The 45,614-nt window shown below is 63.1% G+C and carries 35 protein-coding genes, 1 tRNA gene and 1 pseudogene; 16 read left to right on the forward strand and 21 right to left on the reverse strand.

Annotation, left to right across the window (positions count from 1 at the left end; all coding sequences use genetic code 11):
- Window positions 1-96 precede the first annotated feature (96 nt).
- Both ACVWZA_RS20800 and ACVWZA_RS20805 read right to left on the reverse strand, forming a co-directional pair.
- On the reverse strand, window positions 97-1,239 hold the full coding sequence (locus tag ACVWZA_RS20800; protein ID WP_457313354.1) for a TIGR03032 family protein: 1,143 nt from the start codon (window positions 1,237-1,239) through the stop codon (window positions 97-99).
- A 102-nt stretch (window positions 1,240-1,341) separates the two neighbouring features.
- The gene (locus ACVWZA_RS20805; protein WP_457313355.1) at window positions 1,342-6,081 is read right to left on the reverse strand and encodes a beta strand repeat-containing protein; all 4,740 of its coding nucleotides are present in this window, start codon (window positions 6,079-6,081) and stop codon (window positions 1,342-1,344) included.
- 207 nt (window positions 6,082-6,288) lie between these two features.
- Between ACVWZA_RS20805 and ACVWZA_RS20810 the strand changes: the two genes are divergently transcribed.
- Window positions 6,289-6,750 (forward strand): hypothetical protein, encoded by a 462-nt coding sequence (locus ACVWZA_RS20810; protein ID WP_457313356.1) that lies wholly within the window; start codon window positions 6,289-6,291, stop codon window positions 6,748-6,750.
- A gap of 110 nt (window positions 6,751-6,860) precedes the next feature.
- On the opposite strand, the gene ACVWZA_RS20815 is transcribed toward ACVWZA_RS20810, so the two are convergent.
- The 5 genes from ACVWZA_RS20815 to ACVWZA_RS20835 all read right to left on the reverse strand — a co-directional run bounded on the left by ACVWZA_RS20815 (window position 6,861) and on the right by ACVWZA_RS20835 (window position 13,224).
- Window positions 6,861-6,937, reverse strand: a tRNA-Pro gene (locus tag ACVWZA_RS20815).
- 436 nt (window positions 6,938-7,373) lie between these two features.
- Window positions 7,374-8,513, reverse strand: coding sequence for an NAD-dependent epimerase/dehydratase family protein (locus ACVWZA_RS20820; RefSeq protein ID WP_457313357.1), 1,140 nt, complete (start codon window positions 8,511-8,513; stop codon window positions 7,374-7,376).
- Window positions 8,513-9,949, reverse strand: a complete 1,437-nt coding sequence (locus tag ACVWZA_RS20825; RefSeq protein WP_457313358.1) for a glycosyltransferase family 2 protein — start codon at window positions 9,947-9,949, stop codon at window positions 8,513-8,515. The genes ACVWZA_RS20820 and ACVWZA_RS20825 overlap by 1 nt, the downstream gene beginning before the upstream one ends.
- 137 nt (window positions 9,950-10,086) lie before the next feature.
- Window positions 10,087-11,883 carry a hypothetical protein gene (locus tag ACVWZA_RS20830; RefSeq protein WP_457313359.1) on the reverse strand — a complete coding sequence of 599 codons (1,797 nt, stop codon included), beginning with the start codon at window positions 11,881-11,883 and terminating at the stop codon, window positions 10,087-10,089.
- A gap of 546 nt (window positions 11,884-12,429) precedes the next feature.
- Window positions 12,430-13,224, reverse strand: a complete 795-nt coding sequence (locus ACVWZA_RS20835; RefSeq protein ID WP_457313360.1) for a hypothetical protein — start codon at window positions 13,222-13,224, stop codon at window positions 12,430-12,432.
- A gap of 140 nt (window positions 13,225-13,364) precedes the next feature.
- Between ACVWZA_RS20835 and ACVWZA_RS20840 the strand changes: the two genes are divergently transcribed.
- A complete protein-coding gene (locus ACVWZA_RS20840) occupies window positions 13,365-14,423 on the forward strand; it encodes an endo-1,4-beta-xylanase (protein ID WP_457313361.1) in 1,059 nt (352 codons plus the stop codon).
- 118 nt (window positions 14,424-14,541) lie between these two features.
- On the forward strand, window positions 14,542-15,624 hold the full coding sequence (locus ACVWZA_RS20845; protein ID WP_457313387.1) for an endo-1,4-beta-xylanase: 1,083 nt from the start codon (window positions 14,542-14,544) through the stop codon (window positions 15,622-15,624).
- Between the two features lie 69 nt (window positions 15,625-15,693).
- On the opposite strand, the gene ACVWZA_RS20850 is transcribed toward ACVWZA_RS20845, so the two are convergent.
- Window positions 15,694-17,010 carry an FAD-dependent oxidoreductase gene (locus ACVWZA_RS20850; RefSeq protein ID WP_457313362.1) on the reverse strand — a complete coding sequence of 439 codons (1,317 nt, stop codon included), beginning with the start codon at window positions 17,008-17,010 and terminating at the stop codon, window positions 15,694-15,696.
- 169 nt (window positions 17,011-17,179) lie between these two features.
- Between ACVWZA_RS20850 and epsC the strand changes: the two genes are divergently transcribed.
- From epsC to ACVWZA_RS20865, 3 genes are all read left to right on the forward strand, one after another.
- Window positions 17,180-18,139: a serine O-acetyltransferase EpsC gene (gene epsC, locus ACVWZA_RS20855; protein WP_457313363.1), complete on the forward strand. Its 960-nt coding sequence runs from the start codon at window positions 17,180-17,182 to the stop codon at window positions 18,137-18,139.
- Window positions 18,140-18,493: 354 nt separating this feature from the next.
- Window positions 18,494-19,072: a nicotinamide riboside transporter PnuC gene (gene pnuC / locus ACVWZA_RS20860; RefSeq protein ID WP_457313364.1), complete on the forward strand. Its 579-nt coding sequence runs from the start codon at window positions 18,494-18,496 to the stop codon at window positions 19,070-19,072.
- Window positions 19,069-19,581: an AAA family ATPase gene (locus ACVWZA_RS20865; protein ID WP_457313365.1), complete on the forward strand. Its 513-nt coding sequence runs from the start codon at window positions 19,069-19,071 to the stop codon at window positions 19,579-19,581. The genes pnuC and ACVWZA_RS20865 overlap by 4 nt, the downstream gene beginning before the upstream one ends.
- A 195-nt stretch (window positions 19,582-19,776) precedes the next feature.
- On the opposite strand, the gene ACVWZA_RS20870 is transcribed toward ACVWZA_RS20865, so the two are convergent.
- Both ACVWZA_RS20870 and ACVWZA_RS20875 read right to left on the reverse strand, forming a co-directional pair.
- On the reverse strand, window positions 19,777-20,325 hold the full coding sequence (locus ACVWZA_RS20870; protein ID WP_457313366.1) for a peroxiredoxin: 549 nt from the start codon (window positions 20,323-20,325) through the stop codon (window positions 19,777-19,779).
- Between the two features lie 229 nt (window positions 20,326-20,554).
- The gene (locus ACVWZA_RS20875; RefSeq protein WP_457313367.1) at window positions 20,555-21,529 is read right to left on the reverse strand and encodes a CsgG/HfaB family protein; all 975 of its coding nucleotides are present in this window, start codon (window positions 21,527-21,529) and stop codon (window positions 20,555-20,557) included.
- 149 nt (window positions 21,530-21,678) lie between these two features.
- Here ACVWZA_RS20875 and lepA point away from each other — a divergent pair, with 149 nt between their 5' ends.
- Window positions 21,679-23,487, forward strand: coding sequence for a translation elongation factor 4 (gene lepA, locus ACVWZA_RS20880; RefSeq protein ID WP_457313368.1), 1,809 nt, complete (start codon window positions 21,679-21,681; stop codon window positions 23,485-23,487).
- A gap of 124 nt (window positions 23,488-23,611) precedes the next feature.
- On the opposite strand, the gene ACVWZA_RS20885 is transcribed toward lepA, so the two are convergent.
- The 3 genes from ACVWZA_RS20885 to ACVWZA_RS20895 form a co-directional block, all read right to left on the reverse strand.
- A complete protein-coding gene (locus tag ACVWZA_RS20885) occupies window positions 23,612-25,099 on the reverse strand; it encodes a terminase (RefSeq protein ID WP_457313369.1) in 1,488 nt (495 codons plus the stop codon).
- Window positions 25,100-25,142: 43 nt separating this feature from the next.
- Entirely contained in the window at window positions 25,143-25,631 is a 489-nt protein-coding gene (locus tag ACVWZA_RS20890; RefSeq protein ID WP_457313370.1) for a helix-turn-helix domain-containing protein, read from the reverse strand.
- A gap of 357 nt (window positions 25,632-25,988) precedes the next feature.
- Window positions 25,989-26,498, reverse strand: a complete 510-nt coding sequence (locus tag ACVWZA_RS20895) for a hypothetical protein (RefSeq protein ID WP_457313371.1) — start codon at window positions 26,496-26,498, stop codon at window positions 25,989-25,991.
- 190 nt (window positions 26,499-26,688) lie between these two features.
- Here ACVWZA_RS20895 and ACVWZA_RS20900 point away from each other — a divergent pair.
- Window positions 26,689-27,265 (forward strand): annotated as a pseudogene (locus tag ACVWZA_RS20900) (transposase); the annotation flags it as partial.
- 60 nt (window positions 27,266-27,325) lie between these two features.
- Here the strand turns inward: ACVWZA_RS20900 and ACVWZA_RS20905 are convergent.
- On the reverse strand, window positions 27,326-27,832 hold the full coding sequence (locus ACVWZA_RS20905) for a lipocalin-like domain-containing protein (protein WP_457313372.1): 507 nt from the start codon (window positions 27,830-27,832) through the stop codon (window positions 27,326-27,328).
- Between the two features lie 80 nt (window positions 27,833-27,912).
- On the opposite strand from ACVWZA_RS20905, the gene ACVWZA_RS20910 reads away from it, so the two are divergent.
- Window positions 27,913-28,512, forward strand: coding sequence for a CGNR zinc finger domain-containing protein (locus ACVWZA_RS20910; RefSeq protein WP_457313373.1), 600 nt, complete (start codon window positions 27,913-27,915; stop codon window positions 28,510-28,512).
- Between the two features lie 118 nt (window positions 28,513-28,630).
- On the opposite strand, the gene ACVWZA_RS20915 is transcribed toward ACVWZA_RS20910, so the two are convergent.
- From ACVWZA_RS20915 to ACVWZA_RS20930, 4 genes are all read right to left on the reverse strand, one after another.
- Window positions 28,631-29,233, reverse strand: coding sequence for a PH domain-containing protein (locus tag ACVWZA_RS20915; RefSeq protein WP_457313374.1), 603 nt, complete (start codon window positions 29,231-29,233; stop codon window positions 28,631-28,633).
- 544 nt (window positions 29,234-29,777) lie between these two features.
- Window positions 29,778-30,377 (reverse strand): N-acetyltransferase family protein, encoded by a 600-nt coding sequence (locus ACVWZA_RS20920; protein WP_457313375.1) that lies wholly within the window; start codon window positions 30,375-30,377, stop codon window positions 29,778-29,780.
- Between the two features lie 74 nt (window positions 30,378-30,451).
- Window positions 30,452-31,351, reverse strand: coding sequence for an AraC family ligand binding domain-containing protein (locus ACVWZA_RS20925; RefSeq protein WP_457313376.1), 900 nt, complete (start codon window positions 31,349-31,351; stop codon window positions 30,452-30,454).
- Window positions 31,352-31,411: 60 nt separating this feature from the next.
- Window positions 31,412-35,158 (reverse strand): Eco57I restriction-modification methylase domain-containing protein, encoded by a 3,747-nt coding sequence (locus tag ACVWZA_RS20930; protein WP_457313377.1) that lies wholly within the window; start codon window positions 35,156-35,158, stop codon window positions 31,412-31,414.
- 156 nt (window positions 35,159-35,314) lie between these two features.
- On the opposite strand from ACVWZA_RS20930, the gene ACVWZA_RS20935 reads away from it, so the two are divergent.
- Window positions 35,315-35,587, forward strand: coding sequence for a hypothetical protein (locus ACVWZA_RS20935; RefSeq protein ID WP_457313378.1), 273 nt, complete (start codon window positions 35,315-35,317; stop codon window positions 35,585-35,587).
- Between the two features lie 29 nt (window positions 35,588-35,616).
- On the opposite strand, the gene ACVWZA_RS20940 is transcribed toward ACVWZA_RS20935, so the two are convergent.
- Window positions 35,617-35,877 carry a hypothetical protein gene (locus ACVWZA_RS20940; RefSeq protein ID WP_457313379.1) on the reverse strand — a complete coding sequence of 87 codons (261 nt, stop codon included), beginning with the start codon at window positions 35,875-35,877 and terminating at the stop codon, window positions 35,617-35,619.
- Window positions 35,878-36,234: 357 nt separating this feature from the next.
- Here ACVWZA_RS20940 and modA point away from each other — a divergent pair, with 357 nt between their 5' ends.
- The 3 genes from modA (at window position 36,235) to ACVWZA_RS20955 (ending at window position 38,446) form a co-directional block, all read left to right on the forward strand.
- Window positions 36,235-37,002: a molybdate ABC transporter substrate-binding protein gene (gene modA, locus ACVWZA_RS20945; RefSeq protein ID WP_457313388.1), complete on the forward strand. Its 768-nt coding sequence runs from the start codon at window positions 36,235-36,237 to the stop codon at window positions 37,000-37,002.
- 162 nt (window positions 37,003-37,164) lie between these two features.
- Window positions 37,165-37,854 (forward strand): molybdate ABC transporter permease subunit, encoded by a 690-nt coding sequence (gene modB / locus ACVWZA_RS20950; protein ID WP_457313380.1) that lies wholly within the window; start codon window positions 37,165-37,167, stop codon window positions 37,852-37,854.
- Window positions 37,844-38,446, forward strand: coding sequence for an ATP-binding cassette domain-containing protein (locus tag ACVWZA_RS20955; RefSeq protein WP_457313381.1), 603 nt, complete (start codon window positions 37,844-37,846; stop codon window positions 38,444-38,446). The genes modB and ACVWZA_RS20955 overlap by 11 nt, the downstream gene beginning before the upstream one ends.
- A gap of 61 nt (window positions 38,447-38,507) precedes the next feature.
- Here the strand turns inward: ACVWZA_RS20955 and ACVWZA_RS20960 are convergent, their stop codons facing one another.
- The gene (locus tag ACVWZA_RS20960) at window positions 38,508-40,754 is read right to left on the reverse strand and encodes a glycoside hydrolase family 3 N-terminal domain-containing protein (protein ID WP_457313382.1); all 2,247 of its coding nucleotides are present in this window, start codon (window positions 40,752-40,754) and stop codon (window positions 38,508-38,510) included.
- A gap of 44 nt (window positions 40,755-40,798) precedes the next feature.
- Here ACVWZA_RS20960 and ACVWZA_RS20965 point away from each other — a divergent pair, with 44 nt between their 5' ends.
- The 3 genes from ACVWZA_RS20965 to ACVWZA_RS20975 all read left to right on the forward strand — a co-directional run bounded on the left by ACVWZA_RS20965 (window position 40,799) and on the right by ACVWZA_RS20975 (window position 42,846).
- Window positions 40,799-41,695 carry a hypothetical protein gene (locus ACVWZA_RS20965; RefSeq protein ID WP_457313383.1) on the forward strand — a complete coding sequence of 299 codons (897 nt, stop codon included), beginning with the start codon at window positions 40,799-40,801 and terminating at the stop codon, window positions 41,693-41,695.
- The gene (locus tag ACVWZA_RS20970; RefSeq protein WP_457313384.1) at window positions 41,692-42,201 is read left to right on the forward strand and encodes a hypothetical protein; all 510 of its coding nucleotides are present in this window, start codon (window positions 41,692-41,694) and stop codon (window positions 42,199-42,201) included. Before ACVWZA_RS20965 ends, ACVWZA_RS20970 begins: the two co-directional genes overlap by 4 nt.
- 363 nt (window positions 42,202-42,564) lie before the next feature.
- The gene (locus ACVWZA_RS20975) at window positions 42,565-42,846 is read left to right on the forward strand and encodes a hypothetical protein (protein WP_457313385.1); all 282 of its coding nucleotides are present in this window, start codon (window positions 42,565-42,567) and stop codon (window positions 42,844-42,846) included.
- Between the two features lie 146 nt (window positions 42,847-42,992).
- Here ACVWZA_RS20975 and ACVWZA_RS20980 read toward each other — a convergent pair whose 3' ends face one another.
- Window positions 42,993-45,275: a TonB-dependent receptor gene (locus ACVWZA_RS20980; RefSeq protein ID WP_457313386.1), complete on the reverse strand. Its 2,283-nt coding sequence runs from the start codon at window positions 45,273-45,275 to the stop codon at window positions 42,993-42,995.
- Window positions 45,276-45,614: the final 339 nt, after the last annotated feature.

Here is a 45,614-nt window from a genome sequence, read left to right on the forward strand (position 1 = left end):
CTTCGTCATCTGATCTCCTGTTCGGCAGCCACACTGGCCACCTTCAGGCAGAAACTCCACTTAAACGCTCTGTCCAAAATCCCCGAGCCACCTCTGTTACGCTTTGGCAATTACCGGATCGAAGCTGATCGTCGAGCGGATCTCCAGCGTGTCCGGGCCGACCGACATCGGGCAGACTACACCGGGCATCGCGGTCACGTCGAACAATTCGGTGATGAATCCCTCAAGTTTGACCCATTCGACGATATCGCCGGAAGCGAGATTAACGATCAGAACGCCGCACCAGGGTTCCGCGTCGCGCTCGTTCATCGCGTCATCCAGCGCAAGGCCGGCAAAGGTGCCGTTGCGTGGCTTCGACACCGTGACCAGAGCGTGTCCATTATGGATCGACATTCCGCGCAGGAAGCCCGGGCAGAAGGCGATGTCGGTACGCTCGCCGGTCTTCGGGTCGATCCGGATGATCTGTCCCCGGCCTGAATCGAGCGTCAGGACGCTGTCTCCATAGACTCGTGGGCTGTGCGGCATCGACAACTGATCGGTCACCACGCGGTCGGTCTCGACCTCTATCAGCACACCACCCTCGTGACGCCGCTCGCGCCAGCCGGTCACGATGTCGCTGCGGCTGACGGCGGTGACATAACGGGGCTTGCCGTCGACCACCGCCATGCCATTAAGATGGCAGCGGTCTTCGGGCGCAAGCTTTGAAATGAATTTGGGTTTCCACAGCGGCCGGAAACTGTGGTTGAGGTCGAGCGTCGCCAGGCAGCTATATTTCGTGTTGACGAAGATCACACGCCCGGCAGAGTCCGTGCCGACTTCATGCACATCGACATCGCCCGTGGTCTGCGCGTTGCGCGGCACCAGCACCATGTCGAAGCTCTTGTTGCCCAGTTCCCCCGGCCGCAGGATATTCTCCAGACGCCAGATCTGATGCAGCGCGCCAAGATACAGTCGACCGGGCTGGTAACAGACGCCCATCGCGCGGATGAAGCTCTGCTGGTTGAACGAAACCGTGCCGTTCGGCGCCACACCCACCAGAAATAGCTGACCGGTTTGATATGAGGTGAATGCGAAGCTCAGCTTGTTGCTGCGAAGCCAGTCGGCAAAACCGCGCGATACCGATATATTTGTATTGGGCTGCTTCGAACCGGGCGCTGCGGGTTTCTTCGCGGTATCGGCGGAGAGGGCGGATGCGAGGGTGGGGGCGTCTGGGGCCACGCCGGCGGTGGGGTTGCTCATGACGGATTCCAATTCATTGGCCGTTACCTGCGGAAAAATGGGCCCGCGACGTGGAAGCCGCGAGCCCATTCACTAGGGTCTGAGCCCTACATATCCAAATTCTCAGAACTTGATGCGGATACCGGCGCGACCACCGCCACCCTTATAATCGTCGCCATATTCGCCATGTGCTTCGATGAAGCCGGTGACCCCGCCGGCGGTCACGATGTTGATGCCCAGCGTGCCCTGGCCATAGGTGCCAAGGCGATCGTTGGAGAAGGCGATGGTCTGTGCTCCGCTGGTGAAGCGCACCTGATCGTCACCCTTGAACTCGTGCACCGCCGCAGCACCGGCATAGAATACCAGTTTGGACGTTTCGCTCAGGCCGGTCGAACCACCGATCCGCGCGCCGGCCTTGCCGCGCAACCCGGTGAAGTTATCGAAGTCGAAGCTGCCGCCAAGCGTGCCGTAATCCTTGACGTCGGTGCTGGTATAGGCGGCACTGATTGCTGGCTCGAAGAAGAAGCTGTCCGAACCAACCCGGAAGCCGGTTTCGAGCTTGCCGCCCCAGGTATTGGCCGAGGTGTCGAGGTTGAAGCCGGCAAAATTGCCGCGCGTGTTGATCCACGCATGATCATATTTGGCGAGGCCATTGATGAAGAAGCCGCCGGCCTGATAGGCGCCATAGACCGTGCCGTTGACGGCTTCGATATCGAAGCGATCCCCATAGCCGCGGAAGTTCATCGTCGAGCTCAGATAACCACCCGAGACACCGATGCTGAAGCCGCCATCGTCGCTGGCCGACCCCAGCACATCGACGCCGATCTGGCCGCCAAATGCATCCTGCTTGTAGCCGAGATCGACATTGTTCTGGGCCAGGCCGTTGAAGGAGAAGTTACCCGTTTCATCGCGCGTATTGACCTCTCCGAACATCTGTAGCCACACCCGCCCGGTCGAATCGGAGGTTGGCGTGCCCCAGCCCGCGTCGCGGCCGGCCGACATATGCGCGGTAACCGCGTCACCGGAACGGTTCCACACGGATGCCAGACCTTCGCCCAGTTTCGCCTGGCGATAGACCGTGGCGCTTGGCGCGCTGATCAGCTGATAGGCCAGAGCGGTTGGGTTGTAGGCCACGCCAAACTGGATCAGGCCAATGTTTTGCGATCCAGCGCCGAGAGTGAAGGCGGTTGGCGAGGATGCGGTGGTCGCCTGGACGATCGTCGTGGCCGGGATCAGGATCGCCGGCGCATTGAGCGGCGCGAGCACCACGGATGTGCTGCCCGTCGCAGTCGTCAGGTTCAGGCGATCCACCGTCGCCGTCGTCGTGCCGAAGGCGATGTCCAGCCCAAGCGTTGCTGCACCGGAACCCGCATAATTGGCGATCGTCAGCGTGTCGCCCGCACGACCGTTACGCAGGTCGACCAGGCCGGAGTTCGCGAAGCTTTCCAGTCCGAGCAGCGACACCGCTTGCGTAGCTGCGGCGGTGCCGAGGCGGACGGTACCGGTGTTGGTCAGCGTATCGCTGCCGGCGCCGAAATCACTGTTGCCGATCAGGGTGAAGGTACCGGTATTGGTCAACCGATCGGCATTGCCGGTCAGCAACAGGCGGCCAGTCAAATTGCCATTGTTGTTGATCGTTGCCGCGCCGCCCGATGCCTGTATGGCATAGCCGGTGCCGCCGGTGATCGACCCATTGTTGGTGATGAATGTGCCATTCAACGACGAGACCGTCACCGCATTGGTGCCGCCCTGTACCGACCCTGCCGAGCCGACAGTAAGACGCGCGATACCATCGAGCGCGGGGTCGCCCACAGGGGCACCGCCGCCACCGCCGCCGCCGCTGGCGATGATGTTGATCGCCGTGCCGCTGTTCGAACGAACCGATCCGGTCACGTTGACATTGGCGCCACCGCCAAAGCCGAACGCCCTAATCGCGGTCGATCCGACACCCGATACCTGGACCGATCCGGCATTGACGATGGCATCTCCGCCGAAGCTGGCGGCGTTGACGCCGTTCGCGTTCGCACCCGTGGTCGACACGGTGCCTGCCGTCACAGCGACGCTGTAGAAGCCGCCGGCGTTGATGCCGATCGCGTTATCGCCTGTCGTACGGACCGTGCCTGCGGTGACCGTGACACCGGCCGAAGCATAGGCATCGATGCCGCCGCTGAACTGGCCGGCAGTGGTGACGTTGCCCGTGGCGATGTTGATCTCGCCGTAATAGGTTCGCGCGATGATGCCGGTCGAGAAGTCGCCCGTGGTCGTGACGGACCCGGTCCCGGTGACCGTAACGTCGCCATAGATCGTCTGGATATCGATGCCGTCCGAATCCTCACCAGCGGTAATGATTGCGCCGGCGTTGTTTACCGATCCGGCGCCTATCGCATAGATGTTGACGCCGTCCGAGGCGTAGCCGCTGGTCCGCACCGTGCCGGCAACCGTGACCGAGGCATCATAAGCAGCCTGAGCGCGAACCCCGATCGAGTTGTCGCCTGTGTTCGTGACATTTCCGACGGTGATGTCGGTGTTACCGGCATTGATCGCGATGCCGAACACGCCGTCCGACGAATAGCCCGATGTCGACACATTGTCGGCCGTGATGGCGACGTTGCCGAAATAGGATGCGCCAACGATGCCGGGCGAATAATCGCCCGTCGTGCTGACCGTGCCTTCATCGACGGTGACGTCGCCGAAGATGCTGACGGCATAGACACCGGCCGCATTATAGCCGGTCGTGGCGACCGATGTGCCGGTGACGCTGACATCGTAAAGGCCAATTGCGGCCACACCGAAGGACTGTTCCCCGGTCGTCGTGATCGCGCCATGCGTGATCGCAATATTGCCGCCGTTCATCGCGGAGGCATCGATGCCATCGGCGAAATCGCCGGCGGTATCGACTGCACCGACGTTCACGGTAATGTCGCCGGCCGTATACAGCGCGTTTGCGGTTTCCGCATGGACGCCATCGGCACCCGCTTCGCTGGTCGCGATATCACCCTGTGTAATGTCAATATTGCCGGTCAGGCTATAGGCGTCGATGCCGGTGCTGGTCGAAGAGACTGATCCAGTACCGGTGACAGTAACGTCGCCATAGGCGATTGCGCTGACGCCGCCGCTGCCGGCACCGGTGGTCGTGATGGAGCCGTTGTTCGCAACATCGGCGGCTCCGCCAATCGCGTAGACTGAAACACCGGTTGAGTTGGCGCCGGCCGTGGACACATCGCCATTCACATTGGCAGCGGCATTGTAACCATAGATCGCAATGCCGGCCGAATTGTCGCCTGTCGTCGATACATTGTTGACCGTCGCGGTGGCATCGCCAACGCCGTAGAATGAGCCCGCATAGACACCGGTCGAATTTGCGCCCGCAGTCGAAACCGTGCCGGTCGAAATAGCTGAAGCGTTGCCGAAATAGCTGATGGCTACGACACCGCTTGAGCCGTCACCGGTCGTGGTCACATCGCCCAAGGTTACGTCAACATCGCCAATGACCGAGCGCGCCAGGATACCGGTCGAGTTCGCGCCGTTGGTCGTCACCGACCCTGCTCCGTCGACGACGGAGCCATAAATGCCGGTCGCGACAACGCCGATGCTGTTATCGCCCGACGTGCTGATGGAGCCATTGTTGGTCACCGTCGCGACACCGTTATAAGCAAAGACTTCGACCCCGCGCGACGCGGTTCCCTCCGTCGATACGTCGCCATTGACCGTGACGCTCGCGTTATAGCCATAGGCATAAACTGCGGGGGACGAATCGCCGGTGGCCGAGACGTCATTGACGGTGATGTTGGCGTCGCCGCCGCCATAGGATTTTACGAAGACACCGTTTGAGTCTACGCCACTGGTCGAGATCGCGCCGGTCGAGACGAACGTCGCGCCACCCGCGCCGGTGCTGAACATCACCGCGCCATAGCTGTAATCGCCGGACGTCGTGATGTTATCGACCGTCAGCGACGCAGTGTCGCCCTGCACGACCGCGCCATTCGAAGCGAAGCCATTGGTCGTAATATCGCCGGCCGTCACCGTCACCGCCGCATCGGTCCCGAACGAAACGGCACGAATGCCGTTGGAATAATCGGCTTCGGTCGAAACGGTATCCACAGCGATATCGATCGAGCCGCCCCGCGCGCGAACGCTGATGGCGTCGGATCCGATACCGGCGACGCTGCCGCCCGTCGTCGCGACGGTCCCGGCATCGATCGTCACATTGCCGTTGCCAGCATAGGCGTAGATACCGCCGACATAATAGCCATTTGCAGTGACCGAACCGGCGGTGATGTCGATGTCGCCGGCATAGGCATTGACGCTGATGCCGAGCGAGCTGTTGCCGTTCGTCACGATCGAGGTGGCGTCGATCGTGATGTCGCCCGTGTTGCTGACCGCATTGATCCCCTGCGAGGCGCGGCCATCGGTCACGATGCTGTCGGTGTTGATCGTCAGGTCACCGTAATTGGTGTTGCCGATCACGCCGGTTGCGCCGACTCCGGTAACGGAAATGCTGGTGTTGCCGAACGAGTTGAGCGTCGCCGAGCCATCGTTGAAGCCGAAGATCGCCACGCCGGTGTTGGGCCCGCTGTTGATCGCCACACCGTCGCCAAGGTTCACGGTCAGGTCATAGACCGGCGCGGTCGGATCGAGGCCGGGATCGTCAGCGGGATCGACCGGCGGGGTCGAATAGGTGATGCCGTTGGGGAAGGGGTTGCCCGCGGCCGTGCAGGTTACCGTACCGAGAGTCGTTACGCCGCATTCGTTATCGGCGAATGCCGGTGCTGCGATAAATGCGCTCGCAGCGACACCGGCCAGCGCCGTGCCCGTCAGCAATTTGCGCGCAATGCTCCGCCCGCCGCGTGAAAACGTCTTCATGGTCGGAAAGCCCCTTTTCGTACCCTGTTACGGTTATGTGTATCAGTAATAAATCACTCGTCAACATGGACTTAGAGGACTTTTCTGCATAAATGATCGGGCCGGCCTGCAGTGTTCGTGGGGTTTGTGGGCGACGATCCTGCCGCCTTGCGGAAATGCTCGGCACCGGCGCAGAATGGTCGGATCAAAGAAATCGAGGTTCTGGTAATGCTGTCATTGCTTCTGTTCGCCACCGCCATGGACCTGCCGGCAGGCCCGGCTATGGCCAAGGCCGCGCCCGCGTCGAAGGCTTCCGCTCCGGCGTCGGCGGCGTCGCTATTCACTATGGTCCTGCAGCATATGTCCTCCGAGGGGCGTCCGCTATTTCAGCGCTATCTGAATCAGACATTATTGCCTCAGGCACGTGCCGACGGCGAAGCTGAAAAGCAATATCGTGTGGCGTTGCAAAGCGTCGTCGCCGCGCCGACGCTCGATGTCGACGCCGCCGCGCGATTGATCGACCAGCGCCGGCAAGCCGAGGCAGCAGCGACGGCGTCGATCCGTATGTCGGCCTTCGCCATGATCAAATCCTTGCCCCCAGCCGACCGAAAGCTTGCCTTGACCGCGATCTTTGCCGATGCGCGAGGGGCGGCCAAAAAGCCTGTCGTGGCGCCAGCGGGCAAGAAGTAACCTGCCTCGCGGTCTCACGGGGACGAAGTGTACAGATAAGTTGGTCGGCGAAAGCAGGTTCGGACCGTCGGGTTCGGGGCGTCGAGCCTCGCCCGTGCCAATCGCTGCAATGGTCGGGGCGATAGGATTCGAACCTACGACCCCTGGACCCCGAGACCAGTGCGCTACCAGACTGCGCCACGCCCCGACACATTGCAGGGGCGAGCGCGTAGCGGGGCGACGTTCGCCGATCAAGTTAAAAGTGGCCGGTGGGGCGATCGATGGCCGGGCCGCCGACAAGGCGGTGCCCCGGCGTGCGTTACGGTCGTTCGCCGGTTCCCGACCATGCGGCCGGTGCATGAATACCGGCGACCCGAGGGCGACGTAACGGCGTGCTTCGGGAAGCTCGCGCTATAGTTTTTGAGATCGATGATCTGACGCCGAATATCGCCGTCAGCGCGGACCTCTCACCGGCGGGCGCCGCAACTATCCCCGGATTATAACCGAGCGCTGCCCGGGCAAATCATCCGCTGCGCAAACCTGTGTGGACGTCTGGTCGTGATCGCCGCACGATCAAGTCCAGGCACCCCTGGACCGACCGCCAATTGCGTCAGGACCGCGCCACCAATCTCAAGACCAAAGGCCTAGACAAGCAACCCGCCACGCTCCAGCTCGGCCATGCTCGTGCCTGATCGGTCCTCCGGCGTTTCGGCGGTCCTGACCCAGTCGATCAGTTCGGCCATCCCGGTTTCGAAATCGTGTTTCGGCGCGAAGCCGAACGCCCGCTTGATCCCGGATATGTCGGCGAAGCAGTGGCGGATGTCGCCGACGCGATAGCGGCCGAGAATCTCCGGCGCGATATTCTTGCCGAGCAGGCGGGCGAGCGTATGCGCGATCTCGCGTACGGTGATCGCATCGCCGCTGCCGACGTTGAACGCGTCCCAGATCCGCGCCTCGCTTTCCAGCACCGTCGCAAAGGCTTCGGCAACATCGCCGACATGAATGAAATCGCGCCGTTGTTCGCCGTCCTCGAAGATCATCGGCGGTGAATCATTGAGCAATCGCGCGATGAAGATCGCCGCGACTCCGGTATAGGGATTGCCGAGTGCCTGGCGCGAACCATAGGCGTTGAACAGGCGCAGCGCGACGGTCGGGATGTCGAGCGCGCGGCCGACGATCAGGAACATCTCTTCATGATCGCGCTTGTTGATGGCATAGATCGACCCGGGCTGGAGCGGTTTGTTCTCGGCAGTCGCGACAGGACGCAATTTTTCGCCATCGGCGACCAATTCCCATTGTTGCGCCTTGAGTTGTTCGCCCGGCCGCGGCAGCGGCGTGACGAGTTCATCGGTCGCGGTGTTGCGATAGGCCCCTTCGCCATAGATCGACATCGAGGACGCCACCGCGATCCGTTCGACCACATGTTCACCGCGGCTCAGCACCTGCAGCATGGTGGCGGCGCCCATGGCGTTGTTGCGGGTATAGTCGACGATGTCGGTCATGCTCTGCCCGACCCCGACCGAGGCGGCGAGATGGACGAGATGGGTCACGCCGTCCAGCGCCTCGGCAAACACCGCCTCGTCAAGCACCGTGCCGTGGATGCGCCGCGCGGCGGGATTGAGATAGGTCGGCCAGCCCTGATCATCGACCGGCGTATCGGCATGGACCTGCGGCAGCAGCGCGTCGAGCACCGTCACCTCATAGCCGCGCTCGAGCAGCGTGTCGGTCAGGTGCGAGCCGATAAAGCCGGCGCCCCCCGTGATCAGTGCATGTTTACCGGTCATCAAGCGTGTTCTTCCTCAATTGCCTTGCGGCGCACGAGCCGTGCGTTGGCGTTGATTTTTTCGGTGCGTTCCCAGACGAGGCCGCCGTCCTTGCGGTACATGCGCCAGCCGATCCACAGCGGTGCGATCCAGATCAGCCCCCAGATCAGCAGCGCGAGCGGGTTGCAGCGCACCAGATAGCGCAGCCGGTCGCGCCGACGCTCCAACACCAGTGCGGTACGGATCCAGATCGAGCGATAGAGCAGGACGAGCGACAACAGCCAGGCCAAGACGTTCGCCGAGGACAGGATGATCGTCCAAAGAGGCAGCGGGCCCGTTCCAGACAGCAAACGCCACATCGCCCAGGCGCCGACCGACAGGCCGATCGGGTTGATACAATAACTGAGGCAGGGAAGGAAGATCATCCACGCCTTCACCCGGTCGCGCCACGAATAGCCGAGCGCCCTTAGCGGCGCGTCGAGGCTCTGGAAAAACCCCGCCACCCAGCGTTTGCGTTGCGTGATGCCGTGGGCGAAGGTCGAGGGCACCTCCTCGATCAGCGGATTTTCGATATAGCCGAGCCTTTTGCCATTGGCCCAGAAACGCAAGCCCACTTCGGGGTCTTCGATCGTGATCCACGGGTGAAAACCGCCTAGCGCAACGAGATCCGACGCGCGAAAGAACAGGCCCTTTCCCAGCACCCAGAAGGGCTGGCGGCCATGCGCGGTCAGATGTTGGTACTTGCGGCCGTCCCAGGCCATATGGTCGAAGGCATGCCAGCTTGCCGCCAGCGTGTCATTGAGATTGCCCGCGATATTGCTTGCCTGGAGCACGTCGAAACGGCGCATGCCGATCGCCGCCGCGATCAGATGGTCGGGCGGGGGGCAACTGTCGGCGTCGATATAATTGACCAGGAAATCGTCCGCGCCGCGTTCCCGATCGGCGAGCGTGTAGAATGCGTAGATCAGCTGACGGGTCTTTTTGGGCGGCAGATCGCGCTCACCAGCGCGTGGGCCGTCGTGCCACCAATAGGCCTTGGGATTGTGCGACCAGGCGTCCCACACCACCGACCATGATGGATCGCTGGTTGCGGGGATTTCCATAACCTCGAGAAAATCGAATTCGGCCTGTAACCGGCGCAGGCTGGCGATGGTTTCCCGGTCGCTGGCATTGGGGATCGACACGACGCGGAACCGGTCCGCCGGATAACGCAGCTGGCGCAGGCTGATGAAGGTGGTGCGCATCGTCCCTTCGAGTTCACGCAGCACCGGATAGAACAGCACGATATTCGGATAGTCCTCAGCTCGCAGAAGCCGCTCTTCCGCCATATCGACGCGGTCCACCGGCAAACGGAAAATATATATATCGACGGCAAAGGCGGCCGCGTAGAGCAACTGCGTGCCGATGAAAATCAGGCACAACAGGCTGGTCCAGGGGTCGGCGAAATCTACCATCATGCTTGGACGATCGCCGCCACGACGACGCGCCCGCGACGGTGAAGACGCAGCTTTCCATAGCATTCGCCGGCGGGCGATCGATCGCACGACGGCGATCCGAAACGCCCGGCCGGACCGGTGACGAGCATCTTCACATGCTACCCCTTGTCGCTCGTTTCCTGTCCCGGCCGTGGCTTTTTCACCGAAGGACGGAACGACCATGCGGCGATCGCGATGGCCGCAAGCAAGCCTGCGATTGCCATCAATAGGCGGCGGTTCGCGTCCCACCATGGCAGGGTGTCGGGCCTGACGATGGCCGGCACCAGGCGCTTGCGCACGGTCGATATCGGCGTGACCACGCCGTCGGCGGCAATCAGCGCCACGTTGCCCTGATCTAGCCAAATGGTTTGCGGCACGCCCGATTTGGCCGGACGTATCCACAGGATAACTCGTCCGCCGGACTCGAATAGTTGCGCGACTGTCGATTCCCCGGCGTCCGGCAGATCGAAGTCGGCCTCTCCATCGGCCGATGTGAGCATCAGCCGCCCATCCAGCGTTCCGAGCGGCGGCGTTGCGCCCGGCGGCGGTGCGTCGGCGATGAGAATATATGGGCCCGCATCCGGAATTCGACCCCATGAAACACTGATCGGCACCGTCCTGTCGAGCAGCCCGGCAACGACCTTTGCGGCAAGCGGAAGTGCGCCTGGCCCAGGTACAACGACGGTCACGCCGTCATGGCTGGCCCGCGCGAAATCGTGGAAATCGCGGGCCGGTCCGGCAGCGCGCAAGCGTACTTCGCTGGAGCCGAGCAACTGCGCGGGCCATCCGCGCGGGGTATCGCCGCAATCGTCGCGCCGGCCTCGAGTGATCCGCACCGCGACGCCGTTCAGGCTATGCGTCGACCCCTCCGGTATCGGTACGTCAAGCCGTGTTCGTCCAGATCGATCGAGCGGCGCGCTGCCCAGCATTATGTCGTTGAACCACGCCGAAATGCTATCGGCCGGATCGATCGGGACTGCGGCGACGTCGATCGCCAGCCCCGCGATCGTCTGCGCCATGGGCAGCCGCGATGCCGGGATGGCGAACGACCATCCGCCCTCGCCAGCGATCGAGGTTGCCCCCAGATCGGCACCAAGGTCGGCGAAGGTGAGCGTGTCGGATCGGTGCGGTCGTATCGTCAGCCGATCGATCTGCGACCCGGCCAGCCATCCCGGTTTGCCGGAGAACGCTGCGCGAGCACTGGCGGCAGGGTCTTTTCCGCCGAGCATCAGCACCGCAGTGCCGTTATCGCGGGTTGCGCGCAGGGCTGGACCGCCCTCGCCGGCAATCTCGACATAGCTCACCAGGCCGGTTGGGCGTGACAGCGAAAGCCGGCCTCCGCCACGTGCCGCGATCACCGTCAACGCGGCCGCGGCCTGGGCGGTACTCGGACGTGCCGGGACCATGATCGTCGGCTCATTGCCGATCAACGCGGCGACTGTGGCGATCGGCAGCACGGCATCCCGCGCGATGCCAAGCACGAGTCCGCCGCCGGGATCGAGATGCAGATGATCGGCCGCAGCGCGTCGATCGTAGCACCGGTTGGGTGTTGCCGCGCCGCTATAGATCAGGGTCAGAGGCAAGACGCCGCCGTCGATTGCGTCGGCCGGGATCGGAATGTCGATCGTTCCGTTCGCATCGATCGCCGCTGTGCCCAACACCCTGTTGCGCGTCAGGATGGTTAATCGTCGCGCGACCGGGATGGCGGCGACCGACTGGAACGGTAGCACCAGCCGGAGCGAATAGGATCGCAGGCCGGCCGGCACCTGGAAAAACAGTTCCTGCCGTCCTTCCAGTCCAGAAAAATCGATACCCTGACGAAAGCCTAACGACGCGAGCGCCACCGTCGGCGTGGCGATGGCCGCGCTGTCGATCGGTTGGGCGAGCGGCTGCCCGTTTGCAAGGTCAGCCAGCAATATCAGAGGTATAGTGAAAGTTGCAACGCTTGCAATTGACCAACGCGAACGGTTTGTCGCCATATTATATTCGTCCCCCTTCGGCGCGAAACCGTCAGTCCGATCGATCCGCATTAACCAGTAACGATTCAGCAGCCATTTTGGTGCAATCGGTCAATGCTGCAGTGCGGAAGCGGGACCAGTCATGCGCGAAACGCGGCCAGATGAACCGCTGCGTGCAATGGCAGTCGAGCCATGGTCTATCGCGACCTTGTGAATCCACACCATCGATCCGATGCGCAAGAAATTAATGATATGCCGAAGAACGAAGAGATTAAGGCCGTTGCCGGCCGCTGTTTCATGTCATTCTTGGGGATGAAACTGCGACTCGGCATCATCGACGAACTCACCGCATCTGATATTTTGTTATGTTATTCGTTGCACCAATCCCGGCGCGGTCGCGACGACATTCAAGGCGTTGATGATTACATTCCGCGTGGTCTTCCCAATCGCACGTTCGGGGGAGGGCGGGCCCGCCCAGCCTCTTCCAATAATTGTGACGCGCTCCTAGAATCTCACCCACAGCCCGGTGTAAATGCCGCGCTCGCGCAGCGCATTGCGGCCCGACACCGTAGCCAAGCCGCCGAGTTGCAATGAGACGCGATCGCTCAGGTCGTAAACGCCGCCGGCATAGATGTTGCTGTAACGATAGGAAGGAAAGATGTTTCGCCCGCGGCCGTCCGACCATGTGTTGTAGGAATTGGCGATGAACATGAGCCGCTTGGTCGCATGGACGCCGAATGTGACGTCGGAATGGATTTCGTTGGGCTGATCGCCCGCGCGATAGCGATAGCCGCCATCGGCGCTGATAAAGGCATCGGTCTTGCCGATCTTGAACCCATATCCGACCTGCGCGCGGGCGTCATATTGGGGGTCGGTGCTGCCGATCTGGGCGACCACGTCACGACGTTTGACGCCAGGGATAAAAGCGGTGCCCTGCAAGGAAAATACAAGGCCGTTCCGGTCGAGCAGCTTATAGCGCGCGCCCAATTCAGTGTAGCCAAGGCCCGTCGAGCTATCGCCATTCTCGACCGTGACGCGCCGCAGGCTTGGCGCGAGCAACAATGTCAGATCGTCGGTAAGGCCGTATTCGGCCTGAAAATAGGCCTGATACTGGTCGTAAACCGGTGCATTCCGGGCGTCGCCATTGCCGTCGAATGTCTTGTCGGCGTGGGAATAAATCGCGGTAACAATGACGCGGCCGTCGCCGGCGGGCATCGTCCACGGGCCGGCCTGCGCCTCGGCCGAGGCGAACACGGCAAGAAATGCCGGCAATAGGCGGAGCCACAGCCCTGGATTCATTCGCGTAGCCTTTTCCCGCCGTGACATGTGCCTGACAACACAGCTAAACCGACAAGGTGCCTGACATCCCGCATCCCTACGATGATCCGAGCATATTGCACAGACGAGTTGCGCGACACGCGGGATTTTCTCGACGCGCGGTGCTCGCCGGCATTGCGGCGATACCGGTCGCCGCTGCTCCTGCCATCGCCGCCGCCGGCCTGCAGGAAATCGCCGGTCGCGCGAGGATGCTGTTCGGCGCGGCGGTTCGGGCGGAGGCGCTGCGATCCGATGCTGCGTATCGCGCTGCGGTCGCCGCCAATTGTGGCGTCGTCACGCCCGAACTGGGACTGAAATGGGCATGGGTCGAGCCGGAGCGGGGCAAGCTGGATTTTCGGGCGGCCGACCAGATTGCGAGTTTTGCGAGCGCGACCGGCAAGACGATGCACGGCCACGCTCTTTTGTGGCATCAAAGCATTCCCGGCTGGGCGCGCCAGGCGCTGGCCGAAAAACCCGATTGGATGATCGTGCGTCGTTTCCTGTCGTCGGTCATGCCGCGCTACTCTGCGGTGACGCGGACGTGGGACGTGGTCAACGAACCGATGGACATGGGGCACCGGATGGATGGCCTGCGCCCGTCGCTGTTCCTGCAAATATTCGGGCCGGATTATATCCGCCGCGCACTGGAGGACGCGCGCACCATCGCGCCGAACGCAAAGCTGTTCATCAACGAATATGGGCTCGATTATGACCTTCCCTGGCAGACGGACAGGCGCTACCTGTTGCTCAAGCTGCTCGAGCGTCTGAAAAAGGCCGACGTTCCCCTCGACGGTGTCGGCATCCAGGCGCACCTCGATCTCGCCAATCAGACGCGGTTCGACGAGAAGATTCTACGCGATTTCCTCAACGAGCTTGGCGGGCTTGGGCTGCAAGTGCGGATCAGTGAACTGGACGTGAAGGAAGCGGATCCAACCCTGCCGATCGCCGAGCGGGATCGTCGCGTGGCGGAGGCGGTGCGCGCCTATCTCGACGTCGCACTCGACAATCCCGCTATGGGCAGCCTCACCTGCTGGGGGCTCAGCGATCGATATTCCTGGCTCGATGCGGCGGGCGGCGGCGGCGTCAATCGCGGACTGCCGCTCGACGCCGAATTCAACCCCAAGCCCCTTTATGCAGTAATCGGTACGGCGCTTGGTCGTCGCAAACTGGTAAACGCCTGAGCAACCACGCCTGATGCGGCCGCCTTAACAGCCTATGACGTAACGGAAATCCTTCACAACAGGGTTTCTGCGCAGCATCATGGACATTCGGGCGTCTCGGCGCGATCTTTTGGTGGCGATGTGTGCGCTGCCCCTGATCGCCGTCCCGACTTCGGTCGGACTGGCGGCCCGGCCCTTGGTCGATGCCCTGCCGCGGCAAGGCGACCGGGCGCGGCGTTTCGGTGCGGCGGTGCGCCCGGATCAACTCGTTGATGCCGGCTCGCTGCTCGATGCGATTATCGGCGAATGCGACCTGCTCGTGCCCGAATATCATGGGCAGTGGAGCGCGGTCGAATGGCGCCCCGGCGAACCGTGGTACGGCAATTATGATGCGATCACGGCCTTTGCCCGCGCACATGGCAAGCAGGTGCGGGGTCATTCGCTGATATGGGAACAGATGACGCCCGATTGGGCGCGCGCGGAGATGGCGGACGGGCGCGACTGGCACACGGTGGAGCGTCATTTCGCGTCTTTGCTGCCACGCTATCGCGGGGCGATCGGCGAATGGGTGGTGGTCAACGAGATGATCGACACCGAACATGGCCATCGCGGGATGCGCCGCACCAGTTTCCAGCGCGCATATGGCAATGATTATGTCCGTCGCGCACTCGAGACGGCGCGCGCGCTCGACCCCGACGCACGGTTGATGATCAACGATTACAGCCTGCTCTACGACAATCCGGTGGACGAGGCACGGCGCACCGCGTTGCTGCATCTGGTCGAGCGGCTGAAGCATGATGCGGTGCCGCTCGATGTGGTCGGACTTCAGGGGCATCTGGAACTTGCCAAGGGTTCGCTGCCGCAGCCTCGCATCGCGCGGTTCCTCGCCGAGTTGAAGGACATGCGAGTCGATATCGCCATCACCGAACTCGATGTGCTCGAAGCGGACCGATCGCTCCCGCTCGACACGCGCGACGGCAATGTCGCCGACGCGGTCGCGGCGCTGCTCGACGTGGCGCTCGATCAGCCGGCGGTAACCAGCGTGGTGGCTTGGGGGTTGAGCGATCGTCATAGCTGGCTGCAGGAACGATCGCCCAAAACCATCGCCGCGCTGGCCTGCACGCCGCTCGATTGCGGCCAGCTCAATCGCGGGTTGCTGTACGACGCAGCGATGGCGGCGAAGCCGATGCGCGACGTCGTCCGGCGAGTGACGGCCGCCTGACGATCGCGGCTGGAGCCGTTTCCATCGGGTTTCCGGGCGCGCGATGGGAAGAGCGACTTCGGCAAAGGCTCAGCCGTCGCCGTTTCGCGCGGCCATCATCGCATCGACATGGACGAACTTCTCGCGTGGCGCGCCGTCGCGGGCGGCGGCGACTTCGGCGGCTTCGATCTTCTGCCAGTCGCGAAAAGTGACGACCTCGACTCCGCGCTCGGTCAACAGGGCGTCGAGCCCGGCGCGGCCGGTCTTGCCCCCCGCCGCTTGACCGCCGCCAGCGAGGTCGGCGGCGATATTCTCCGCCGCGAGGAAACCGTCGGGACGGTTGGTGCCGATCGTGCCGGTCGGCCCGCGCCGTGCCCAGCCGACCGCGTAAAGGCCCGGTGCGATGCGGCCGTCCACATTGGCGAAGCGGCCGAGGCTTTCGTCATAAGGCACGCCCTCGATCGGCGGGGTGCGGTATCCAATGCAGCTGACCACCAGACTGGCAGGGATCGCATAGGTCTCGCCGGTGCCCGACGCGCGGCCCTCGGCATCGAGCGCGGTGCGTTCGACGATGATCCGTTCGGCCTTGCCGTCGCCTTCGATCCGCACCGGCATGGCGAAGAAATCGAACACGATTGCGATCGGCTTGTCCTGCGGGTGCGCGGCGAAGTCGCGCAGATGCGTGACCGATTTGCGCTGTCCCGGATCGAGCGCGGCATCCGTCTCGACCGACGGCAGATCGGCGGGGTCGACGTGCGGCGCGGCGCGCGAAAGATGGCCAAGCTCGCCCAGTTCCTTGGGCGTCATCGCGATCTGGTGCGGCCCGCGTCGGCCGAGCAAAGTGACGGTCTGCAACCGCGCTTCGCCGAGTTCGCCCAGCGCGTGTTCGACGATGTCCGAACCGATAAATTCGTCGCCAGTCTTGGCCAGGATCCGCGCCACGTCGAGCGCGACATTGCCATTGCCGACGACCACCGCGCCAGGCCCGTGCAGCGGCGGGCCGAGCACCGTGAAATCGGGATGGCCGTTATACCAGCCGACAAACGCCGCCGACCCGATCACGCCAGGCAAATCATCGCCCGGCACGCCGAGCGGCCGGTCGGACGGCGCGCCAGTCGCCAGCACGACCGCGTCGTACAGGCCGCGCAGCTCCTCGATTCTGACATCCTTGCCGACGCTGACATTGCCGACGAAGCGCACCGTGTCGGACAGCGCGACCGCTTCGTAACGGCGCGATACGCCCTTGATCGACTGATGATCGGGCGCGACGCCGGTGCGGATCAGACCATAGGGAACGGGCAGCCGGTCGATGATGTCGACGCGGACATCCGCGCCGAAAGTCTTCTGGCACCCCTCGGCCGTGTAATATCCTGCAGGCCCCGAACCGATGATCGCGATATGATGCACGTGACGCCGCTCCTCGCTCTTTTGCGTAATGCTAGGCGGGAAGCGGGGCGGGGGGAAGGTCCGAAAGACCGCGCGTAAAGTTCGGCTTGGCCTGCGAAAACCTATCCACAGTTGAAATCCCATTGATTAAGTGGAGATTGCGCCAATCAACGACATGATGGAATTGGCGATGCCCATAAACGACCTTGTCCTCGACCGAACGGAAAGCGCCGATACGATCGCGCCGATCGTGACCGGCCTGCGTGCCGCGCGCGACGACTGGCGCAAGGCGCATCAGCAATATGCCATAGCGGGGTCGGGGCGTTTTCCCGGCCGTACCGCGGTCGGCTTCATGCTCGAACATCTCGAAGCAGCTCTGTTCCCGCTGCGGCTCGGCCATTATGAAGGCACGACCGAAGATCTGTTCGTCGCGCTGCGGCTCGAACAGGCGCTGGCGATCCTGCGCGCCGAGGTGGATCGCGAACTGCGCTATTGGGAAGCGGAAAGCGCCGATGTTTTCGAGGCGGCACATGGCGAGACGATCGTCCGCCTGTTCGCCGCCGCGCTGCCCGAAATCCGCCGCCTGATTGACAGCGATATCGCCGCCGCGTTCCAGGGCGATCCCGCCGCGCGCAGCATCGATGAGATCCTGATCTGTTACCCGTGTGCGCTGGCGGTGATGTATCACCGGCTTGCGCATCAACTCTATCAGCTCGGCGCGCCGCTCGTCGCGCGGGTCATTTCCGAGATCGCCAATACCCGCACCGGGATCGACATTCATCCCGGCGCGACGATCGGGCCGAGCTTCTTCATCGATCATGGCACCGGCGTGGTGATCGGCGAGACCGCGATCATCGGCGCACGCGTGCGGCTCTACCAGCACGTCACGCTCGGCGCGCGGCGCTTGCCGGTCGAAGGCGGGGAGGCGGTGCGCGAACGCTTCGCCCGCCACCCGATCGTCGAGGACGATGTCGTGGTCTATGCCGGCGCGACGATCCTTGGCCGCGTGACGATCGGCGCCGGATCGACGATCGGCGGCAATGTCTGGGTAACCGACGACATTCCGCCGGGCAGCCTGGTGATGCAGCCGCCCGCCTTGCTGTTCGCACCCGGCCAGCCGCGCCTGCCGCTGTTCCCCGGCGACGATTGACGGGGCGATTGACGTAGGCGGGCGCCGGGCCGACATTTCATCCATAGGAGAGAGATAACGGCAACGGCGCTAAGCTTGAATCGGGCCTGATCGATCTCGGCCAGCCCTTGCCGGGCGCCGATGCCGAGATCGTCCGGGATGCTTGCTGGAGCGGGTGACGCACTAATTCCCTTCTCCCCTTGTGGGAGAAGGTGGCTGAGCGCAGTGAGGTCGGATGAGGGGGAGTGGGGTGCATGACACTCGCATCAGTCCCCCTCACCCTCCCATCGCAAGAGCGATGGGCCCCTCCCTCTCCCACAAGGGGAGAGGGAAGACGGCTCGACGTTGTACCAACACCGCACTATCGCCTCGTCGATGTCCCTGGTCGAGGCGATCGCCTCTCTCCTCATTGTCATCAACGTCGCGCTGGTCGCCCGCCGCAGCATCTGGAATTATGCGTTCGCGATCGCCGGGGTGCTGATCTACGCCTGGATATTCTTCCAGGCGAAGCTGTACAGCGACGCGCTGCTGCAGGGTTTTTTCCTGATGATCAATCTCTATGGCTGGCGGCATTGGTCGCAGTCCGCCGCGCGGGTGGGGGAGGTCCGGGTCGAGCGGATGCTGCCGGTCGATCGCGGGCGCTGGATCGGTGGTATCGTGGTGGCGACCGCGGCATGGGGCTGGCTGATGCACCGCTTCACCGACGCAGCCTTGCCCTGGCTCGATGCCGGAATCGCGATGGCCAGCATCGCCGCGCAAATCCTGTTGTCGCGGCAAAGAATCGAGAATTGGGTGTTGTGGATCGCAGTCGATATCGTCGCGATCGGCATGTACGCGTTGAAGGATCTGTGGGTGACATCCGCTTTATATATCGTGCTGCTCGCCGTCTCGATCTGGGGCCTGCGCGACTGGCGCCGTGCCGAACGGGGCCGTCCGGGCAAGGCTGGGGCATGACGCGCACGATCTGCCTTCACGGACCGGAGAGCACGGGCAAGTCCACGCTCGCCCCGCGTCTCGCGCGGCATTTGTCGGGTGCGGTGGTCGATGAATATGGCCGCACCTTCGCGGAGGCGCACGGCATCGATTTCACCATGGCCGATCTGGTCACGATCGCGCGAACGCATGACCGGCTGACCCGGGCGATGAACGGCATCGATTTGCTGATCCTCGACACCGATCCGCTGATGACCGCGGTATGGGCGGACATGCTGTTCGGGTATCGCGATCCGTGGTTCGATGCGTGGACCGGCACCGCCGATCTTTATCTGCTGTTCGATATCGATTTACCCTGGATCGAGGACGGCACGCGCATGTTCGGATCGGTGGCGGAGCGGCAGCGTTTCTTCGATCTGTCCCGGGCCGAGCTCGACCGGCGCGGGGTGCCGTGGGCGCTGGTGAAGGGCGAGGGGGAAGAGCGCTTTGCCAGTGCGCTGGCTGCGATCGAGGCGGCGGGGTTGGGTTAGGCCTTCTCCCCTCCCTTCATGGGAGGGGTAGGGGAGGGTGCGATCGCGTAGCGCAGCGCTCGGCGCGAAGCGTCGAACGGGGCATCGAGCCCCGCCCGCCGCTGAGACCCTCCCCCAACCCCTCCCATGAAGGGAGGGGGGCAAGAATGGGAAGGGAGTAAGAAAGGGGGAAGTAAGAAATGGAGGGGCGTTTTTCTACCGCTTGCTTGCCTTCCACGCCTTTACCGCATCGAGCGTGCCCTGGACGTGACCGGCGGGGTTCATCTGCGACAAAGTGAAGAGTATTTTGCCGTTGGGGGCGATGACGTATGAGGTGCGGTTGGTCATCGTTGCGCCGGCCTTGAGCGGGACGTCGTAGCCGGCGATCGTCGTGGCGCTGGCGACGCCGACCGGAAATTTGTTGCGGCATGCCTCGACCGAGAATTTGGCGAGCTTGTCGATCGGGTCGGCGGACAGGCCGATCAGCGTTGCCCCGTTCTTGTGGAATTCAGCCGCCGCTTCGGCGAATTCATGCGTTTCGATCGTGCAGCCTTGAGTGAAGGCGGCGGGGAAGAAATAGATCACCACCGGGCCCTTCTTCAGCGCCTTGGCCATCGCGAAATCGAACGACTTGCCGGCGAGCGCGGCCTTTGTGGTGAAGACCGGGGCCTTGGCGCCGACCGGCAGCGCCGCGGACGCGGGCAGGGCGATGGTCGCGGCGGCCAGGGCAATGGCGGGGGCGAAAAGTGCGGTGATGGATTTCATGGATTTACAACTCCGAACCGGCAGGGTGATACATGCTACGACCGGCAGCGTTGAATCACCATCCCGCGAAAACGGTTCGGCGTTGAATCAAATCCTCCCCGGCACGGGGAGGGGGACCAGCGAAGCTGGTGGAGGGGGTGAGCCGGAAGCGTATCGCTTGTGGAAGCCCCCCTCCACCACTTGCTGAAGGAGCAAATGGTCCCCCTCCCCGTGCCGGGGAGGAGTAGTTTTACTGCGAGGGGGCGAGCTTGGTGTTCATCACCCAGCCGACATTGTCGTTTTCGTCAGCGACTTCCCACCACAGGCCGTTCTGCTGACCGGTGGGATAGACAATCGAACCGACCGGCAGGGTGCGGATGATCGCGCCCTTGGGGTTTGCCGCACGCCGCATCGCGACCGGCCCTTGCGCGGTGAAGGTCTTGGCCGGCGCCGCTTGTGCGGTGCCTTCGTCGCCGGGGGTGATGTACCCCAGGCCAGTGACCAGTTTCGAATAGGCCTGGATGAACGACAGGGTCACGATGCGGCCGATATCGGTGCTTTCATAACCGCCGCCGATCCCGCCAACGCCGACGCCACCGCCGCCGAACACGCCGCCGACCGCGAAGCTGGTGTCGCGTTTCGCGGCATAGCCGTCCTCGACCGCGATCGTTTCTGTGGTGCGGACATTGGTCAGCGAGACGACCGTGTTCGCCTCCATCTTGCGCGACTTGAAGCCGCCGAGCAGGCCGCCGATCGGACCGCCCAGAATGGCACCCGCCGCGCCGGCGGCGCCATTGCCGCTGACATTGCTGTTCGCGCCCTGGATTTCAGCGACGAGGACATAGTCCGCCGCCTTGATCTGGCCCTGGCCGACGTTCGAACGGCGCTGCAGGCCGAGCCCTGCGCCGATGTCGCGTTCGCGCGTGGCGGCGTTAAGGCCGGTGCCGCGATCGACGATGTTGAAACAGCCCGAGCGCTGCACGAGAACGCGGAGCAGCTTTTGCGGCGGTGCCAGGCTGTTCTGCGTCCAGCCCGAGGGATCGTCGCCATCGGCGATCGACACAGTGCCGTGCTTGCGCGAGCAGCGCGGCACGTCGCTCATCGCCTGTTGCTGAAGCTGTTGGCCGTTCGAGGCCTTGGCCTGTTTCGGTTCCTTGCCGGCAAGTGCCGGTGTCGTGGTAATCAGCAGCATTGCTGCCCCGGCGAGCATTGTCTTTCCAGCCATCTGGCATCCCCTTTTGACAAAAAAAAATGATTCGCGCCCTTGGGCAACTCGTCGCACCATTGGCGGGAAACCGCAAATGTCGCTTTGGTTGCCATGTCACCGCGCGATGCTATGGCAAGCCAACACTCGCACGCCATCCAGAGAAAACCGTGACCCCGCTCGACAAGATCCGCAATTTTTCGATTATCGCTCATATCGACCACGGTAAATCGACCCTGGCCGACCGGCTGATCCAGCTCACCGGCGGGCTGACCGCGCGCGAGATGTCCGAACAGGTCCTCGATAACATGGACATCGAGAAGGAGCGCGGCATCACGATCAAGGCGCAGACGGTGCGCCTGAGCTACACCGCGAACGACGGCGAAACCTATACGCTGAACCTGATGGACACGCCGGGCCATGTCGACTTCGCCTATGAAGTCTCGCGCAGCCTTGCCGCGTGCGAAGGCGCTTTGCTGGTGGTCGATGCGGCGCAGGGCGTCGAGGCGCAGACGCTGGCCAATGTCTATCAGTCGATCGAGCACGACCATGAGATCGTGCCGGTGATCAACAAGATCGATTTGCCCGCCGCCGACCCGGAAAAGGTCCGGGCCGAGATCGAGGAAGTGATCGGGCTCGACGCGTCGAACGCGGTGCTGACCAGCGCCAAATCGGGCATCGGCATCGCCGAAGTGCTCGAGGCGATCGTCACGCGCATCCCGCCGCCCAAGGGCGATGCCGATGCGCCGTTGAAGGCGATGCTCGTCGACAGCTGGTACGACCCGTATCTGGGCGTGGTCATCCTGGTGCGCGTGATGGCCGGCACCCTGAAAAAGGGCCAGCAGATCAAGTTCATGGCGACCGGTACGACGCACCTGGTCGACCGGGTCGGGTGTTTCCGGCCGAAGATCGAACAGCTCACCGACCTGGGCGTGGGCGAAATCGGCTTCATCACCGCGCAGATCAAGGAAGTCGCGCAGACGGCGGTCGGCGATACGATCACCGACGCCAAGCGCCCGGCGGCCGAAGCGCTGCCGGGGTTCAAGCTGGTCCAGCCGGTGGTGTTCTGCGGCCTGTTCCCGGTCGATGCGGCGGATTTCGAGAAGCTGCGGGAATCGATCGGCAAGCTGCGGCTCAACGACGCCAGCTTCACCTTCGAGATGGAATCGAGCGCGGCGCTGGGCTTCGGTTTCCGCTGCGGGTTCCTCGGGCTGCTGCATCTGGAGATCATCCAGGAGCGGCTGACGCGCGAATATGATCTCGACCTGATCACCACCGCACCGTCGGTGGTCTATCAGATCGAGCTGACGCATGGCGGCGGGCATATCGAGCTGCACAACCCGGCCGACATGCCCGACCCGAACAAGATCGCGACCATCGCCGAGCCGTGGATCGAGGCGGTGATCTATTGCCCCGACGAATATCTCGGCCCGATCCTGAAGCTGTGCCAGGACCGGCGCGGCATCCAGAAGAATTTGACCTATGTCGCGGGCCGCGCGCAGGTGACGTACGAATTGCCGCTGAACGAAGTGGTGTTCGATTTCTACGACCGGCTGAAGAGCATCAGCCGGGGCTATGCCAGTTTCGACTATCACCAGATCGGCTATCGCGAGGGCGATCTGGTCAAGATGGGCATCCTGGTCAATGGCGAGCCGGTCGATGCGCTGAGCATGATCGTGCATCGCGGCACCGCCGAAGCGCGCGGGCGCGGGATGTGCGAGCGGTTGAAGGATCTGATCCCGCGGCATCTGTTCAAGATCCCGATCCAGGCGGCGATCGGCGGCAAGGTGATCGCGCGTGAGACGATCGCGGCGATGCGCAAGGATGTGACCGCGAAATGCTATGGCGGCGACATCAGCCGCAAGAAGAAGCTGCTCGACAAGCAGAAAGAGGGCAAGAAGCGGATGCGGGAATATGGCTCGGTGAGCATTCCGCAAGAGGCGTTCATCGCCGCGCTGCGCATGGGGGATGATGCCTGAGCGGGCAGTGACGTTGCTCATTTGCTCCTCCCCGGCACGGGGAGGGGGATCTCCCCACGCGTGACGTTGCCGGCACGCCCCCTCCACCAGCTTCGCTGGTCCCCCTCCCCGTGCCGGGGAGGATTTATTGTCCGTCATCTCTGATGTCCTTGTACAGGCGGTCCCATTCCTCCTCCTCGCTTAACGGGCGCCGATGGGGCTGGGGGTCGGGCCAGTAGAGCGTGTCGCGCGGCATGACCGGTGCGGCGAAGGTGAGGGCGAGCGCGTCGGCGTCATCGGGCGAGGCGAGGCCGCGCGCCTTCATATGTTCCTTCTTCTCGAGCTGGATCTCGTCGTCCCTGGAATATCCATATTCGACGCCGGTGAGATCGGTCGCCAGCACATCCTCGTCCGGGATGGCCCCGTTGCCGAGCCAGTTGCGCATGCTGGTCCACATCTCGGCGCGCTTGTTGGCGGTCCTGACGCGCATGTCGCCGGCCCAGACGGCGTCCGCGCCCTTGCCGCCGAACCAGATGTCATGGACGTTCTCGACGCCCAATTGGCGCAGGCGATCGACCACCACCGCACCGATACTGCCGGCATCGACGAAGATGGCATCGGGGCGGTGGATCTGCGCGGCAAGCGCGACATCGCCGGCGAGCGTCATCGCATCGGTCTTAAACCAGCGCCGCCATGGTCGGCTGCGCGCGTCGCGGCCGCAGCGGATCGCCAGCGTCGAATGATCGTCGCCGAAGCGCGCGCAATCGAGCCCGAAGATGAGCGGGTCGGTCGGCAAATTGTGGAAATCACGCACGCGTGCCGCATCGACCAGGTCGCTGGCGATGAACTGCATCGAGGAGGCGGATGGGAACTGGCCACGCACACGAACCTTCACGATGTCGCTGTCAGCGCCGTAGGTCGCGACCAGTTCGTCGAGATAGGCCTTGTTGGTGCCCTCGACGGTGCGGCTGTCGATTTGCGCTGTGTTCCACAGATGACGGTGCGCGCCGAAGCATCCGCGGAAAGGCCCCGAATTGCTGGTCGGGTTGCCGAAGGCGAGGAAGATGATCTCGGTCTGCTCATCGGTCAGTGCGCCGAGTGCCACTTCCCACACTTTGGCCGGAATGCCGCTGGCTTCGTCGAACACCAGGATCAGGCGCTTGCCCTGATTGTGGAGACCGGCGAATGCCTCGGTATTGGTCAGGCTCCAGGTGACGAGATCGGCGCGCCAGCTTTTGTCATGGCCGGGACTGGTCGAGACGAGCGCGGTCGCACCGGTGCGGAACCAGTCGCGAGTGAGCGAGAGGTTGGACCACTTCGCCAGTTCGGGCGCGGTCTTGGTGAGCAGCTGATTCTCGGTATTGGCGGTGACGACGATGCGCGTGTCGACGCCGGTATCGAGGCCCCATTTGATCAGCATCGCGATGAGGGCGGACTTGCCGATGCCGTGGCCCGAGGCACGGGCGATGCGGCACGGGGTGTGGCGGGTTGTGGGGTTTTGAAGGTGTTCCCCGATCGCCTCCATGACCTCGCATTGCCAAGTGCGCGGGCCGGCGACGCCTTTCAGCGCGCCTTCGCCCCAGGGGTAGGCGAAGCGGGCGTGCTTGAGCGGGGCGTACCTGAATCTGCGCATATGGGCGCCGAGCACGGGCAACTTAATGGGGCCGGCGGCTCGCCTATTCTCGCGCATGACGCTGCAACATCTCGCGATACTCGGGTATTGCGTCGTCGCCGACCCGGTCCATTGCCTTGAGCAAGTCCGCGACGGACTCACGACCCTCCTCGGGCGGCGGCATGGGGCGAGCCCAGATTGCGGGACGGCGGGCGCGCAGCCATTGCAGCGCCGCGGCGGTATCAGCACGCACTTCGCGCTTGTAGCGCACGATCACCGCCTCCTCGGCGCCGGTCGGATGATAGACGCGGACCGCTTCCTCCTCATAACCGATCGCGCGCTCGTACAGCGCACGCTCGACGCGGTCGTCGGCCACCTCCTTGCCGAGCTTCGTCGCCTCGGCGAACTCCGGGTAAGCGGCACGCCAGCGGAAGATGGTGGTGCGCGAGACGCCAAACACGGCGGCGAGTTCGCGATCGGTCAGACCCTCGGCATAAAGCTCTTTTGCCTGACGGACATAAACGGGTTTGAAGGTTGAGGGGCGGGTTTCCATGCCTGGCGAGATAGCGGCGGTCGGATCGCGTTTGAATCGCGCCGCGCGATTAAAGGCGGAGGGAGATATGTCACACCGGATTGTGACATATCCTTGGCGGCGCCCGGCGGCGTTAAATCGAACCAACTATATGTTATATAAGATAATATAAGCTATATGCACTTGCTCAGCAAGCTTCCGTGACACGCCACACGCTTATGAATTCAGGGGTTGTTGCACGTGGACTGCACCCCTTGAGCGAGACACGGTAATTGAGTGACACGGTATCCGAGGAGGTAGCGTGTCGGAACGAACGAACCGAGTGTTCACAACAGAGTTCAAGGAGCGGGCGGTACAGCGGCTGTTGGAATCAATCCACTAGGGCTTCACAGGCGTTATGTAGTACTCCACCTTGGTCCGGTCCTGGTAGGGGTCGCTGTCGTCGGCATCGCCGCGGATGATCTTTACCTCGTAGCCCTCACGCAGGCCCCAAAGCTGGGTATCTGATTGCTCCGTGATCGGGTTGAGGCCCGGCTTGTGGAACGCCGCCACGTCGGCGAATGGAGCGGACGTGAACCCCTTCGCGGTGGCGTCCCTGATACGTCCCGAGCTGTCGGTATCCAGATTCACATCGGTGAGCGCCATCCCTGGCGGTGGCGACAGCATGGCCGCCAGCGGCGCGGGCAGGGTCTTGGCCCCGTTCTTGTCCTCGATGCGGTAATGCTGTCCGCCGTAGGCGTTGGGCGCGCCCCTCGCCGCAGCGTCGGATTCCATCCAGCCCGTCACCCACGCCGTGGCCAACAATATAGGTGCGGCGATCGCGATGACGAACATCAAGAACCTGCGGCGGGCCGGCGTATTGAAAAACGGCAATGCGATAAATTCCATTAGCGGCATCCTTCAGGGCCTCACCCCGGACGATGGGAGGCAAGGGAAAACGCACGGCGTAGGGAAACGCTCCTGTTAACGCCAGCTTCTATCCAACGCCGCCCCAACAAGCCGTCCGGCAGCTTACCATCGAGGCTGTGTGAAAACGGCATAATATGCTATGGTTTTGGGCGTCATCGGGAGGCGTCGGATGGGTCGTTTCATCGCAGGTTGTGACCGTCGGCAGCAGCTTTTGCTGCCCGAATGCGTGGATGATTATGTGTCAGCCGATGCGCCGGTTCGCGTGGTTGATGTGTTCGTCGATGAGCTTGATCTGGCGGCGCTGGGGTTTGGCGATGCAGCTGCCACGGGGCGGCCGGGCTATCACCCCGCGACGATGCTCAAGCTGTATATTTACGGCTATCTCAACCAGGTTCAGTCGAGCCGCAGGCTGGAACGCGAGGCAGGTCGCAACGTCGAGGTGATGTGGCTGACGGGCAAACTCGCGCCAGATTTTAAGACCATCGCCGATTTCCGCCGTGATCATGGTGCGGGCCATTCAGGCGGCGTGCCGGCGGTTCGTGCTGCTGTGCCGCGACCTGGGGCTTATCGCGGGCGGCACAGTGGCGGTGGATGGCAGCCGCATGCGGGCGGTGAACGCACGTGACCGCAACTTTACGCCGGCCACGATCCGGCGGCGGATGGAGCAGGTGGACGCCAGCATCGAACGCTATCTGGGCATGCTCGACACCGCCGACCGGCTGGAAGGCGGGATTACGGTGACACGCGCAACAACCCCTTATTGCTCGGGCCATCGCCGGGCCGGCGAATAAAGAGGTTATTGCACGTCACCTAGCAGATGCCCGACGCCAGACGGAATAGGCGATCGTGCCGCTGCCCGAGGCACTCGCCGGCACCGCGTAGCGCAACAAGCCGTCCTTGAACGTGTAGTCGCGCACCTGCGTCTTGCCCTGCCAGTTCGGGAAAGATGCCGCGCGCACGGTGAAGCTTAACCGATGTTTCGCGGGATCAATGGTCACAGTGCCGAAATGTGTGCTCGAGCCAATCACGGCGCTGCGATATTCATCGGGCGTTCCACGCGCCTTGTCGCCGCTGGCGAAAGCGGGTCGATCGACCTTGAAAATCTGAATGTTGTAACGCCCCGCCGCGTCCACGCTGAACAGGCCTTCGGGGTGTTCGCCATAGTTGGTCGTGCGGCTGCCATCGGGATGGATCTCATAGGCGGCGACCATCACCCAGGTGCCCCGCAGCGATGTGAGCTCCCGCCCTTGCGCCACCGCCGGCACTGTCAACGCCAGTCCGATCGCGCCGATTGCGAAATGCCATGTTTTCATTACTGCACCCCTTGCTATGTAACCAGCTAAATAGGTTACATTGTATTGCGACCGGGAGAGCAACCTGTCAATGAGGTTACATGGAAAAAGCACAGCGGCGCGCCGGCCTGGCAGAAGAACGGGATGGGTTCCGCTTCCGTGGCGGTCACACCGCGATCGACTTGACGGCGACGCTGGCGGGGCGGTTGCGCGCCGCGCCGCGCGAACTGCTGGAGATGCCGGCCGATCTGGCCCGCTGGTTGGTGGCCGCGGATCTTGCCGCGACGCTGCCCGAAGCCGGCGGCGACGATCTGGCGGACGCGCACCGGTTGCGAGAGGCGATCTATGCGCTTGCCAAGGCGCGGCTGCCGGGGGGAACCGACGCCGCCGCCGCCCGCGATGTGCTGAACGAGATTGCCGGCGCCCCGTCGGCGATTCCGCGTCTTTCCGGCGATGGCATTGTTCAGTTGATCGGAACGGCGGGGGCGCTTCTTGTGAGCCTTGCGCGCGATGCGGTGCACCTGTTCGGCGGAGAGGCGGCCGATCGCATCCGCCAGTGTCAGTCGCCAACCTGCACGTTGTTTTTCATCGATACATCGAGAGCGGCGGACCGGCGCTGGTGCTCGATGTCAGGCTGCGGGAACAAGGCCAAGGTCGCCGAATTCCGCCGCCGAAAACACCAGGGGCATCTGCCCGCCTGAACAGACAATTACGGTGGCACGGGCAATAACCCCTTTATTTGTGCAGCCTCCGGCAATAGCTCGAAGGATAAGGGGTTATTGCCCGTGGCACCGATCGACCCCGATTACCGATTACCGATTACCGATCCCCGCCGGCGCCTGGGAGCGGCTGGCGTTCCGCGATCAGGCGGCGGACATGGGCGACGTCCGGAATGCCGATCATGTCGAAGCGTTCGGTCGTGCGGTCGCCTTCGCTGTCGAGCGTACTGTGTGTCTGGATGCGCAGCGTGCCATAGCCATCCTTGCGCTCGATCGACTGGATCGGGCCGATGCGATCGATGAAGACGCTGGTCACCCGAGTTCGACGGCCGAGTTCGATGCGGATGATGCGTCGGTCGCTTACCGCATAGGCCGTATTTCTGGATCGCGCGATCGCCAGCACGGGCTTGGCGAGCATGGCAAAGCCGATCAGCACAAACGGCAGGCCGAACAGCGGCATGACGATGCCGAAGCCCAGGCGCAGCGCATCGTTCATGTCGCCCCCGCCGACCCAGGGGAGGAACGCCAGCGTCTCCCATCCGAGCGCAAAGACCGTCCAGGGGATCGCGCCGATCCAGATCAGGAAACCGGCAGCATAAGCGCCCGGCCGGGGCTGCTTCCACCACATAAGGCGTTCGCCGGCAATCAGCTCTCGCTCGATCTCACGATGCAGCGATGCGTGCTTATCCGCGGGCAGCCTCATCGTGCGAAGATGCGGCAATCGCATTTCGATCCGGTTAAATCGGTTGCGCGCACCATATCTGTTTTGGCTGGCGGCGGCATTACCGTGACACGTTCAACAACCCCATTTTTGTGCAGCGTCTGGCAGTGCGTCGAAAGATAAGGGGTTATTGCACGTGTCACCGAATCGAATCAGGAATCTAAGGATACGATGGGCATTGAAGCGAGCAAAGCCGACTACCGGCTTATCGTCAACGCGAGGATATATGGCGGCATATTCTGGGCCGTAATGGCGCTCGGCATCGCTTGGATTCTAAGCTGGTGGCTTGCCCCTCAAATCTCTGACATCTTGCAGATGGCGCTGTCTCTCCCGACCGTGGCTTATTTCATAATCTACTTCGCGGGCCTGTTACGCCGACGCCGCCCAACACGAGAGCCGGGAACGTTCTAGGTCGAACACGTATATCGGTCCCGAAAGTAAGGCGTCATCGTGATACACCCACCGAATCCCCCTGAATCGCCCGGACAGGCGCCGGTCGTCGATGGTCAAGCGGGCTCCCGGAACTTCAGGGCAGCTGGTCACCGTTCATATCGGCGGGCCGGGCTTTGGCGATCAACCTCGCGGCTTCGCTGACCGACAAGGCTGGGAAAGCCAGAACGACCGACGTCTCGATCTGCCGCTCCGGTACGTTCCAATAAGCGGCCAGGAGGGGCGCAATCGCATCGTGCGGCACGGGTTGGAAGCCGTGCCGCCGGTAGAAGCGGATGGCCCAGTCCGCCGCTGCCCATGTACCGATCAATATGGGGTGGTTATCGGCACCGCGGAGGTGATCGATCAGTTTTGAGCCGACCCCATGTCCCTGCCATTCGGGCAGGACATAGGCGTGGCGGATCAGGCGGACGTTGCGGGCTTGTTGAATTCCCATGACACCGACCAGCGTGCCGCCCGAACCATAGCCGGTGAAGCGCACGCCCGCCGCCATCTCAGCCCGGAGTTCCTCCGCCGGCATGTACGGGTGATGCCAGCGGTCCGTGGGGATAACGCCCCGATATGCTATGGCAGCGGCGTTGATGATCCGCAGAATGTCCGGCGCATCCGCTTCGCCGCATTGTCGGATGGACAGCAGGGCCGTGCTCGATTGTTCGCCATGGTCATGCTGTTTCACTGGCCGCCTCCATCTATCGTGATGATGGTGGTAGAGGCGCGTCGCCAGCCGATCTTGAACGAAATTGCAGCCGGTCAGCGCATCGCGACGGCATAGGCGCCGGGTGTCAGGCCGTAGCGGCGCGTAAACGACCGGTGGAAATGGCTCTGATCCGCAAATCCCGCCGCGTTGGCGGCGTCGGCCAACGCGGCACCATTGCGGATCATCGAGCGCGCGATGTCGAGACGGCGCTGAACCACATAGGCGTGCGGCGTCAGACCGGTGAGACGGGCAAAGCCGCGCAATGTCTGGAAGCGGCCGGCGCCGGTCTCCAAAGCGAGTTCGCTCAATGGGTGATGACCAGCCGGATCGTCGTCGATCCTCGCTTTGGCGTGGGACAATGACGGCTGCGCGATGGATCGCGGGGCTTTCGCATCACGCAGCAATCCCGCGATCAGCAGCATCAGCCGCTCCTCAACCGAATCCCTGTCGCCACCGGTGAGACCGGCATAGGCGGCGGCAAAGCGATCGGCGGCACGATGGTTCCGCACCACCGGATCGGTGAACTCCATGTCTCCCCGATTATTCCCGCGGATATCGGATATGATGGCCATGACCCTATCGGGGGCAAGGTACAGCATCGCCCATGCCCGACTTTCCCCAATCGGAGTGCCGTCATGAACTTCGCCGGGGTTCACCGTGATGAGATCGCCGGCAGCGGCTTCGACGGTTCCCCGTCCACTCCATGATCGCTGGGCGCCGGCCAACATGACCCCAATCCCGTATTCGTCATGTGTATGACGCGCAAAGCTGTGGGTCGAGCGCGCCTCGACGGCGGTGGCGCATCCATCCCCGACGCGCCGAATGGCGAATGAGCCTTGCATAATGCCACGATGCGCGACCCTGCGGCCAAAGCAAGGGTCTATCGCGATTTCGGGCGTGACATGGGGTAATCGCGGGGAGGAGCCGCTCTTGATGTGCGATCGAAAGCGCATGCTGGCCGTTACTGCCGGAGGCTTTCATCGCCGGGCTGCGGATGGCGACGACGGCTGAGCCTAGCTGCGGCGGGTTTCGACCAATCGCTGTTCCTCGGGCGTAAGGCCAAACATCGCACTGGTCAGTTGGTGCAACTGTTCCTCGTCGTCGTGGATCACGCTGCCCAGTGTGGCGAGTTTGTCGCCGATAGCGATGATTTGTTCTTCGATTGCGGGTTCGGCTGACGTTGCGACACGCCGGAGGCGATCGATAAGGCGCTTTGCGTCGTCCTTTCCGCGTGGCTGGAAGTCGAGCGTGACGTTTCGCCACTGCGCGGCGACGAGCGCAGATTCCGATGCGGAGACAAAAACACGCGCCGCCGGCTGTTCGTCGATCAGCAAAGCGAGCTTGCCGTCGGCGAGCTGGATCGCCAGTTCCGAATCGAGGCGGATCATGCCGTCGATGCGGGCGAGCGCAGCCTCCTCGTCGGCCTTGCGCTGATCGTCTACCCAACGCTTGCGTTCGGACGAGGGTAGGCTGACCGGACCGGTCTGTTCGATTACCGGAACGGGGCGCACATCGGGAAGCAGGCGTTCGAGCGGCCAGAGCGCGCGTGCCGTGGTCGCAAGCCGTTCATCGAGCCGGGTCCGCAGATCGACCCGCTGGGTATGTCGTTGCTGCATGCCCTTGGCCAAGGCGGACAGCGCCGCGCGGCTGGTGCGGTCGGCATGGGGTATCGGCAGCGGCGCGATGAACTGTTTGTTGGCTTCGAAATAGCCATTGTCCTTTGGCTTGCCGAGCCATTTGAAGATGTAGTTGGATACCGGCGCATTGAGCATGCCGAGCAGGAACCAACCATTGTCGCCGCGGGGCAGAATGCCATTCACTCGGACATTGTTGATAAAGAATTGGCCGCTGTCGTCAAAAGCGAGCCGGAGGTCCGGCACGAGTTGCGCGACAAGCAATTTGGGTAATTGCTGTTTATCGAGGTTCTGGTTGCGACCCATCCGATACCAGGCAGCATCATCAAACTTCTTGCCTTCACGCGCGCGAAGTTCCGGCTCGAATTGGCGAAGATATTTCCAGGCCTTGGGAAATTGCGCCGTCATCTCCGTCGCGGTCAACAACCGGGGCCCGCCGGCATCGACGTTGTAGGGAAAAAGCAGATAGGTACCGGTGCGCGGCTCAATAAAGCGCTTTGCCTCCGCTCCCGAGATTAGCGGCTTCATGATCGCGTCTTCGATCTCGACCACGACCGGCGCGAGTTTTTTGCCGCGTTCGCGCGGCGTGTAACTGTAGCGGTTCCGGCCGAGGCGTTGCAGGTGAAAGATGTGATCGGCGCTCGTGATGATTCCTTGAAAGATTGCCTTCACATTTTCCGGCTGATCGAGCCGAAGTGCGTCGCGCCCCAGCCGCTCGATCATCCGCCGGACCGGCGCGGGCGCGATCAGCCACGGCGCGAGGGGCAGTTGGATATCGTCATACGGCAAACGATAGTCGGGATCATGCCAATCGACGCGGCTGATATCGCCGTCGCCGGCAAAGGCGAGCTGGACGGCATCGACCGGGGCCTTGGAGAAGATCTGGATCGCAGTGTAGACGGTCGCTTCCTCGAACACCTGGAAGGAGCGGAAGTCGAGCCATTTCTCCAGATTGCGCCCAGCATGGACAAGGGCACGCAAGCCAGCACCATATTCCAGCGTCGGCCAGAGATTAGGCGCAATATAACCCATCCGCCCACCGGCGTTGAGGAGGGTCAGGCCCTTTTCGATGAACGGCAGATAGAGATCGAAATTGCCGGTGCCGGTCGAGACATAGGGAGCTTCCCCGCTTGATCCGGAGACGAGCCAGGCGGCCATGTCGGCATTGACCTGCTTGAAATTCTGCAGCTTCACATAAGGCGGGTTGCCGATCACCGCGTCGAAGCTACCGGGCGCGAAATCACCATCCCATTCGAAGGTGTTGATCCGATCGCGTTCCTCGGCATCGAGGATATTCCGCTTATTGTAAAAACGCTGGTCGACCAAGCTGTTGCCGCAGCGGATTGTGCCATCAAGGCCGGACAGCGGCGTGTTAGGCATGGCAGTATGCAGCCATAGCGACAGCTTAGTGATCTCCACCGAGGCGGGGTTGATATCGACCCCGAACAGATTGCCGGCGAGGATCATTTTCGTGATTGCGGCTTCGTCCGGGGCCTTGGCGATCGCGCCGGCAGAGCTGGCCGCAGAGACGGTGGCGGCAAATTCACGCTCAAGATGTTTCAAAGCAACGATCAGGAAAGCGCCAGATCCGCAAGCCGGATCGAGAATGCGAATTCCCTGCAACCGTTTCCAATAAGCTGCCGCTGCCTTTCTCGACGGTAAGCCGAGGTCGGGCCAACCGGCTTCGGCCTTCCAGCGCAGGAATAAGGGGTCGATCGTTTCTTCGATGATTCGTCGAACCGCCCATTCGGGCGTATAGTAAACTCCGTCGCGCTTGCGCTTTGTAACGTCGGTCAGCGAGGTCCGATCCTCGGCATCCGCCTCCAGTTTTTCGAGTTCGACGATGGATTGCTCAAAGATATGGCCAAGCGTGTAGAGGCCGATGCTGTTCTTCGCATCGCCTTCGCGGGCAAAATTGTAGGTTGCGGACAGGAAGTACAGCGTCTGTTTATGTTCGGACAGACTCGCATCATTCCGGCCTTGCCCTCGCTGAACGAAGATGTGGTTAGGCAGGCTGAGGCCATCGATTGCCGCATCGGTTGCGAATAGCCCGCCATTGAATTGATGGATGGTATGCGCGCCGAGCGCGCCGCCGTCATTCATGCTGCGGAAGATCTGGATTAGCCTGCGCCAGACCTCATCGCCATTCGGCTCGAGGAAGCTATCTTCCGAAAAACGCTTCAGTTGCGCCTGAAGCTCGCCGGCCGGAAAACCAACGCGCCCGCCCATATCCTCGGCGAATATGACGAAGATAAGCCGGTCGAGCAGCTTCTGAGCCAAACGGACCGTTGCTCCCCGGGTCATTCCGACTGGTCGCTGCAGCAGCATGTGATGGATCAGCACCTCTCGATAGGTGCGGTAATGGGCGTAGAAATCGCCCTCCAGTTTCTGTTCGGCCTTGCCCTGTTTCTCGATCAGTCGTTCGAGCCGGGTGCGGCCGGCATCGCTCAGAAGCATGTCCGGCTGAAAGAGCCGCCAGAACAGGAAACGATCGAATCGCGCTTCGGCATCGTCGCCAAGCAGGGTCACCTGATTGAACAGGTCGCCGCCGGTGACCTTGAAGCGCAGATAGCGATCCGGAAAGTGATCCCACCAGTAGAGGCGGAATTCGTTCATATCGGTGACGATGGCGAAACGCGGCTGAACCGCTTCGTTGCCGAACAGTCCGCGCCTGGCGTTCCATAGATAATCGCGTGCCTGATAGACTGGGGAGCGGGTGTTACCCTTGCGATTCTGTGGCGCGTCGAGTGCCGACTGAACGTCCTTGAACTCGCACACGATCTGCGGGATCAGCGACCCGCCGCCCGTGCCGAAATTGCCGAGAGCGAGGTCCGCCTCGCCGCGATTGCCGGTCTGACCTGCGCCCGCGATGCTGAATTTGGGATGCAGGTGGAAACCGTCCGTGCCCGTGCCGTCCTCGCGATAGCCCCATGTTTCAACGAAGAAGCGCTGAATGAAGGATGCCTCGGCCTGGGTTTCACGCTTGATTTCGCGGCCTACCCACTGGGATAGCCGCGCCTTCAGCGCCGCGTCTTTGCCGGCTGCATCGTAATCCTGAAACTCGTAATGGAGCTCGCCCTTGAGAAACTCCCGGTCCAGCAAAGGCTTAAAACGATCAGGTGTCATCGCGAAGCGTTGTGGCGCAGTCCGACGCGGAATGCCATCGGCGCATGGTAATTTGTCCACAGATTTTCGCTCCACCACTTGCAGCGGAGCGTGGACGGGATATTGTGTCCTTGCGCCGATATCTCGGCGTCGGCAGAGCCATTGGAATCGAACGGGATGAGCGACGATCAGTTCGGTTTTGGATTCGAGGGCCGCGACCGCGCCAACCATACCGAGCCCAACCCGGTGGACGTGCGCGAGGACGCGCGCGCTATCCTGAATAGCGCGCGTCAGGTGTCGGTGGCGCAACCATGGGATGCCGCCACCCTGTCCTATAACCGGCTGATCTTTCCACATCTGGTGAGTTGGTTGCCTGCCGATGAGGCGGAACAACTCTGTTTCGAATTTGCGCGGCAGGTCGAGCGGATCGAGCAACTGCTCGCGGCCTGAGCGCCTGGTTGCTCATGGCCAGCATACGCTCAGTTCTCGACCACCCGGAATCCGCGCAGCGCCCATTGCTGTTTCGACAGGCAGGTCCGGCGTTCAAGCGTCGCGTTGATCACCGCTTCGCTCTTGGCATGGGGCGCAAGGCAGATCCTGCGCGGGCCGGAGATATTGCTTTCGGTCGAGACGATCACGCGCGTCTTGCCGCCATCGCCGGCGCGCTGAGCGATTGCCGTGCCTGGCAGGATCAGGCCCGCCGCAGCGGCAAGAGCGAGTGAAGCGTTGATGGTGAACATGAGCATCTCCCTGGTGCGAATCGCGCGCCGTTGGTCGGCGCGCCGCAAGGCAGCAAGTGCATTAGTCGTGCCATACACTCGAATGGCGTGATTTCAGCAACTTAGGTCGACGTCGTTTATCGACGACTTGTCCGGTCACACCAACAGGTCGCCGATTGTGCCAGCTTTTGGTCGCGTTTGACCCGATCGTCGCGCCTTGTTCTCCACGGTCGCAAAAGAACAATGGTGCTTCGACAGGCTCTGCACGAACCAGGATAGGGAGTGATGCGCAACTAAGCTGCTGACGGCTCGGCCGGATCGGATTAGGCCATGACGATCGATCGTGGTGATGATGATCGAGATGGCAAGGGGCCGAGCATGGCGCGGATGATGTTGTGGCTGATGATGGTGATCGCGGGTGTTGCGATGCCCGCTTCGGCAACGGTGACCCCGGCCGAGCCATTGGTGCTGGCGGCGGCGAGCCTGCAGGAATCGCTTAGCGCCGCCGCCGATGCATGGGCGCGAAAAGGACATCCCAGGCCGGTGGTGTCGTTCGCGGCGTCATCCGCGCTGGCGCGGCAGGTGCTGGCGGGCGCGCCGGCCGATTTGTTCATCTCGGCCGATCAGGAATGGATGGACGCGCTGGCGAAGAAGGGGCTGATTGTGCCCGGGACGCGGGCGTCGTTCCTCGGCAACCGGCTGGTGCTGGTCGTGGCGGCGAGCAATGCGGTGGCGGTGGATATGCGCAGCGGCCGGCGGATCGTCGCGGCGATCGGGGCGGGGCGGCTGGCGATGGCGGATCCGGCTTCGGTGCCGGCGGGGCGTTATGGTCAGGCGGCGCTGACCCGGCTCGGCGCGTGGCCCGTGCTGGCGCCGAAGCTGGTGCGCGCGGAGAATGTCCGCGCCGCGTTGCTGCTGGTCGAACGCGGGGCGGCGCCGTTCGGGATCGTCTATGCGACCGATGCGCGGGCATCGACCAAGGTGCGCGTGGCGGGGGTGTTCCCGGCGGGGAGCCATCCGGCGATCACTTATCCGTTGGCGCGGCTGAAGGCATCGACGAACCCGGAGGCGGAGGGGTTTCGGCGGTTTCTCATTTCGCGTGAGGGCAAGGCGATTTTTGCTAAGTACGGGTTTCTGGCGCGTTGATGTCTATCCAATCATCCGGAAGTTCCTCCCCGGAACGGGGAGGGGGACCGTGAGCCGAAGGCGAATGGTGGAGGGAGCTCTCCACAGGCGGAGCATTGCTTGGCACGCCCCCTCCGTCGCGCTTCGCGCACCACCTCCCCGTGCCGGGGAGGAATGGAAGGTATGCTGACCGCTGACGAATGGTCGATCGTCGCCTTGTCGCTGCAGGTCGGCGGCGTTGCGATGCTGGCGACGTTGCCGATCGCCTTTGCGCTTGCCTGGGTGCTGGCGCGCCTGTCGTTTCCGGGGAAGATCATCCTCGATGGGTTGATCCACCTACCATTGGTGGTGCCGCCGGTGGTGACCGGCTGGCTGCTGTTGCTCGCTTTCGCGCCGGGCGGGCCGATCGGTGGCTGGCTGGAAAGCTGGTTCGGCGTGTCGGTGCTGTTTCGCTGGACCGGTGCGGCGATCGCGGCGGGGGTGATGGCGATGCCGTTGATGGTCCGTGCGATGCGGCTGTCGATCGAGGCGGTCGACCGGCGGCTGGAGGGGGCGGCGCGGACGCTGGGCGCGGGGCGTTGGCGGGTGTTCCGGACGATTACCTTGCCGCTGTCGGTGCCAGGCATTCTGGCCGGCGCGGTGCTTGGCTTTGCCCGCTCGATCGGCGAATTCGGCGCGACGATCACTTTTGTGTCCAATGTGCCGGGACAGACGCAGACCTTGCCGCTGGCGATCTATGCCGCGCTCCAGCAGCCGGATGGCGATGCGATGGTGCTGCGCCTGTCGGCGATCTCGGTCGCATTGTCGCTGGCCGCGCTGATCGCGTCGGAACTGTTAGCGCGGCGAGCGGGCAGGGGGCTGCATGTCCTTTGAGATCGACGTCGCCAGGCGGCTCGGCGACACCGACATCGCGCTGAGCCTGGCGGCGGAGCAGGGCCTGACGGTGTTGTTCGGCCCCTCGGGCGTCGGCAAGACCAGCATCCTCAACATGGTCGCCGGCCTGCTGCGGCCCGATCGGGGCACGATCCGCGTCGATGGCGAGACGTTGTTCGATGCCGCTACGGGGGTCGATGTGGCGCCCGAACGGCGCCGTGCCGGCTATGTGTTTCAGGAGGCGCGGCTGTTCCCGCATCTGAAGGTGCGGGCGAACCTGCTTTACGGCGCGGGGGATGCGGTGCTCGACCTGGGCGGTATCGGGTTCCTGGGCATCGATCGCCTGCTCGACCGCTGGCCGCGGACCTTGTCGGGGGGCGAGGCACGCCGCGTCGCGATCGGCCGGGCGTTGCTTAGTCGGCCACGCTTCCTGCTGCTCGACGAGCCGCTTTCCTCACTCGATCGCGCGCGGCGTGAGGAGATCATGCTGGCGATCGAACATATCCGCGATGTGCTCCGGCTGCCGATCCTGCTCGTCACGCATGATGCGGGTGAAGCGGAGCGGCTGGGTACGCGTATCGTCGTGATGTAACGCTGATCTCCGCTTCCCCGGCCTTTGCCGGGGAAGGGCTTCGAGGCGTGGCTGGCTGGTCTCAGGCGGTCAGTTCGACGCTGCCTTTCAGTCCGCCGACCGATGATGTGCCGACCCAGATATCGAAGCTGCCGGGCTCGCTGATCCATTTGCCGTCGGCCCAGAATTGCAGGTCGGCCGCCGTCAGTTCGAAGCGAACCTGCCTGATCCCGCCCGGTGCTAGCGTGACGCGTTCGAACCGCTTGAGCTCGCGCACCGGGCGGGTGCGGCTGGCGACGCGGTCGTGGATGTAGAGCTGGACGACTTCGGTGCCCGACAGCTTGCCGCTGTTGGTGAGCGTCGCGGAGACCGCGAGCGTGCCGCTCGCCGAAACGGTGGGGGGCAGTTGCAGGGCCGACAGCGTGAAGCTGGTATAGCTCAGGCCGTGACCGAACGGATACAGCGCCTCGTTGATGGTCTCGCGATAGCGCGCCTTATATTCCTCGTTCGGCGTACCACTGGCGGGGCGACCGGTGGTCTTGTGGTCGTAGAAATAGGGTTCCTGGCCGCTTTCGCGCGGGAAGCTCACGGGCAGCTTGGCCGATGGATTGACCGTGCCGAACAGCATGTCGGCCACCGCATTGCCCATCTCGCTGCCGAGGAACCAGGTCGCGACGATCGCCGGCGCATCCTTGACCGCGCCCGACAGCGCCAGTGCGCGGCCATGGCGGAGCAGGATGATCAGCGGCTTGCCGGTGGCCGCGACGGCCTCGACCAGCGCCTGTTGGGCGGGCGGCACGACGATCGCGACGCGCGACTGCGCCTCGCCCGACATCGCCTGAGTCTCGCCGATCGCGAGCAGCACCACGTCCGCCGCGCGCGCCGCCGCGACCGCCGCGTCGATGCCGCCGGGCAGGGGCGCTTCGACATCGCAGCCCTTGATCACCTCGAGCATCTTGGGATCGGCGAGCCTGGCGCGGATGCCGGTCGCCAGATCGACGCCGATCGTCTTGTCGGCCATGAATGCCCAGGCGCCGGCGACATTGTCGCGGTCATCGCCGAACGGGCCGATCAGCGCGATCCGGCCCGGATTGGCCTTGAGCGGCAGCAAATCGCCATCGTTGCGGAGCAGCACGATCGAGCGCGCGCCGGCTTCGCGCGACAGCTTGCGCAAGGCGGGGCTGGCGATCTGCGTGCGTTCGGCCTTCGCGTTCATCGAGCGATAGGGATTGTCGAACAGGCCGATCGCGTCCTTCAACTGCAGCACGCGCCGCACCGAGGCATCGACCGCCGCGACCGGCACTTCGCCCGCCTCGACCAAAGCGGGCAAATGTAGATTGTACAGGTTGCTCGACATGCTCATGTCGACGCCGGCGAGGAACGCCTTTTTCGCGGCGTCGCGGCCATCGGCGGCATAACCGTGCGCGATCAGTTCCTCGTCCGCGGTCCAGTCCGACACGACCAGCCCCTTGAACGCCCATTCGCCGCGCAGCAGATCGGTCAGCAGCCAGCGATTGGCGGTCGAGGGCACGCCGTTGATGTCATTGAAAGCCGACATGGTGGTCAGCGCGCCCGCCGCGAAGCTCGACTGGAAAGGCGGGAGGTGGATTTCGCGCAAGGCCTCGATCGAGATATCGACGCTGTTGTAATCCATGCCCGCCGCGACCGCGCCATAGGCCGCGAAATGCTTGGGGCAGGCAATCATGCGCGTCGGATCGCGCAAATCCTTGCCCTGGAAACCGCGTACGCGAGCCGCCGCCATCGCCTGGCCGAGACACGTGTCCTCACCCGAGCCTTCCGCGACGCGGCCCCAGCGCTGGTCGCGCGCGACATCGACCATCGGCGCGAAGGTCCAGTGGATGCCGGTCGCGGTGGATTCGAGCGCGGCGCCGCGCGCGGTGCGCTCGGCGAGGTTGGGATCGAACGATCCGGCCTCGGCCAGCGGGATCGGGAAAATGGTGCGCAGGCCGTGAATGACATCGGCGGCGAAAATCAGCGGGATGCCGAGCCGGGTTTCCTCCAGCGCCATGCGCTGCATGGTTCGCGCGCCGGCGACGCCGGTACCGTTGAACAACATGCCGAACTTGCCCGCGCGAAGATCGGCAAGCTGGGCCGCGCTATTGCCCGAGGCGGCGCCGGGATTGAACACGATGCCGGGCGCGCGCAGCAGGTCGCTGAAGCAGCTGAGCTGTCCCGCCTTCTCGGCCAGCGTCATGCGCCCGATCAGGCTTTCGATCCGGTCCGATTGGGCAAGCGCGACACGCGGCGCGAGCCAGAGGCCGGCGACCATGGCGCCGGATCGAAGAAGCGCGCGACGGGAAAGCTGCATGGGACAATATCCTGGGGAGGGGCGTCATCCTTAACCGGTCCACCATGCCGCGAAAACCGTCAAACTGCTGCCGCCCGGCATCCCGCCATCAGCGGGGATACGGTCGACAAAAAAATCCCGCGGTCCCCAATCCAGCTTGCGCTTCTTCGCGCGGCTTGCCAGAACTGCGCCTCGGGGGGAGCTATATGACGGGGGCGTCAGCTATTTTATCGTGCCTGGCGGTTGGGTTGGCAATATTGCCACCCATCGCTGATGCACAATCGGTCGATGTGACGCCGGCCGTCGTCACCGCGACGGAAGCGGACTCGACCCCGGCGGCCGAAGGTTTCGTCCGCATTCCCGCCAACACGCCGGTCAATTTCGAGATCGTCGCGGTGTTGAGCTCGAAAACCAGCAAGATCGATGAGATGTTCGCGATCAGAATGCTCGATCCGGTGACGGTCGATGGCAGGGTCGTGCTTCCGGCGGGCACACTCGGTCAGGGGCAAGTGGTCCATGCCGCAAAGGCGACGGGTTTGGGCAAGGCGGGCGAACTGATCCTTGCCGCACGATACCTGGAATGCGGCGCCACGAAGGTTACGCTGCGCGGGCTCAAGCTTGGCGGTACGGGGCAAGACAAAACCGGCACGTTGATGGCCGCGACGATCGCCGTGGGCGTCATCGCGACTCCGTTGATGTTCTTGAAAGGCGGGGAAACGATTATACCGGCCGGGACATTTGCCCATGCCCGGTTGAGCAAGTCAGTGGATATCCAGGTGTCGCCAACACCGCAATGCGCCGGTTCGGGACCGATGGTGGTTCCATCGGCAGAGGCCGGCCCGATGACGGTTCCCGCGTCCGCAGAACCTAAGCCGATGGTCGTACCGGCTCCCGTTGCCGCATCACCAGCACTGGCTATCGTGCCGGCATCCGTTTCAAGCCAAGAGAGGAAGTCTGAATGAAGAAGAATGTTGCATCGCTGATTCTCGCCGCCGCGATCACCGGGATGGCAGTTCCCGCCATCGCGCAAGACGGAGCGGCTGCGGCGACCGCTGCGATTGCCACCAAATCCGGCGCGATCGGTACGCCCGCTGCCGGCAAGGGTATGATCGTGTTCTACCGTCCAGGATCGCTGATGGGCGCGGCACTCGGTTGCACCGTCCGTGAAGGAGAGGCGGCGGCCGAACAGCAGATCGCGCGGCTCGGCTCGGGCAAATATTGGGTTCATATGGCCGAGCCAGGCAAGCACGCTTATCGCACCGAGGGGGAGAAGACAGACGTCCTCAATCTAGAGATCGAGCCCGATGAGACCTATTTCGTGAAGTGCAAGATCGGCATGGGCATCATGGCCGGGCGCGCCAACATCTCGCCATCAGATCAGGCTGAATTCGGCAAGAAAGCCAAGGGCCTGAAGCTCTGGGAGCCGAAAGCGGACAAGGACGACGGGGGCAAGGGCGACAAGAAATAAAGGACCGCCGCATTGGCGGTCGATGGCCAAGGGGCCGCTGCCCGGATGATCCGAGCAGCGGCCATTTTTTTGTTTGACGCAGATCAACCAGAAAGCGGCACCTCCAGCAGCGCTGATGCCGCCACTGGATTTTTTCACGCGCCATGTCCGTATTCGGACGGTTGCTGTTCGTTTGCGGACAAGTGATGGCCGAAGTCTGGTACGGATTGCGAATATTTGGCGTCTGTTCGACCATTTATCCAAGGGTCATCGCGCTAAGTCTTTGATTTTACGAAAATCCCGTGATTGGCATGAGTAATGCACTAACACAGGGGCAGGCCGGATGGACCTGCGCAATGTGTATAGTAGTCCAGGAGAAATTTCATGACCGATCGTTCGATTCTCAGCCGCAGCGTCGCCGCCTTCGCTGGGCTCGCTCTGGTTGCTGTCGCCACGCCAAGCTTCGCGACGTCTGCCGGCAGCCCCAAGACTGCGCCCGAAGCGACCCCAGAAATGTCCAGGGCGGACGCCAAGTCCGACAAGCGCATTTGCATCGACGTGAGCGCAACCGGTGCAAACCAGATTACCGGATCGATGTTGTCGAAGCGCCAGTGCCGGACGGCCGAGCAATGGGCCGCACGGGGTGTCAAGCTTCCGGCGCGGTGACCCTGTTCCGGGCAAGGCGGCGGCTCGCATCCCGAAGAGGATGAACTGGCCGCCGCAGCGACCGGCGCAATATCGTCAGCGGCAAGAACAACCGCCGTCCGGGCTTTCCGGGCGGCGATTGTTCTTGGTTCGCAGGTCGGCCGCGATCAGAAGCTGAATTTCGCCGAGCCGCCGATGATCCGCGGTTCGTTGACCATCGCGGTGAGGTTGTTGAAGTCGATCGCGCTGACCGCACGGATCTGGTTGGTGATGTTGCGGGCGAACGCCGCGACTTCGATACCGTTCGACATCCTGTAACCGACGCGCAGGCCGCCTTCGAGTGACGATTTTCCGCGGAACTCCCTGGCGGTGTAGAGGAAGTAATTGATCTCGCTGCGATAGGCCCAGTCGGTGAAGGCGAAGATCTCGCTGCCATCGGCAAGCGGGATGCCGTAGCGCGCGGTCCAGTTGGCGATCCAGCGCGGGGCCTGAGGGAGGTCGTTGCCGTTGAGGATCGCGCGGCCCGCGCCGTTGAGCGCATTGGTGACCGTGCAGCCGCCGCCGCACACCGCGACCGACTGAACGGGATCACGCATTTCGGTGAAATTGTAGCTGAGGCCGGCGGTCAGGATAAGCGGATCGATCGGACGGGCGTTCAATTCCGCCTCGAGGCCGTAGCCGACCGCTTTGTCGATCGTCAGCAGCTGCGCCGAATTATTGGCACCGCCCACCGCCGTGACCTGGAAATCCTTGGTGCGGAAATAATAGCCGGTCAGGTCGAAACGGATGCGGTCGGCGAGTTGTGTCTTGATGCCGGCCTCGCCCGAGATGGTCGTCTGCTTGGGCGCGGTGGTCGGAAAGTCGCCGAAATTGACCCGGTCCGAAATTGCCGGTCCGAGATAACCGGTGGCGAAGCGGGCATACACGCTGACCTTATCGTCAATCTTGTAATTGGCGCTGGCATCCCATGAGATGTTATCGTCTTTTACCTTAGTCGTGATCGGCAGCGGCTTGCCCGGGAAGCTGGCAAGGCCGCTCACCAGATCGGTCTTGTTGTCCTTGGAATAACGCACCCCGGCACGCAGCGTCAGGGCGTCGGTCGCGGCATATTCGGCCGAAGCGAACAACCCGAAATTCTCGTTCTCGTTGTCGTGCAGCACGTTCTGCGTGCGCGTGCCGGCACCATCATAGGCGACCTCGTTATAGGTCAGGTTCTGATGGAAATAATATGCGCCGATCTGTCCGCGCAGGCCGTTGAAATCTTCGGTTTCGAAACGCAGCTCCTGGCTGAATTCCTTCGGCTTGGTGGTGCCGCCGGTGTTGACCGGGAAAGCGCCGACATTGATCGTGCCGAGCGTGCAGCCGGGAATGAAGCTGTAGCAGCTGCCGCCGTCGATATCGCCGGTGCTCTGCACCTTAACCTTTTCGAACGCGGTGATCGAGTGCAGCGTGCCGGCGCCGCCGAATTTATAACCGAGCTTCAGATTGGCGCCGACAGCGTTCAGCGTCTGGCTGGTCAGGCCGTCGAGCGAGATGCGTTCGATGTCGAAACCGGTGTTGAAATCATTGCTGCCGGGACGGAACGCGCCCGCGCGGAACGAGCGTGGCGACGCGTCGAGGTCGCGCGCATGGATGTTGAGCAGGAAGGAGAAATCGCTGTCGTCATAACCGATCTGAAGGCGGCCGGCGAGGTCGCGATATCCTTCGAGCTTGCGATCCGCGAGCGCCGGGGACGCGGTGTTGGTGACCCAGTCATCGCGTCGCTGGAGCAAGCCGGACACGCGGAACTTGAAGCCGCCGCCGATCGGGCCACCGACCGCAGCCTCCGCGTTGACGCTGTTATAGGTCGCCCATGACGCGCTGGCATAACCGTTGAAGGTATCGCTGGGAGCGGCCGAGTTGAGCTTGACCACGCCGGCCGGCGTGTTGCGGCCGAACAGCGTGCCTTGCGGGCCACGCAGTACTTCGACGCTGGCGAGATCGAATACCGGGAACGATTTGAGCATCGGGTTTTCGAGCGCGACATCGTCATAGACGACCGATACCGGCTGCGCCGAGGTCGGGTCGAAATCGGTGTTGCCGAGGCCGCGGATATAGAAGCGCGGGAAGGTGCGGCCGAACGAGGATTCGATCAGCAGGCTGGGGGTGCGGCCCGACAGGAAGCGGATGTCGAGGCCACTCGAATTGAGCACGTCGAGCTTTTCGGCGGAGATGACGGACACCGCGATCGGCACGTCCTTGCTCGATTCAGCGCGGCGTGAAGCGGTGACGATGATATCCAGGCCGTCCGCAGTTACCGGCGCCGCTTCTTCCTGCGCCGCTTCTTGCTGCATGGCCGGTGCCGGGTCGGCGGCATGAGCGGCCGCGGGCAGCGCAAGCGCGACGGCAAGCAGCGAGAGGGCTGTCGAAAGGCGATAGCGCGACGAGCGATGCGCGGAACTGGATTTCATGGATATCCCCCGTTTGATTACCGGCATCCGTCCTGTGGCGACTCCGTGTGTCCCGGAGTTCGAGTCGTTTCGTAATGAGTCTGTAACGTTGAGCAAGCGAACGGGGGGAATGGTGCCTCGATCGGTTCGGATTTGGCCGGGGCTGTTGCATTTCTGACGCTGTTGGTCCGGATATCGGACCTTCGTTATTGCGCGGCGGACGCGTCAAGCTCCTCCGCGGCACGGGGAGGGGAACCGCGCGCTCCTTCAGCGCGTGGTGGAGCGACTATCTGGATTGTCAAACTGCATGCGCGAGGTGCGCGCGCGTTTCGCGTGCCTTTGCGTTGAGCCTGACGAGGA

This window comes from Sphingomonas sp. UYAg733 (assembly GCF_054057355.1).

Coding starts and splice junctions, on each gene's coding strand:
- ACVWZA_RS20805 (WP_457313355.1), bottom strand. CDS start 6,081: ATGAAGACGTTTTCACGCGGCGGGCGGAGCATTGCGCGCAAATTGCTG.
- ACVWZA_RS20875 (WP_457313367.1), bottom strand. CDS start 21,529: ATGGCTGGAAAGACAATGCTCGCCGGGGCAGCAATGCTGCTGATTACC.
- ACVWZA_RS20925 (WP_457313376.1), bottom strand. CDS start 31,351: ATGCGCTTTCGATCGCACATCAAGAGCGGCTCCTCCCCGCGATTACCC.
- ACVWZA_RS20915 (WP_457313374.1), bottom strand. CDS start 29,233: ATGAGGCTGCCCGCGGATAAGCACGCATCGCTGCATCGTGAGATCGAG.
- ACVWZA_RS20965 (WP_457313383.1), top strand. CDS start 40,799: ATGCCGCGAAAACCGTCAAACTGCTGCCGCCCGGCATCCCGCCATCAG.
- ACVWZA_RS20810 (WP_457313356.1), top strand. CDS start 6,289: ATGCTGTCATTGCTTCTGTTCGCCACCGCCATGGACCTGCCGGCAGGC.
- modA (WP_457313388.1), top strand. CDS start 36,235: ATGGCGCGGATGATGTTGTGGCTGATGATGGTGATCGCGGGTGTTGCG.
- ACVWZA_RS20865 (WP_457313365.1), top strand. CDS start 19,069: ATGACGCGCACGATCTGCCTTCACGGACCGGAGAGCACGGGCAAGTCC.
- ACVWZA_RS20885 (WP_457313369.1), bottom strand. CDS start 25,099: ATGCGCAGATTCAGGTACGCCCCGCTCAAGCACGCCCGCTTCGCCTAC.
- ACVWZA_RS20940 (WP_457313379.1), bottom strand. CDS start 35,877: ATGTTCACCATCAACGCTTCACTCGCTCTTGCCGCTGCGGCGGGCCTG.
- ACVWZA_RS20890 (WP_457313370.1), bottom strand. CDS start 25,631: ATGGAAACCCGCCCCTCAACCTTCAAACCCGTTTATGTCCGTCAGGCA.
- epsC (WP_457313363.1), top strand. CDS start 17,180: ATGCCCATAAACGACCTTGTCCTCGACCGAACGGAAAGCGCCGATACG.
- modB (WP_457313380.1), top strand. CDS start 37,165: ATGCTGACCGCTGACGAATGGTCGATCGTCGCCTTGTCGCTGCAGGTC.
- pnuC (WP_457313364.1), top strand. CDS start 18,494: ATGTCCCTGGTCGAGGCGATCGCCTCTCTCCTCATTGTCATCAACGTC.
- ACVWZA_RS20960 (WP_457313382.1), bottom strand. CDS start 40,754: ATGCAGCTTTCCCGTCGCGCGCTTCTTCGATCCGGCGCCATGGTCGCC.
- ACVWZA_RS20970 (WP_457313384.1), top strand. CDS start 41,692: ATGAAGAAGAATGTTGCATCGCTGATTCTCGCCGCCGCGATCACCGGG.
- ACVWZA_RS20955 (WP_457313381.1), top strand. CDS start 37,844: ATGTCCTTTGAGATCGACGTCGCCAGGCGGCTCGGCGACACCGACATC.
- ACVWZA_RS20845 (WP_457313387.1), top strand. CDS start 14,542: ATGTGTGCGCTGCCCCTGATCGCCGTCCCGACTTCGGTCGGACTGGCG.
- ACVWZA_RS20835 (WP_457313360.1), bottom strand. CDS start 13,224: ATGAATCCAGGGCTGTGGCTCCGCCTATTGCCGGCATTTCTTGCCGTG.
- ACVWZA_RS20895 (WP_457313371.1), bottom strand. CDS start 26,498: ATGGAATTTATCGCATTGCCGTTTTTCAATACGCCGGCCCGCCGCAGG.
- ACVWZA_RS20975 (WP_457313385.1), top strand. CDS start 42,565: ATGACCGATCGTTCGATTCTCAGCCGCAGCGTCGCCGCCTTCGCTGGG.
- ACVWZA_RS20930 (WP_457313377.1), bottom strand. CDS start 35,158: ATGACACCTGATCGTTTTAAGCCTTTGCTGGACCGGGAGTTTCTCAAG.
- ACVWZA_RS20825 (WP_457313358.1), bottom strand. CDS start 9,949: ATGATGGTAGATTTCGCCGACCCCTGGACCAGCCTGTTGTGCCTGATT.
- ACVWZA_RS20905 (WP_457313372.1), bottom strand. CDS start 27,832: ATGAAAACATGGCATTTCGCAATCGGCGCGATCGGACTGGCGTTGACA.
- ACVWZA_RS20870 (WP_457313366.1), bottom strand. CDS start 20,325: ATGAAATCCATCACCGCACTTTTCGCCCCCGCCATTGCCCTGGCCGCC.
- ACVWZA_RS20980 (WP_457313386.1), bottom strand. CDS start 45,275: ATGAAATCCAGTTCCGCGCATCGCTCGTCGCGCTATCGCCTTTCGACA.
- ACVWZA_RS20800 (WP_457313354.1), bottom strand. CDS start 1,239: ATGAGCAACCCCACCGCCGGCGTGGCCCCAGACGCCCCCACCCTCGCA.
- ACVWZA_RS20820 (WP_457313357.1), bottom strand. CDS start 8,513: ATGACCGGTAAACATGCACTGATCACGGGGGGCGCCGGCTTTATCGGC.
- ACVWZA_RS20910 (WP_457313373.1), top strand. CDS start 27,913: ATGGAAAAAGCACAGCGGCGCGCCGGCCTGGCAGAAGAACGGGATGGG.
- ACVWZA_RS20935 (WP_457313378.1), top strand. CDS start 35,315: ATGAGCGACGATCAGTTCGGTTTTGGATTCGAGGGCCGCGACCGCGCC.